The following is a 53,489-nucleotide window of genomic DNA, read 5'->3' as shown; positions in this document are numbered from 1 at the left end:
CACAGGATCAGTAAAGAACCTGTGGGAGCGGGCTCGTCCCGCGATAGGGCCCGGCAAATCACCACAACAGCAGAGATATAAGATAACATTCCAAACTCAACTCAACTTCACCTCAAGCCCCATGCCATCCACCCCACCCTCCTCCCGCCTGCACAGCATCGACGCCCTGCGCGGCCTGGTCATCCTGATCATGCTGTTGGACCACGTGCGCGAAACCTTCTTCCTGCATCGCCAGGTCAGCGACCCGATGAGCATCGACGCCACCGAACCCGCGCTGTTCGCGAGCCGCACCCTCGCTCATCTGTGTGCCCCGGTGTTCGTCATGCTGACCGGCTTGAGCGCCTGGCTCTACGGCGAAAAGCACCAGGGCCTGGGCGATGTCTCGGCGTTCCTGTTCAAGCGCGGGCTGTTCCTGGTGGTGCTGGAGTTCACCCTGGTCAACTTCGCCTGGACATTCCAGCTGCCGCCCAGCGTGATCTACCTGCAAGTGATCTGGGCGATCGGCCTGAGCATGATCGTCCTGTCGCTGCTGGTGTGGCTGCCGCGCCCGTTGCTGTTGGCCCTGGGTGTAATCATCATCGCCGGCCACAACCTGCTCGACGGCCTGCACTTTGCTCCCGGTACGCTGCTGCACGCACCCTGGGCGATCCTGCATGATCGCGGCTGGCTCGAGGTATCGCAGAACCTGCGCCTGCGGACCTCCTATCCACTGCTGCCCTGGATCGGCGTGATCGCAGTGGGCTATGCATTGGGGCCATGGTTCGCGCGTGGCAGCGATACCGCCAAGCGCCAGCGTCAGTTGTTGTTCGCCGGTAGCGCTGCGCTGGTGGGTTTCGTCGCGCTGCGTCTGCTCAACGGCTATGGCGAGGCCCAGTGGCAGCTCTACCCCGATCTGACGCAGACCCTGATGAGCCTGTTCAACATCACCAAGTACCCGCCGTCGCTGCTGTTCCTGCTGCTGACCCTGGGTGTCGGCCTGTTGCTGCTGCGTGCCTTCGAACGCGCCGGCCAGGCACGCTGGATCGGCGTGCTGACCGTGTTCGGCAGTGCACCGATGTTCTTCTACCTGCTGCACCTTTACGCGCTGAAAGCCCTCTACCTGGCAAGCGTCGGCCTGTTCGGGCACAACCAGGGCGAGTACTTCGGTTTCGATAGCGTGGGCGCACTGTGGCTGGTTGCAGCGTTGCTGGCCGCCGCCCTGTACTGGCCAGTGCGGCAGTTCGCCGGATTCAAGGCCCGCCGCCGAGACATTCGCTGGCTCAAGTATCTGTGAGCGAAAGCGCCCGAATCGTTTACCATCGCCGCTCCCAACGACGGAAACCCCGAGATGAACAGGATGATTCAGTTCGTGGTGGTGGTCGTGCTCTGCACGGCCATCGGCACGCTCTGCGAACACTTTGGCGTGAACCAGTACCTCAAATGGCTGCTGATGGCCTTGCCCGCGATCGTCTGGGTGCGCTTGCGTAATCCGATGAAGGACTGATCCCGGGCGACCCAGGGTTCAGTAGTTCGAACGGTCGTAGCCCGATCCGTCGGTTGCGCGGATGAACGCGTCGTAGTAACTGACCAGGTTGCTGCCCTTTTCATAAAGGACGGTGGCAAAGTCGCTCGGTGCAACATTGCCCTGTTCCCAGAACCGGTTCATGTCACCGGAAAGCAGGTAGGGCAGGTAGTCTTCGTTGACGGTATCGCTGTGAAGATGCGAGCGGCCGAAGTACAGCGCCGAGATCAGGGCAATCTGATCCTCGGCTTCCAGGTTCGATAGAAACGCCTGGGCGTCTTCGGACGAAGCGAAGGGCAGCGCCGGCACGATGCCACTAATCAAGTGATCGATATGCATGGAGGTCTCCTTGGTCGGTACGGCCCGTATTAACCGAGCGCAACAGGCCCCACGTCAAAAACGCGGTGTTGAGCCTCTACCTGGCAGCGCAGGACACTTGCCCACGACCTTTCCCACACTGCCGTGCCTGCGGGCCTTGCAGTAAACTCACTTCCCTCGAACCTCCAGAGCCACCCCCATGCCTCGCCTGCCGAAACTGCTGCTGCCCTTGCTGTTGCTCGCCACCCTCGCCGCCTGCGACCAGAAACCCACCCGCGAAGAGCGGATCCTGGCCAACCTGCCGCTGCAGGAAGCCTACGACCACAACATCGAGCGCATGGCCCAACTGCTGGCGATGACCCACCCGCAGGTGCCGCAGGACAAGATCAAGGACGTGCTGCGCAAGCACCTGACCGTCGACGACCAACGCAAGGACCTGTTCAAGCTCTACAGCGAGAAGAACTTCAGCGATGCCGAGTTCGACACCATCGTTGCCGCCACCCAGGACCCGCAGAAAGCCCGGCAGCTGGGCGAGAGCGAGGAAGGCAAGCGCCTGAGCGAGAAACTTACCGGTTTGATGCGCGCCACAGCGCAGGACAAACACGTACAGGCATTGGCTGAAGAACGCATGCAGCAGGTGGAAGACGAACTGTCGGAGCTGAGTGCACCCGGCAATTGAAATCCGCTCGCGGCTCGTTCGTTTCGCCCCGTAGCTGACTGCACGCATTCCGAGTAATGTTGCGCAAATCGACTTCCCAGTGAGTTCCGGATTGCCACACGCCAAGAAAGGCCTGCGCCTGGACCTGCGCACGCTCATCCTCCTGTTGTCGACACTCACCGCCGTGGTGATGTTGCTGACCAGCTACTTCGCCAGCTATCGGGTGCAGCGACAATTGCTGATCGATCACTCCCTGGAATCGAACTTGGTATATGCAGCCAAGCTGGCCTCGATCACCGAACTGTTCCTGGAGGGCGCGCTCAAGCAGCTCGCGTTCAGTGCCGACACCAGCGGAGGGACGCTTGACGACACGGCCCGCCTGCAACGCGAAAGTGAACGCCTGCTGGCCCAGAGCAATGCCTTCAACTCCACCTTCTTCGTTGACAGCGAAGGTGTCCTGCGGGCGATCTCGCCCGCGCCCCTGCGCACCATGCTCGGACAACACCTGGAAACGCCGGGGTCACTGGAAGCGCTGCGTGAGCGCCGGGCGCTGATCTCGACGCCGTTCATTTCCAAGGCCAACAACCTGGTGGTAGTCGCCTCGCAGCCGATCTTCGCCAAGGACGGGCGCTACCTGGGTTATGTCGGCGGCAGCCTCTATCTGCGCCAGCACAACATCTTCAACAGCCTGCTGGGCGAACATTTCTATCAGGATGGCTCCTACCTCTACGTGGTCGATCACAACCGCCGCCTGCTCTATCATCCCGACGCCGAACGGGTGGGCACGGTGGTGAATGACAACCCGCTGATCAATCAATTGCACCAAAAGCGCAGCGGCACCCAACAGTTCACCAACAGCCTGGGCAAGGAAATGATCGCAGGCTTCGCCACGGTGCCGATCAGCGGCTGGGGCATCGTCGCCCAGCAGCCGCTGGCACAGACCGTGCAACCGTCGCAGCGGCTGATCCTCAACGTGGTCGGCATTTCCGTACCGCTTGCCCTGCTCGGCGGCCTTGCCCTGTGGTGGCTCGCGCTGACCATCACCCGACCACTCTGGCAACTGGCTGCCGGCGCCCGCAGCCTGGACAAGGCCGACACCCAAGAGCGCATCCATGCCGTGCGTGCCTGGTATTTCGAGGCCGCCGAGCTCAAGCGCGCCCTGCTGTTCGGGTTGAACCTGTTGCAGGAGCGCATCGGGCGCCTGAACCGGGATGTACAGACCGACCCGCTCACCGGCCTTGGCAACCGTCGCCACCTGGACCTGAGCTTGTCGCTGCTGCAGGCCGATCACCGCAGCTTCTGCGTCATCGTCCTGGATATCGATCACTTCAAGCGAATCAACGACCAGCATGGCCACGACATCGGCGACCAGGTACTGCGCTCGCTGGCCGAGCTGATGCGCACCTGTTGCCGCGAAGGCGATGTGCTGTGCCGCATCGGCGGCGAGGAGTTCCTCATGCTGCTGCCCGGTGCCAGCCTGGGCGTGGCAATGAATGTCGCCGAACGCCTGCGCCGGATCGTCGCCGAAACACCGATCGCCCCGGTGGGTACGGTGACCATCTCGCTGGGGGTCGCGCATTGTGCAAGCGACGAACAAGATCCGGCGCTGGCCCTGAACCAGGCCGACCGCGCCCTCTACGTCGCCAAGCGCAGCGGCCGCAACCGCGTGGAAGCGAGCCAGGCCTGATCGCGCGGATCGCTTGCCGCCATGCCGCTGTCCAAGCTGACCGTACCCCTTCAGGAAATGTCCCATGCCGCGCCTCGGTTTCGCTTGCCAGTACCGCCATCCTCACCGCGACCAATCGATCAAGACGCTGGAGGCCATCGAACGCGCCTTCAATCCGCGCACCACCACGCTGCGATGGCTGTCTGGCGCGACCCAGGAAGCGGCACGTGCCAAGTTGCTGGAGCTGGTGGAGCACAACCTCGATGCCCAACTGTGCCTGCTCGACTATGTGGCCGAGCTGCCGCCGATGTTGCATATGATGCGCCTGTCCAGCGACCTGCTGCCGCTGTACAGCCACCCCGAGGTGGCCGCCTTCTACCGCGACCCACCCGTACAGGCGATGCTGGAGCAACGCTTCGCGCGCATCGGCGATTTCGCCCGAGCGCACGACATCCGACTGTCGTTCCATCCTGGCCAGTACTGCGTGCTCGGCTCGGACCGCCCCGAAGTGGTCGAGAACAGCCTGGCCGAGTTCGAGTACCACGCCGACATGATCCGCATGATGGGCTACGGCCGGCGCTTCCAGGACTTCAAGTGCAATATCCATATCGCCGGTCGCCTGGGTGCAGCGGGCGTGCGCGCGGTCTGGCCGCGACTGTCGCAGGAGGCGCGTAATGTCATCACGTTCGAGAACGACGAAAAGACCTATGGCGTGGACGATTGCCTGGCCCTGGCCGACCTTGCGCCTGTGGTGCTCGACATCCATCACTGCTGGATCCATGAAAATGACTACATCGACCCGCACGACCCGCGGGTTGCGCGGATCATCGACAGCTGGCGCGGCGTGCGGCCGACCATGCACTACTCGCAACCACCCGAGCGCCTGCAGGAACTGGGCTTTTGCGCCGGGGAAAAACTGACGATCAACATGCTGCTCAAGCAGGTCAGCAAGCGCGATCTTTACCAGCACAGCGAACGTATGTGGAACGACTGGACCAATCGCTATGCTCTGCAGTTCATCGAGCGCTTCGACATCATGTTCGAGGCCAAGCACAAGAACCTGGCCACGCTGGATTTCTTCGAGCGCTATATTCAAGCACCCCAGTGACTGCGACCTCCGGTCGATCCATCCGCACATCGACACTGCGCCAAAGCCTTAACAAGGGTAAACCTTTGGACAGGAGATCGACCATGATCGGCAAACGCATACACGCAAGTCTCTTCGCACTGTGTCTGGCCACGGCCGCCCCATTGGCCCTGGCAGCCACCGACATGAACGACCAGCGCGCACCGGGTCAACAGCCCCACGGCAGCGGCACCATGCAGGACAACGGCAGTGGCACTGGCACCGGCAGTGGCTCCGGCACGCCGGGTGACGGCATGGGCTCCGGCAGCGGTGGAACCGATCGCAACGATACCAATGGCACTGGCGGCGACGGCACTCGCAGCGGCTCGACCAGTGGCGGTACCGGCGGCGGCATCGGCGGAGGGGGTTCCGGTGGATCTGGAGGTTCCGGATCGGGCGGCAGCGGCAGCTAGCGCTTTCGCCGCCTGCGGCTCGAAAACCGCAAACCAGCGCAATCCATGTGGAGCTCATGTGGGAGCTCCAATGGCCTGCGCTGGTCTTCAAGGCAATGGCTCGTACAAGGCCCGCTGCACAGCTATGACCTGCCCTCATACCCTCTTGATTTCTTCTCCCTACTGCCTCCCCACGCCGGCCTGATAAAAATCCTCACGACTGGCGACCGCCAGCACTGCTCGCCCAAAAACAACAAAGAGCGTCGCGCCATGCCTGCATTGCAGCTATCCCTTCGCCCTTGTTGCGTGCCGAGCACCTGATTTCGCGCCTCGCGCGGCAGGCGCCGCCGAGGCTTCGTTCATCCTGTGAGTGATCGAGGTTTTGTCATGAAGCAACTTGCCCTGTACATCGGCGAAGGTTTCGAAGGTCCCGGCGTCAACGCCGCGCACATCAACATCATGATGGGGCCACGCAACGGCCCGGCCGGCCAGGCCTTCGCCAACAGCCTGGCGTCCCCGAGCCAGGGCCACTGCCCGTTCATGGTCATCGCCCAGCCGAACATCCCGGTCAAACCCATGACCCTGTACGTCAACAAGGCGGTGATCGCCGGCGACCTGCACGCCAACGCCACGTGGGGGGCATCCCAGGCCGGTATCGCCAAGGCGGTCACCGAAGCCTTGCTCGACGGCACCCTGCCGGCCGAAGCCGAGGATGAATGGGCCATCGTCACCGCCAACTGGGTCAACCCGGCCTGCGACGACCTCGATGCCGTCTACCTGAACAACTACAACGCCTGCCGCACCGCGATCCGCGCCGCCCTCCAAGGCCTGCCGGCGCGTGCGCAGCTGGCCGATGTGGTCAATCAGATCGCCAACCCCTTCTACACCCCGAAAGCCTGAGGTCCGATCATGCAATACATTCGTCTGGGCCACTCCGGCCTGCAGGTTTCCAAACTGTGCCTCGGCACCATGAACATGGGCACCCCGCAGTGGAAGCCGTGGATCTTCGACGAAGCGGCCAGCGAGCCGATCGTGCGCCACGCGCTGGACAAAGGGGTCAATTTCATCGACCTGGCCGACTTCTATTCCGCCGGCGTCGGCGAGGAAGTGGTCGGGCGTATCCTCAAGCGCCTGGTACGGCGTGACGACGTGGTAGTGACGACGAAGGTCGGCTACGGCACACGCAGCGGCATCAACGCCAGCGGCCATTCGCGCAAGCATATCCTCGACGGCATCGACGCCTCGCTGCAGCGCGCCGGCATGGATTACTTCGACGTCTACATGCTGCATTTCTTCGACGTGAACACCCCCGTCGAAGAAACCATGGAAGCGCTCAACGATATCGTCCGCGCCGGCAAGGCCCGTTACATCGGAGTCTCGACCATGCTCACCGGGCAACTGGCGAAAATCCTCCTGGCCTGCGAGCGCCATGGTTGGGCCAAGCCGATCAACATGCAGTTGCAGCTCAACTGCGCCTACCGCGAAGAAGAACGCGAGATGATCCCGTTCTGCCGCGACCAGGGCCTGGGCGTCTCGGTGTTCAGCCCGCTGGCCCGCGGCCTGCTCACTGGCGACGTCCAGTCGACCCGCAACCAGACCGACTTTTTCACCCAGCAGATGTACAGCGACGAAGCCTCGTTCGCCATCGCCCGTTCGGTACAGCGCGTGGCCCAGCGTCACGGCGTGTCCAACGCCCAGGTGGCCCAGGCCTGGGTCCTGCAACACCCGGGCGTGGACAGCATGCTGGTCGGCGCCGACTCCACCGCGCAATTCGACAGCGCCCTCGCGGCCCTGGACATGCGCCTGGACGAAGAAGACCTGTACGAACTGGAGCGCAACTACACGCCCTGCGACCTGATCAACGACTACACCGCCGGCAAGCGCATCCTGCGCGTCGGTCGTCCGCCACGTGGCGACTTCGCGATCCAGGAGGCGGTGGCATGAGTACGTTGCTCAAGGCGGGTCACTACATCGACGGGCAATGGCTCAGTGGCGCTGCCACCTATCCAGTGCTCAACCCGGCCACCGGTGAAACCCTCGCCCAGGTGCCGCGCGGCGGCGCCGAGGAAACCCAGGCGGCCATCGCTGCTGCCGAACGCGCCCTGCCCGCCTGGCGAGGCAAGCTGGCGAAGGAGCGTGCGCAGATCCTGCGCCGTTGGTCTGAGCTGATGCTCGAGCAGCGCGACGCCCTCGCCACCCTGCTAAGCCGCGAGCAAGGCAAGCCGCTGGCCGAAGCCAAGGGCGAAGTGGCCTATGCAGCAAGCTTTCTCGAATGGTTCGCCGAGGAAGGTCGACGCGTGTACGGCGACGTCATTCCTACCCCCAAGGCCGACGCGCGGGTGCTGGTGACCAAGGAGCCAATCGGCGTGGTGGCGGCGATCACGCCATGGAACTTCCCGCTGGCGATGGTCACCCGCAAGGTCGGCCCGGCCCTGGCGGCCGGCTGCACGCTGATCCTCAAGCCATCCGAAGAGACGCCACTGTCGGCCTTCGCCCTGGCGCTGCTGGCCGAACAGGCCGGCGTACCGGCAGGTGTGTTCAACATCGTTTCCGGCGACGCCCCGGCCATCGGTGGCGCCCTGCAGGCCTCCACCGTGGTGCGCAAGCTGTCGTTCACCGGCTCCACCCGCACTGGCAAGCTGCTGATGCGCCAGGCCGCCGACACCTTGAAAAAGGTCTCGCTGGAACTGGGCGGCAATGCCCCGTTCATCGTCTTCGACGATGCCGACCTCGACGCCGCCGTGCGCGGAGCGATGGCCTCGAAGTTCCGCAATACCGGGCAGACCTGCGTATGCGTCAACCGCTTCTATATCCAGGACGGTGTGTACGAAGCCTTCACCCGCAAGCTCGCCGACGCCGTGCAGGCCTTGCGCGTCGGTGAGGCGCTGCAGGGCGAGACCGAGCAAGGGCCGCTGATCAACGCTGCGGCCCTGGCCAAGGTCGAGCAGCACGTGGGCGATGCCCTGGAGCACGGCGCACGCCTGCTCTGTGGTGGCCGTCGGCATGCGCTGGGCGGCACCTTCTACGAGCCGACGGTGCTGGCCGAAGCCACTACAGAGATGCTGATCGCCAACGAGGAGACCTTCGGCCCGGTGGCTGCCTGCTTCCGTTTCCAGGATGAAGCCCAGGTCCTGTGCCTGGCCAACGACACGCCCTATGGGCTGTCGGCGTACTTCTACAGCCGCGACATCGGCCGTGTCTGGCGCATGGCCGAGGGCCTGGAGGCCGGGATCGTCGGCGTCAACGAAGGGATCATCTCCACCGAGGTGGCGCCGTTTGGTGGCATCAAGGAGTCGGGCATGGGCCGCGAAGGCTCCAAGTACGGCCTGGAGGATTACCTGGAGATCAAGTACGTGCTGATGGGTGGGCTGAACAGCTGATCCAGCCCTGTAGACGCGGCCTTGTGCCGCGTCTACACGTATCGCGCGCGACTCAGAGCAACGCCCCTGACCCAAACAATAACAACGAGGTGTCAACATGACGGGACAGACAATCAAGATCGACGACCTGCCGATCGGACGTTTTCATATCAAGATCGCCGGTCTGACCTTCGGCGCGCATTTTACCGACGGCTATATCCTCGGCCTGATCGGCATCGCCTTTACCCTGATCAATCCGCAGATGCAGTTGAGCCCGTTCTGGCAAGGACTGATCGGCGCCTCGGCGCTGCTCGGGCTGTTTCTGGGCAGCCTGTTCTTCGGCTGGATCTCCGACCGATTGGGGCGGCAGAAAATTTTCCTGATCAGTTTCGTGCTGATCACCCTCGCCTCGGTGATGCAGTTCTTCGTCGAGACGGCGACGCAACTGTTCCTCTGCAGGGTATTGATCGGCATCGGGCTTGGCGGCGACTTCAGCGTCGGCCACGCCATGCTCGCCGAGTTCTCGCCACGCAAGCACCGTGGCGTGCTGCTGGGCTCGTTCAGCGTGATCTGGACCTTCGGCTATGTCGCCGCGACCTTCGTCGGCACCGCCCTGCTGCCGCTGGGCGACGACGCCTGGCGCTGGATGCTGGCGTCCTCGGCCATTCCGGCAGCCATGATCCTCATCGCCCGCATCGGCACGCCGGAATCGCCACGCTGGCTGATGCACCAGGGCCGCGCCGAGGAAGCCCGGGCCATCGTGCGCAAGCACCTGGGTGCCAACGTGGTGCTCGACGACGAAATCGCCCGCCCCAGCCACAGCGGTTTCGCCGCGCTGTTCAGCCGTGAGTACCGCAAGCGCACAGCGTTCAACTGCCTGTTCTTCATCTGCATCGTCATGCCTTACTTCGCCATCTACACCTTCCTGCCGGCGATCCTGCAGAAGATGGGGCTGGCCGAAGGCTTCGGCACCGAGATGATGCTCAATGCCCTGCTGATCGTCGGCGCGCTGCTGGGGATCTGGTGCACCATCAAGTTCAGCCGCCGAGGCTTTTTGATCAACAGCTTCCTGATCCTGGCGGCGGCGCTGTTCCTGCTGGTGCTGATGCCGAGCAGCATGGCCTGGGCGATGGTGGCGCTGTTCGGGCTGTTCACCCTGGTGCTGTCGGCGGTGAGCAACCTGGTCGGGGTGTACCCGGCCGAGAGCTTCCCCACCGAAGTGCGCGCCAGCGGCATCGGCCTGGCCACTGCAGCAAGCCGGTTGGGATCGGCGATCAGTACCTTCCTGTTGCCGGTGAGCGTGGCTGGGCTCGGCCTTAACCCGACCATGGCGATCCTCGCCGGGATCCTGCTGTTCGGGGCGCTGGTGTCGATGGCCTGGGCACCGGAGACCAAGAGCCTGTCGTTGGCCGAGGCCTGTCGTGGCGAGGAGAACCCGGCGCCTGCGGGCAAGGTGGCGGCGGTCTGATCGGACAGTGTTGGCTTCTTCGCGGCAAGCCCGCGAAGAAGACGCCGCAATCTCAAGGATTGCTCACCACTGCCAGCCAATCGGCAAAGCGCTCCACCTTGGACAACCCGCGCTTGTCGCCCGGCACCTCCAGCCAATAGCCATAAGGCCCGATCACCTCCACCGGGGTGATCGGCACAAGGCTGCCGCTGGCCAGTTCGCGCTCGATCATCTGCCGGTCGATCACCGCCAGGCCGCCGCCGGCCAGCGCGGTATGGATCACCTGGTCCAGGGTGCTGAACTCGATACCGCTGTCGGCATCGACATCGCTGCGCCCGGTGGCCGCCAACCAGTTCTCCCACACCCGCAGGCGGCGCCCTTCATGGAGAATGTGCAACAGCGGGTGATCGCGCAGGCACGGCTCGCGGCCGTCCTGGAACAGCTCGGGGCTGGCCACGGCGATGTGCCGTTCCATCACCAGCAAACGGCGATTGCCCGTGCCCTCGCCTTCGCGGCTGAACAGGATGCGGCAATCGAGTTCGCCGGGGTGCTCGTCGTCACGCTGGCTGGTGACGCTGAGGCTGATGTCCGGATAGCGCTGCATGAAACCGCGCAGGCGTGGCGACAGCCAGCGGGTGGCCCAGGTCGGTGGCGCGAGGATGCGCAGACGCTGGCGCAGATTGGGCACGCGCACCGCCTCCAGCGCCCGCTCGATGCGATCGAAGGCCTCGCCTAGGTGTGGGGCCAGGGCGTTGCCGGCGTCGGTCAGGGTCAAACCGCGCGGCCCCCGAACGAACAGCACAACGCCCAGGTAATCCTCCAGCTGCTTGATCTGTCGGCTGATGGCGCCCTGGGTGACGTTCAACGCATCGGCGGCGCGATTGAAGCTGCGGTGGCGGGCAACTTCCTCGAAGACCTTGAGCATGTTCAAAGGCGGCAGGGTGCGCATGGTGGGGCTCTGCTGATCGTTGTTTTTGTAGGGCGATTCTACAGGCGTGCGACTGCCTGCAAACATGCGTTTTTCTCGGGTTACCGCTGCGTAATGCTCGTTTGTGCCGGGGCACGGGCGTTGGATAGGGTCGCCCCAATCGCGGGACAAGTCGCAGCGGCGAACCGCCGCCCCCACAGATACAGCGGTGCGCTCATGTACGGCGCGGTAAATGTGGGAGGGGCGGTTCGCCGCTGCGACTTGTCCCGCGATCGGGCTGCACAGCGGCCCCAATAACGACAAGAAACCACCAAAGGTGCCTCCACCCATGCCCGCACTTCCGTTGCGTCACACCCTGCTTCCCGCCCTGCTGACCCTCAGCGCCGCCGCCCACGCCGTGCCGATCACCGAGAACCTCGACGTCGGCGGTGCGATCCGCGCACGCTTCGACCACGACCCCGACCGCAAGATCGACAAGGCCGGCCTGGACACCATCATGCTGCGCGCCAACTACGATTCGGACAGCTGGATCGGCGCCGTGCGCTACCGCTTCTATGGCAAGGCCTACCCCTACCAGTACACCGACAAGGTCGGCGACATCCAGTTCGCCGAGTACGCCTGGGTCGGCTACAAGTTCGACGAGAACCGCCAGGTCCAAGTCGGCCTGAACAAGATCCCCTTCGGCCTGCAGCCGTACTTCGGCAGCACCTTCTACGAGACCCTCGGCAACGTCATCGGGCTCGAGGACGTCGAGGCGGTGGGCGCCAAGTACATCCACCAGCAAGGCGACTGGAACCTGCAACTGGGTCTCTACGGACGCCCCGCCTGGCCTGGCCGCGGCACCAGCAACGGCACCACCTACTCCAGCGTGGTGACCTCGGCCGACGACTATGTCGCCAACGGCAGCCGCAACCAGGAGCGCCAGATCGCCGTGGCGCGCCTGGCGCGCTCGTTCAAGCTCGGCGACTGGCAATCGGAGGCCGGCATCTCGGGCCTGACCTCGCGCCTGGAAAACCGCGACACCCACGACGACGGCCGGCGCAATGTGATCGGCGTGCACTACCTGGGCAAGAACGGCCCCTGGGGCGTGCAGATGCTTGCCGCGCGCCAGCAGATGTCGCCACGCAACCCGGACAACAGCGAGCGAGTGACCTTCGGTGGCTACGACGGCACCTACAACGTTGCCAGTCGCGGTAACCTGTACGTCGGCGACCTCAGCTACAGCGTGCCCGGCACCTTTCTCGGCGACTGGGTCAGCGGAGTCACGCTGTATGGCAACTACAGCCGCTTCGACAAGTCCGCCAGCGGCTTCGACAGCTCCGAACGCTTCATCCTCGGCACCTCGTTCTCGGTGCGCAGCTTCTACATCGCGGTGGAGTGGCTCAACGGACGCAACGACCCGTACATCGGCGGCAGCAGCTACACCGAAAGCCTCGCCCAGGGCGGCACCAACCATTGGGAGAACCAGCTGTACATGAACATCGGCTATTACTTCTGAAACCCCGGGCCGCTGTGCGGCCCCACTCCCACCAGGAGACCCGGCGAGTGAAACGCAAGATCCCGGCACTCAACGCCCTCAAAGCCTTCGAGGTGGCCGGCAGCACCGGCAGCTTCACCCGCGCCGCCGAACTGCTCAATGTCACCCAGAGCGCGGTCAGCCGCCAGGTGCGTCAGCTTGAAGAGCAGCTTGGCGAATCGCTGTTGCAGCGCCGCCACCATCACCTGCAGCTCACCGACGCCGGGCGTACGCTGCTCAATGCACTGCAGCAATCGTTCGACCGCATCGAGCTGACCGTACGCGGCATCCAGCAACGCCAGCACCCCACGCGCATCCGCCTCAACGCCCCGCCAACCTTTGCCAGCCGCTGGCTGCTGCCGCGCCTTGGGCGCCTGCGTGAGGCGTGTCCGGGCCTGGAGGTGACGCTGACGACCCAGCTGCAGGACAACCTCGCAGAAATCGCCACGCTCGACTGCGCGATCCGTTTCGGCAATGGCGAATGGGACGGCCTGGACAGTTCGCTGCTGATGCACGAACGGCACATCGCGGTGTGCTCGCCCTCGCTGCTGGCACAGCAGGAGGAGCGCCGGGTCGACCTGCATCACATGACCTTGCTGCATGTCCTGGCCCGCGAGGACCAACGCTTCCTGACCTGGCGCCACTGGCTGGACGCCGCCAGGATCCAGGGCGTGGACCTGCGTGGCGGCTATGAATTCGACCTGCTCGACATGGCCATCCGCGCCGCCATCGACGGGCTCGGCATCACCATCGCCGACCGGCAGATGGTCGCCAGGGAGCTGGCTGCCGGGCAACTGGTGCAGGTGCTGGACGTGCAGGTCGACGGCCACCAGTCGTACTGGTTCGTGACCCGACCGGACCAGCAACTGCCCGCGCATGTGGAGCAGTTTCGCGAGTGGCTGATGCAGGAGGTGTGGCTGGCCGAGCGCAACCTGGGCGGCGCCTCCGAGGTGGCAGGCTGCGAATAGGCGGCGCCGCCATCGCGGGGCAAGTCGCGGCGCCGAACCGCCTACAACAGCCCCGCAACTTCTGAATACTGCTTCAGTTACCTGTTGAGCAATTGTCTTGCTCAAAAATCTGAGGCCTGCCCAATCCCTGTGGGAGCGGGTTTACCCGCGAAAAGAACACCGCGGAGCATGGCACCGGCTACGCCGGTGATCGCGGGACAAGCCCGCTCCCACTGGGATTAGGCTGGCCTTGGATTTTTGAGCAAGACAGGTGCCCACAGGTACCGCGCCGATTTCAGAGTCGGTGGGGTACCTGTAGGAGTGGCGGTTCGGCGCCCCGCTTGCCCGCGAAGCAGTCCCCACTACCGCTCAAGTAACATGCGTTTTAAGCACATTACCCCCACGCATTAATCGTTTGTTCCCCCGCCCCTGCCTGCGACAAATTGTTCGCCATAACCCACAAGAAAAACCGCTGCGCCAGCGCCGCCCCGTGCCCGCTCGCCAGCCCTTGTGGGCCCGTTCACCCCGCAAGCGGACAATTTCATGCGTACAGAGCACAACTTCATCGACGGTCGCTTCGTCGTCGCCCCCGAGCAACCCGCCCTGAGCGTGTTCGACCCGGCCACCGACGTGCAGGTCGGCAGCGTCAGCGCCGCCAGCCCTGCCCAGGCGATCCAGGCCGTCGAAGCCGCCAGCCGCGCCCAGCGCAGCTGGGCTGCCCTGCCCTCGATCGAGCGTGCCCAGCACCTGCGCCGCCTGGCCGACGCCCTCGAAGCCTGCGCCGACGACATCGGTGCAGCGCTGGCCTGCGAATCCGGCAAGGCCCCCGGCGAAGCCCGCAACGAGGCGCTGTACGCCGCCGAGATCACCCGTTACCACGCCGAATGGGCACGCCGCATCGAAGGCGAAGTGATCCCCAGCGACACCCGCGACGAAACCCTCCTGCTCAAGCGCGAAGCCATCGGCGTGGTCGCCTGCCTGATCCCGTTCAACTACCCGGTCTACACCTTGCTGCGCAAGGTTGCCCCGGCGCTGATCGCCGGCAACACCGTCGTCGTGCGCCCAAGCAACAACACCCCGCTGTCGGCCTTCGCCATCGCCCGCGCCGTGCAACAGGCACAACTGCCCGACGGGGTAATCAACATCCTGGCCATGCAGCACGATGTCGCCGCCACCCTCTGCACCCAGCCGGCGGTCGGCATGATCACCCTCACCGGCAGCGTGCGCGCCGGGCGCACGGTGCTCGAATACTGCAAGGCCAACATCGCCAAGCCCTCGCTGGAGCTGGGCGGCAAGACCCCGGCCATCATCGAGGCCGATGCCGACCTGGAAGCGGCAGCCGCCGCCATCGTCGCCTCCAAGACCACCCACTGCGGCCAGCTGTGCACCGCCATCGAACGCGTCTATGTGCAGGCCAGCGTGCACCAGCGCTTCCTCGACCTGCTGCGCGACAAGTTCGCCGCCGTGCGCATCGGCAACCGCGCCGAGGATGCCGCCTGCATGGGCCCGCTGATCAGCGCAGGCTCGCGCGATGAGATCCACGCCAAGGTGCAGCGCGCCGTGGCGGCCGGCGCCCGTATCGAAGCTGGCGGCTACCTGCCCGAGGGCCCAGGCAACTTCTACCCCGCGACCCTGCTCAGCGCTTGCCGCCAGGACATGGAAATCGTCCAGGAAGAGACCTTCGGCCCGGTGCTGCCGGTACTGGCCTACGACACCCTCGACGACGCCCTGGCCATGGCCAACGACCACCAGTTCGGGCTGTCGTCGGTGCTCTACAGCGAGAACTACCGCAGCGCCATGAAGCTGGCCAACGCCATCGAGGCTGGCGAGCTGTACGTCAACCGCACGCCTGCCGACCCGTACCAGGGCTACCACGCCGGCTGGAAACGCTCGGGGTTGGGCGGCGATGACGGCAAGCACGGCATGCTCGAATTCACCCAGACCCGCCTGGTGGTCCTCAAGTACTGACCCCTGCAGGGCACGCGGCCTGCGTGCCCTGCTCCACCGCCCTGCGACAACCCCGACGACAGATCCGCCCACGAGAACAACAATGAAAAAAACAATAAACCCCGAGGCGCTCAGCGTGCCCAGCACTTCTGCCAACTTCTCACGCTACCTGCAACTGGCCCTGCTGGTGCTGGCCGCTGGCGCCATCTACCCGATGCTGTACCTGCGCCAGGTGTACCAGAGCACCATGCTCGAGGCGCTGTCGATCAGCAACAGCGAGCTGGGCTACCTGTACTCGATCCTCGGCACCGCCTTCCTGGTCAGCTACCTGCCCAGCGGCTGGCTCGCCGACCGCATTTCACCGCGCTTCCTGATCAGCTTTTCGCTGGTCGGCACCGGCCTGCTCGGCGTCTGGTACGCCCAGTTGCCAGGCTTCGAAGCGCTGCTGGCGATCTTCTGCGGCTTTGGCATCACCACCGGCCTGACCTTCTGGGCCTCGCTGATCAAGCGGGTCAAGATGATCGCGGGTGAAAGCGAACAAGGCCGCTTCTTCGGTGTGCTCGATGGCGGCCGTGGCCTGGTCGAGGCGCTGCTGGCGACCATCGCCATCGCCCTGTTCGCCCAGGTTGCCGACAATGCCGGTGGCAGCGCCGTGGGCCTGACCCGGGTCATCCACTTCTACGCCGCCTGCTGCGTGATCCTGGGCCTGGCGCTGATGCTGGTGCGCGACCCGCAGGTCAAGAGCAGCGCCCAGCAGGCCCGCGAAAAGGCCAACCTGCTGCACGACCTGCGCACCCTGATGGCGATCCCGGAACTGTGGCTGGTCACTGCCATCGTGTTCTGCGGCTACCACTTCTTCTGGGCCACCTACAGCTTCTCGGCCTACCTGCAGGAGGGTGGCTTCGGACTCAGCGCCACCGCCGCCGGCCTGATCACCACCATCAAGCTGTGGATGCGACCGCTGGGCGGCATCGGCGGCGGCTGGTTGGGTGACCGCTTCTCCAAGACCGGTGTGCTGGCCTGGGCCATGGTCCTCGCCGCCGTCGGCATGATCGGCCTGATCGTGCTGCCGAGCCTGCGGGTACTGGGCGTGCTGGTGTTCCTGGTGATCTTCATCGGCCTGATGACCTACGCCATCCGCGGCCTGTACTGGGCCATCCTCGACGACTGCCAGGTGCCGCTGCGGGTCACGGGCCTGGCGATCGGCATCATCTCCCTGGTCGGCTATTCGCCTGACGTGTTCCTGCCCCTGCTCAACGGCTGGATCATCGATCACTTCCCAGGCTTCCTCGGCTACCAGATCTACTTCTCCTACGTCGTGGTGATGGGCCTGCTCGGCGTCGTCGCCACCCTCATCCTGAACAAACGCATCAAGTCCAAGGCGGGCAAAGCATGAAGATCGTATCCCTGCAAACCCACGTGGTGGCCGTGCCACCGCCGCATGTCGGCGGCATGTACTGGCTGTTCGTCACCCTCAAGACCGACTGCGGCATCGAGGGCGTCGGCGAGATCTACGCCGCGACCTTCCATCCGCGCGCCATGGTGCCGGTCATCGAGGATGTGTTCGAGCGCTACCTGCTCGACCAGGACCCGCACCATATCGAGCGCTTCTTCCGCCGCGCCTACTCCAGCGGTTTCACCCAGCGCCCGGACCTGACCATGATGGGCGTGGTCAGCGGCCTGGAAATGGCCTGCTGGGACATCATCGGCAAGGCCGCGAACAAGCCGGTCTACGAGCTGCTCGGCGGCCAGGTGCACGAGCGCCTGCGCTCCTACACCTACCTCTACCCAGTCAACGCCCAGGGCGAGTACGACTACAGCGACCCAGACCTGGCCGCCGAATGCGCCGTGCAGAACATGCAACTGGGCTTCACCGCGCTCAAATTCGACCCTGCAGGTCCCTACACCGCGTTCTCCGGCCATCAGCTGTCGCTGGAGGTGCTGGAGCGCTGCGAAACCTTCTGCAAGCGCATCCGTGAAGCGGTGGGCAACCGTTGCGACCTGCTGTTCGGCACCCACGGGCAGATGGTGCCATCGTCGGCGATCCGCCTGGCCAAGCGCCTGGAAAAATACGATCCGCTGTGGTTCGAAGAGCCGATCCCACCGGGCCAGGAAGAAGCCATGGCCCAGGTCGCGGCCAAGACCAGCATTCCGATTGCCACCGGCGAGCGGCTGACCACCAAGTACGAGTTCTTCAAGCTGCTGCAGGCGGGCGGTGCGTCGATCCTGCAAATGAACGTCGGACGCTGCGGCGGCCTGCTCGAAGGCAAGAAGATCGCCAGCATGGCCGAGGCCTACTACGCGCAGATCGCCCCGCACCTCTACAACGGCCCGATCGGCGCGGCGGCGAGCTTCCAGCTGGCGGCCTGCACGCCGAATTTCCTGATCCAGGAAAGCATCGGCACCTGGGATGGCTTCCATGCCGAAATCCTCAAGAAGCCCCTGCAATGGGAGGACGGCTACATCATCCCTTCCCGTGAGCCGGGCCTCGGGGTCGAGCTGGACATGGACGTGGTACGCCGTCACTCGGGCTACCAAGGCGAGCGCCTGCACCTGCAGATGGCGCCGCATCCGGTCGACGTCAAGGACGTCTCGCCGGCCAAAGGTTGAGCGTCAAGCCGCCCCGGCCTCGGGGCGGCCCTCTATTCACAGGGTTAGCGATACATGAACGATTTTGACTACATCATCGCCGGCGCAGGCTCGGCTGGCTGCATCCTCGCCGCGCGCCTGAGCGAGTCGGGGCGCCACAGCGTGCTGCTGCTCGAAGCCGGCGGCAAGGACAGCTCGCCATGGTTCAAGCTGCCGGTGGGCTTCGCCAAGCTCTACTACAACCCCACCTTCAACTGGATGTACTACACCCAGCCCCAGGCCCATCTGGCCGGGCGCAACCTGTATGCGCCGCGCGGCAAGGTGCAAGGGGGTTCCGGTTCGATCAACGCGATGATCTACGTACGCGGCCAGGCTCATGATTTCGATGACTGGGCCGCCAATGGCGCCGAGGGCTGGTCGTTCAAGGACGTGCTGCCGTATTTTCGCAAGCTCGAATCGCACCCGGCTGGGGCCAGCGAATACCACGGTGCCAGCGGGCCGATCGGCATCACCCCGATGAAGGGCCAGGCCCATCCGATCTGCGATGTGTTTCTCGAAGGCTGCGAGCAACTGGGCTACCCGCGCAGCGAAGACTTCAACGGCAAGCACTTCGAAGGCGCCGGCATCTACGACGTCAACGTGCGTGACGGCCAACGCAGCTCCAGCAGCTTCGCCTACCTGCACCCGGCGCTGGGGCGCCCGAACCTGCACATCGAGCATCACGCCTTGGTCGAACAGGTGTTGCTCGAGGGCAAGCGCGCGGTCGGCGTCCGCATTTCGCAGAACGGTGTAGCGCGCGAGTTTCGTGCCCGCCGCGAGGTAATCCTGGCGGCAGGTGCGGTGGACACGCCCAAGATCCTGCAACTGTCCGGCATCGGTGACCGCGCCCTGCTCGACCGGCACGGCATCGACACCCGCCACCACCTGCCGGCCGTGGGCAAGAACCTGCAGGACCACCTGTGCGTGAGCTACTACTACAAGGCTAATATCCCGACCCTGAACGATGTGTTCGGCTCGCTGTTGGGCAAGCTCAAGCTCGGCCTGCAATACCTGCTGACCCGCAAGGGGCCGCTGGCACTGAGCGTCAACCAGTCCGGCGGGTTCTTCCGCAGCGATGCCCAACAGGCGCACCCGAACCTGCAGCTGTACTTCAACCCGCTGTCGTACCAGATTCCCAAGAACAACAAGGCCAGTTTGCAGCCGGAGCCTTACTCGGGCTTCCTGCTGTGCTTCAACCCCTGCCGACCGACCAGCCGCGGCGAAGTCCGCATCGCCTCGCGCGATCCGCGTGAGCCGGCGCTGATCGATCCGAACTACCTGAGCACGCAGAAGGACATCGACGAGGCCATCCAGGGCAGCCGCCTGATGCGCTCGATCATGCAAGCCCCGGCGCTGCGCGCGATCACGGTCGAGGAAGTGCTGCCGGGCCCGGCGGTGGACGACGACGCGAGCATGCTGCAGTACTTTCGCGAGAACTGCGGATCGATCTATCACCTGTGCGGCAGTTGCGCGATGGGCAACGACCCGTCGACCAGCGTGGTGGATGCGCGATTGGCGGTGCATGGGCTGGACGGGCTGCGCATCGTCGATGCCTCGGTATTCCCCAATGTGACCTCAGGCAATACCAACGCGGCAGTGATGATGGTGGCGGAGAAAGGTGCAGACCTGATTCTGGAATCGGCCGAGCAAATGGCCCCGACCATGGCCGAGACTCAACGCCGCTCGGCCTGAGCGGTACCGGCCAATCGGGCGAGCTGCACAGCAGCTTGCCCGGCTTTGGCGAGCAAAAAAGCGACTTTACGCGGCAAAACAATCCATTTGGATGTCAATCTCAGCGCCAGTCACTCGTTTGAGCGAAGAACGCCTGGGCATTCGCTTCCAGGCTCTGCAGGTGATAGCCACCCTCCTGCACGATCAGGCACGGCAGCCCCAGCTCGCGAATCCGCTCGCCGAGGGTGGCGAAGCCCTGGGTCGTGACCGCCACCTTGCTCTGCGGGTCGAGTTCGTAGATATCGAAGCCGAGCGACAGCACCAGCACCTCGGCATCGAAATCCTTCACCGCATCCAGGGCAATGCCCAGTTGCGCCATAAAGTCCCCTTCGCTCGCGCCATGGGCCATCGGCAAGTTCAGGTTGTAACCCTCGCCCTCGCCCGTGCCGCGCTCGTCGGCAAAGCCGGCCACGCCCGGGTAGAAGTTGGTGGGATCACCGTGCACCGAGACATACAGCACGTCGTTGCGCGCGTAGAAGATCTCCTGGATGCCCTGGCCGTGGTGCATGTCGGTGTCCAGCACTGCGACCTTGTGGTAGCGCTCGCGCAATACCTGGGCGGCGACGGCCGCATTGTTGAGGTAGCAGAAACCGCCTGCAGCCTCGAAGCGTGCGTGGTGCCCTGGCGGTCGGCACAGCGCGTAGGCCGCACGCTCACCGTCGAGAATCGCCCGTGCCCCAGCAACCGCACTCTGCGCCGACCAGTAGGCCGAGCGCCAGGTCTGCTCGCCCACCGGGCAACTGCCATCGGCCAGGTAGCGCGCGGCCTGGGCCAGGATGCCGCGCAAGGCGTTGGGTTCGCGCACGAAGATGTTCGACATCACTTCATCGCCCCAATCCTCGGGCACTTCTTTCCAGCGCGCGTGAGCCTCCTGAAGGAAGGCCAGGTAGGCCTCGCCATGCACCGCAGCGAGCGGCGCCAGGCCGGCATCCTGCGGTTGGCGGATGTCCATGTCCAGGTCGCGGGCCGCTTGCAGCAGGCGCTGAGCGCGCTCAGGGACTTCCTGGGGGGTGCGCATGGCACCACGGGAGTAGTAGCTGCGCGGATGGTGCAGCAGTTGTTCGGGGTGGAAATAGCAGCGCATCAGGCCTCTCCTGGTTCGACACGGCCGGCACGGGCCAGCACGGCGTTGAGCAATACATCGGCGCCGTTACGGGCGTCCTCGGGCAGCACGTCTTCGGCTTCGTTGTGGCTCAGGCCGCCCACGCAAGGGATGAAGATCATGGCTGTCGGGCAGTAGCGCGCCAGCAGAATCGCATCGTGCCCGGCGCCACTGACGATCCGCTGCTGGGTATGGCCGAGGGCATCGACCGCGCGCTGCACCGTCGCCACACACTCGGCGTCGAACGGGGTGGCCGGGCTGACCCAGTGCCGCGTGACGCTCACCTGCAGCCCGCGCTGGGCGGCGACAGCCTGCAGCAACTCACCCAGGCCACGTTCCATGGCCTCGATGGCTTCGTCGCGGTGATGGCGCAGGTCCACGGTAAAGCGCACCACGCCCGGGATCGTGTTGCGCGACGCTTTGGCGATGGACAGTTCGCCCACCGTGGTCAGCCCTTCGGGGGCGAAGTCGACCGCCAGTTGCTCCACCGCCTGGATCATTCGCGCAGCGCCATACAACGCATCCTTGCGCAGGGCCATCGGCGTGGTGCCCGCATGTGCCGCCATGCCCTGGACCGTCACGTCGAGCCAGCGAATCGCCTGACCGCCCGTCACCACGCCAATGCTCTTGGCATTGTCTTCCAGGATCGGCCCCTGCTCGATGTGCGCCTCGAAATAGGCGTCCACCGGCCCGCCCAATGGCCGCTCACCGGCATAGCCAGTGGACGCCAGCGCCTCGGCAACGCTGATGCCATCGGCATCGTGGATCGCCAGGGCCTGCTGCAGGTCGAGCACGCCAGTGAACACCGCCGAGCCGAACATCGCCGGGGTGAAGCGTGCGCCCTCCTCGTTGGTCCACACAGCGATTTCCAGGGGTTTGCGGGTCTGGATGCCGACGTCGTTCAAGCGGCGCACCACCTCCAGGCCCGCCAGCACGCCGTACACACCATCGAAGCGTCCACCTTCAGGCTGGGTGTCCAGGTGGCTGCCCATCATCACGGGCGCGGCCTGCGGGTCGAGGCCGGGGCGCCGGGCGAACAGATTGCCGATGGCATCCACCGACAGGCTCAAGCCAGCCTCGCGGCACCAACCGACGAACAGCTCGCGGCCGGCCTTGTCGTCCTCGCTCAAGGCCAGGCGGCAACTGCCACCACGGGCGGTAGCGCCGACCTCGGCCATGGCCATCAGGCTCGCCCACAGGCGCTCGCCATTGCTTTTCAACATCATGGGTACTCCAGTCGAATCGGGATTTCAGGCCAGCTCGAGGCGCTGGCTGTGGGCATACTGGCGGGCCAGGGCCAGTACACAGACCAGCGAAATGCTGGCGATCAAGGTGTAGAACAGCGCCATCGGCCACCAGTGGCCGCTGAACTGATGGGCAAGCCAGGTGCCGATCAACGGCGTCAGGCCACCAGCGATGGCGCCGCACACCTGGTAGGCCAGGGAAATCGCGGTGTAGCGCACCCGTGTCGGGAACATGCCGCTGACGAAGCCGGCAATCACCGCGTAGAACGACGCCATGCAAGCCGCCGCCAGGGCGATACCGAGCACGATCAGCGGCCCCTGCCCCGAGCTGACCAGCACGAACATCGGGTAGGGCGAAGCCATCGCCAGCAGCGCCATCAGGGCAAGGAAGCGGGTGGCGCCGAGCTTCTCCGACAGCCAGGCCGCAACCGGCTGCACACAGAACTGGATGATCGCCACGAAGAACAGGCATTCGAGGATCAGCGCGCGCTCCAGGTGCAGTTGCTGGGTGGTGTAGCTGATCATGAAGGTGTTGGTGAAGTAGACGCCGGCGATGCCCAGCGTATTGGCACCGATGCACAGCAACAGCGGACGCCAGGCGGTACGCAGCACCTCCAGCACCGGCGCCTGCTCCTTGCGCTGAGCCTTGAGCGCCTGCTCGCGGCTGGCGATGAATTCCGGCGACTCGTTGACCCCCAGGCGAATCGCCAGGCCCACCAGCAGCAGCAACGCACTGGCCAGGAACGGCAGGCGCCAGCCCCAGCTCATCAGGTCTTCTTCCGGAAGGCGGGTGACGGCGCCAAAGGCCAGCAGCGAGAGGATCAAGCCGGCCGGGCTGCCCAGCTGGGCGAACGATGCGAAAAAGGTACGCCGGCCCTTGGGCGCATGCTCGCCCGCCATCAACACCGCCCCGCCCCACTCGCCACCCACGGCGATGCCCTGGACGATACGCAGCAGGATCAGCAGCACCGGTGCGGTGGCGCCGATCTGTGCGTAGGTCGGCAGCAGGCCGATACCGATGGTGACGACGCCCATCATCAGCAGGGTGATGACCAGGGATTTCTTGCGCCCGATGCGGTCACCCACATGGCCGAACACGATGCCGCCCAATGGCCGGGCGAAAAAGCCCACGGCGAACGTGCCGAAGGCCGCCATGGTGCTGAACAGGCTGTTGTCGGAAGGAAAGAACAAGGCACCGAACACCAGGGCGGCGGCAGTGGCGTAGATGTAGAAGTCGTACCATTCGATCATGGTGCCGATGAACGCGGCGGCCGCGGCCCGGCGTGGCTGGGGCGAAGCGGAAGGCTGCATGGGGGTGGCTCCTTTGCTTGTTGTTCTGGCAGGAGTTGAGGGTCACGGTGGCGCTCTTTGGCGCTTGGTCTTGCTGCAAGGGTGGCCGTTTCGCGGGCAAGCCCGCTCCCACTGGCCCCTGCATGCCCTTGATTTATCGGCCCGGGGCTATGATTAGTCAATTTTCTATTTATTATTCGAACTATTAGACGCACTTATAATTCGAGCCCATCATGTCCGACCGCCTGCTCAACGACCGCCTCGACTGGAACCTGCTGCGCACCTTCCGCGTGATCGGCCAGGAACTCTCCATCAGCCGCGCAGCCGCTCGCCTGCACCTTACGCAACCTGCCGTGAGCCAGGCGCTCAAGCGCCTGGAAGAACAACTCGGCCGCCAGCTCATCGCCCGCCGTGGGCCACGCTTCGTGCTTACCGAAACGGGCGAGCAACTGTTCCAGCTCGCAGGCGAGGTGTATGGGCAGATGTCGCAGATCGGTGGGCTGCTGGAGCAGCCTGCTGACGAAGTGGTGGGCAAGGTGCGCCTGCTGATGATCAGCCGTATCGTCAGCGAGCGCTTCGACGACTTCCTCGCCGACTTTCATCGCCAGCACCCACGGGTGGAGTTGGAAATCGACGTCATGCGCAGCTCCGACATCGTCGCCGCCCTGCAGGAAAAGACCGCCACCGCGGGCCTGAGCCTCAGCCGCCGTGCTCAACCGCGCCTGGAGCAACGCCTGTTCCTGCGCCAGCGCTATGCCTTCTTCTGCGGCAAGCACCATGCGCTGTTCGGCGCCCAGGAAGGCGACCTGCAACGGGAGAATTTCGTCAGTTTCACCAGCGACCAGATTGGCGGCATGCTCTCGCCATTGACCATCTTCCGCGACCAGCAAGGGTTTTCCGGCAGGATCGTCGCGTCCTCCCCGAGCCTTGAAGAAGTGCGTCGGCTGGTGATCGCAGGGTTCGGTATAGGATGTCTGCCCGAGCATGTGGTGGCCGCCGATGTGCAGGCCGGGCTGCTATGGAAGCTGGCGCCGCATGAAGGGATTGCCGATGTGGATATCCACCTGCTGTGGAACCGCGAGCAGCGCTTGAGTCGGGCAGAGGGGGTGTTTATCGACGCGTTGCAGCGGTGCCTGGAGGTGTGATTGTCGAGTGTTCTCAGGTAGCTGGACACCGTGATGGCATGAGCAACGGCCTCATCCATCAATCTAAAAGCCAGCTCAATTCCTGTGGGAGCGGGCTTGTCCCGCGATGGGCAACCCTGTTGACCCACAGGCAAAAGTGATTGTCCCGACCGCTACTTTTTCCCAGACCGCCCGCTGCCGAGAATCTTCCGACTGCATTTCACACCTCGGAGATTCCATGAAAGCGTTCAAACCCCTGCTCCTGGCCACCGCACTGGCCGCCACTGCGCACAGTGCACTGGCCGCCGACTGGCAAGCCTCGCCTTATGGCGCGCAGGATGAAATCGGCGCGGCCAACCTGCTCACCCCCGACGTGGCCAAGCAGGCCGCCGAATTGATCAAGACCGGCAAGACCTACCCCCTTGCCGTGCCGGTGAGCAAGGACCTGCCAGCCTTCCGCCACCGCAGCTTCCACCTCTACAACATCCAGCCCGGCGAACAGGCCGGCCAGACCCTCGGTCGCAACAAGTTCACCTTCAACGATGAACTGGTCAACGGCTGGACCGGCGTCGGCACCCAGCTCAACGGCATCGGCCATATCGGCATCGACAACGTCTACTACAACGGCAACAAGGCCGCCGATTTCGTCACGGTCGAAGGCGTGACGAAGCTTGGGATCGAAAAGGTACCGCCGATGGTGACCCGCGGCGTGGTGCTGGACATGACCGCACACTACGGCCAGGCCATCGTTCCCGGCGGCACCGCGTTCACCGTCGCCGACATCCAGGCCGTGCTGAAAAAGCAGCACATCACCCTGCGCAAAGGCGATGTGGTGCTGTTCAACACCGGCTGGCTGGAATTGATCGGCAAGGATAACGCGCAGTTTCTCGCCACCGAGCCCGGCATCGACCTGCCGGCTGCGCAATGGCTGGCCGACCAGGGCATCGTCGCCTTCGGCGGTGATACCTGGGCCTCGGAGGTGTATCCGAACCCCACGGGCGAAGAGTTCCCGGTCAACCAGTTCATGCTGGCCAAGCGCGGGATCTACAACCTCGAGCTGATCGACACTCGGGCGCTGGTCAAGGACAAGGCCTTCGAGTTCATGTTCGTGCTTGGCCAGCCGCTCTACAAAGGTTCGACCCAGGTGAACATCAACCCGGTGGCGATTCGCTGACCGAGACGCAGCAGCCCGCCCTGTCTACAGGGCGGCTCACACGTTCGGCCACTGTTCCAGCAGGATCGAGACGAATTTCTCCGCCGCTGGCGACAATGAAGCGCCGCGGCGATACACAAGGCCCAGCGTGCGGGTCACCTCGGGCTCGATCAGCGGCACGCTGACCAGGGTCGGGTGATCGGCCGCCGGCATCGCCAGGCTCGGCATCGCCGACACCCCCAACCCGGCCTCGACCATGCCCAGCGAGGTCGACAGATGCTGTACCTCGTAGAACCACTTTGGCCGCAGCCCCAATCCCGACAGCGCGTGGTCGAGCAGCATGCGGTTGCCGCTGAGCCGCCCTACCCCGATCAGCCGGTGCTCGGCCAGTTCCGTCCAGCTCACCGACACGCGCCCAGCCAGCACATGGTCGCGCCGACAGGCCAGCACGAACTGCTCCTGCACCAGTGGAACGAACTCGATGTCCGGGTGCTGCCCGCTCATCATGTTGATCCCGAAATCGGCCTCGCCACGCAGCACCGCCTCGAGGCCATCGTTGGCACTGAGGTCGAGCAGGCGAATGCGAATCTTGGGGTACTGTTCGTTGTAGAGGCGAATGACCGAGGGCAGGAAGTAGAACGCTGCGGTAGGGATGCAGGCCAAAGTTACCTGCCCGGTCTGGCGCTCGGCCAGCTCGCGAATGCTCAGGATCGAATCCTCGAAATCGTCCAGCAGGCGCCGGGCCTTGGGTAGAAAGTCACGCCCGACACTGGTCAGTCCGACGCGCCGCGTGGTGCGTTCGAGCAGGGGTGTCCCAAGGCCGTCCTCAAGCTTCTTGATGCGGCGGCTCAGGGCCGGTTGCGACAAGTGCAAAACCTCTGCTGCTTCGTGAAAACTACCCAGTTCGGCGATTTTCACGAAAGATCGTATGTCTTGAAGCTCATATTCCATGCTGATTCTCTTTCAGACACTGGCCGACAATTTATGTGTATAGCGCAATAATAGCGACGATATTTGCATTGGATTGATTTATCCACCCCTGTCACTCTTGTCCCATACACATCAATGATGTCCATTGATCAACAAGAGCTAGACTTCATGCAACGAATTCCTTGTGTGCTGATGCGCGGCGGGACCTCCAAGGGCCCCTTCTTCCATGCCTGGGACTTGCCGTCCAATATCGTCGAGCGCGACGAGATGCTGATCGCCCTGATGGGCTCGGGCCATGAACTGGAAATCGACGGCATTGGCGGCGGCAGCCCGCAGACCAGCAAGGTTGCGATCATCAGCCCCTCACTGCACCCCGATGCCGATGTCGATTATCTGTTCGTGCAGGTGATGGTTGCCGAGCGCCGTGTCGATACTGCGCCCAACTGCGGCAACATGCTTTGCGCGGTCGGCCCCTTCGCCATCGAACAAGGGCTGGTCAAGGGCAACGACGGCCAGACGCTGGTCCGCATCCGCAACCTCAATACCGGCACATTCGTCAACTCGCTGGTACAGACGCCTGGCGGGATCGTGCGCTACGAGGGCCGTACCGCCATCGACGGCGTTCCTGGGACCGCGGCCCCTGTGCACCTGACATTCCTCGATGCCGTCGGCAGCAAGACCGGCAGCCTGTTCCCCACTGGCCAGTCCCAGCAGGTGATCGATGGCGTACCAGTCACCTGTATCGACATGGCCATGCCGATGATGATCGTCGACGCCCGTCACCTGGGGCTTGAGGGCAGCGAGAGCCCGCCTCGACTGGACGCCGATGCAAAGCTGCTCAAACGCCTCGAATCCCTGCGGCTGAAGGCCGGCCGGGCCATGGGTCTGGGAGATGTAAGCAACATGGTGATCCCGAAGCCGGTCGTGGTATCCGCACCACGCTTCGATGGCACTCTGCAGGTTCGCTACTTCATGCCGCACAGCTGCCACCGCGCGCTGGCGATCACCGGTGCGATCGGACTGGCCACTGCCTGTGTCAGCCCCGGCACAGTGATCGGCGACCTGCTCGGTGAACAGGCCCTGACCCTGCGTGAAGTCCGTCTGGAGCATCCAAGCGGCGCCATCGACATCGCCCTGTCGCGTTCCGGTGCCGATGGCCAGACACTGCAAGCCTCGGTGGTACGCACCGCACGCCGATTGTTCTCGGGGTTCGTCTACGCACCGTCCACGCGGCGACTCGCGGGCTAAGCCCGATCCAGCTCCATCCAGCGCATCCGCACAACTTCAATAATGGGTGATGCCTTATGAAACTCATGAAATCGCTGTACTTTCAGATTCTCTGCGCCGTCCTGCTAGGCGTGGTGGTCGGTCACTTCTGGGTGCAACAGGCCGTTGCGCTCAAGCCGCTGGGCGATGCCTTCATCAAGCTGATCAAGATGATGATCGCGCCCGTGGTGTTCTGCACTATCGTCACCGGCATCGCCGGCATGACCGACCGCCGTTCGCTGGGTCGGTTGATGAGCAAGACCTTGTTACTGTTCCTGGTGTTGACCGTGGTCAGCCTGATCATCGGCCTGGTCGCGGTGTACCTGTTCCGTCCAGGCGTGGGCATGAACATCGACCCGGCGACCCTCAGTACTGCGGGCCTGAGCCAATACACCACCTCCGCCGCCAAACTGGGCGTGGTGGACTTCTTCATGCATATCATCCCCGAGACCTTCATCGGTGCCTTCGACAAAGGCGAAGTGCTGCCGGTGCTGTTCATCGCCGTGCTCTGCGGTTTCGCCCTCTCAGCCATGGGCGAATCCGCAAGGCCGGTGCTGGAGGTGCTGGAGTCCGCGTCGCAGATGGTGTTCCGCATCTTCGGCTACCTGATGCGCTTCGCCCCGATTGGTGCCTTCGGCGCACTGGCCTTCACCGTCGGCCAGTACGGCATCACCTCGCTCGGTGCCTTGGCCAAGCTGATCGGCACCTTGTACATCGCCTGCGCCTTCTTCGTCATGGTGGTGCTGGGCGGCATCTGCCGGGCGCATGGCTTCAGCCTGTGGAAGCTGCTGCGCTACCTGCGCGAAGAGTTCCTGGTGGTGTTGGGGACCTCGTCCACGGAGCCGGTGCTGCCACGCATGCTGGAAAAGCTCCAGGCTCTTGGCTGCAAGAAAGGCGTGGTGGGCCTGGTGCTACCGACCGGCTACTCGTTCAACCTCGACGGCACCGCGATCTACCTGTCGCTGGCCGCGGTGTTCATCGCCCAGGCCTGCAACATCGACCTGAGCCTCGGCCAGATCCTGACCATGCTGGCGATCATGCTGCTGTCGTCCAAAGGGGCTGCAGGTGTTACCGGCAGCGGCTTCGTCGCCTTGGCTTCGACCCTCACGGTCATCCACGACATCCCGCTGGCCGGCCTTGCACTGCTGATCGGTATCGACCGTTTCATGTCCGAGGCGCGAGCCCTCACCAGCCTGGCGAGCAACGCGGTGGCCACCGTGGTCATTTCGTTGTCGGAGAACGCCTGCGACCGTGAAACGCTCATGCGCACCCTGGCCAGCGGCAAAGCCGACACCCCGGCCGAGCAGGCCTGGCAGCCTACCCAGGCTGCAACCCCACCCCATCGTACTCACTGACATTCACCTCACTTGATCCCCCGCCTCGGGCGGGGGCTGGCGGACGCCTGCGCGCCAGGCGACCATGACGACAATAAAAACAAGAGAAACGACCCATGCTTGCACTCCTTGGCCTGGTCATGGTGGTGACCTTCACCTACCTGATCATGAGCAAACGCCTGTCACCGATCGTCGCACTCACCGTGGTGCCGATCGTCTTCGCCATCATCGGCGGCTTCGCCCCGGACCTGGGCAAGATGATGCTCGACGGCCTGAAAATGGTCGCACCATCGGCCGCCCTGTTACTGTTCGCCATCCTGTTCTTCGGCCTGATGATCGATGCCGGCCTGTTCGACCCGCTGATTCGCAAGATCCTCAAGCGGGTCAATGGCGACCCGATCAAGATCGCCATCGGCACCGCGCTGCTGTCGTTGCTGGTGGCCCTCGACGGCGACGGCACCACCACCTACATGATCACCTGCGCGGCGATGCTGCCGCTGTACAAGCGCATCGGCATGAACCCGATGATCCTCGCCACCATTTCCATGCTGTCGCTGAGCATCATGAGCGGCATGAGCCCCTGGGGCGGCCCGGCGACCCGCGCCATCGCCGCACTTGGCCTGGATGCGACCGAATACTTCATCCCGATGCTGCCGACGGTGATCGGAGGTGCCGCCTGGGTGGTATTCACCGCGTTCCTGCTCGGTCGTGCCGAACGCCGACGCATCGGCAACGTGGCGCTGGAGTCCGGGGGCGGCAACTGCTACATCAAGGAGATCCTCGGCGATAACCCGCACAAGCGCCCGCGCCTGGCCTACGTCAACCTGGTGCTGGTCATCATCGTGATGAGCGCCCTGGTCATGGGCCTGATGCACGCCGCGATCCTGTTCATGATTGGCTTCGTCGCCGCACTGATGATCAACTACCCGCAGCTCGAGGTGCAGAAAGCACGCATCCTCGCTCACTCCGGCAACGCCATGACCGTGGTGCTGCTGGTGTTCGCAGCGGGCATCTTCGCCGGCATCTTCTCCGGCACCAAGATGGTCGATGCGCTGGCCCAGACGCTGGTGGACTGGATCCCGGAGGCCTGGAGCCACTGGTTCCCGCTGGTGGTGGCGCTGACCAGCATGCCGCTGACCTTCGTGCTCTCCAACGATGCCTACTACTTCGGTGTGGTGCCGATCCTGGCCAACGCTGCGGCAGCCTACGGCATCGATCCGGTGGAGATCGCCCGGGCCTCGGTACTCGGCCAACCGGTGCACCTGATGAGCCCATTGGTGGCTTCGACCCTGCTGCTGGTGGGCATGGTCGACCGCGACATCGGCGACTTCCAGAAGGCCACGGTGAAATGGGCCGTGCTGACCTCACTGGTGATCACCGCACTGGCGCTGCTCACCGGCGCCCTGTCGTTCTTCGTCTGAACCGCTGCGCGGCGCCCACTGGCGCCCGCCTTCTGCGCGTCCCACATTAGAGTACCGATCATGTCTCGAATCGTTCTGCGAGGGGCCGGCTGTGCCCTGCTCTGCGGTTGCATGCCTGTTGTCGACGCTGCCGGTTTCATCGACGACAGCACACTGAAGCTGCAACTGCGCAACGTCTACTTCAACGAGAATTTCCGTGACGAACAGGGCATGAGCAGCCGCGCCGCCGCCAACGCCAAAAGCGAGCGAGTGGAATGGGCGCAAGGCTTTCTGCTCGATTATCAATCCGGCTATACCCCGGGTGTCCTGGGGCTTGGCATCGACGCATCGGGCCTGGTTGGCGTGCGCCTGGACTCAGGCCCCGGACGCAGTGGCACCGGCTTGCTGCCGGTACACGACGACGGCCACGCCGCCGAAGAATTCGCCAGCGCCGGCGTCACTGCCAAGGCACGCCTGGGCAAGACAGTCGTCAAGCACGGCACACTGCTGCCCAAGACACCCGTACTGGTCTACAACGACGCCCGCCTGCTGCCGCAGACCTACCAGGGCAGCCAACTGGTCAGCAACGACCTTGACAACCTCACCCTCACGTTCGGGCATCTGGATCGCTTCAAGCAGCGCGACTCATCGAACAGCACCGGGCTGTTTGTGGACGGCTACAGCGGTCGTGAATCCGGCGATTTCAGCTACGGCGGCGCCGACTACGCGGTCAGCAAGCAACTGCGCCTGAGTTATTTCCACGGTGAGTTGAGCGACTTCTACCGCCAGGACTTCGCCGGCATCCAGCATGACCTACCGCTGGCCGGTGGCACACTTGCCAGCGACCTGCGCTATTTCAGGAGTCGCGACGAGGGCGCGGCTCAGGCCGGACGCATCGACAACCACATGCTCAGCGGGCAACTGACCTACAGCCACAGCGGCCATGCCTTCGGCACCGGCTACCAGGTGCTGCGCGGCGACGCCGGCCTGCCCTACATCAGCGGCGCGACCGTGTATTCGTTCAGCAACGTCGGTATCGGAAAATTCATCGAGGAAGACGAGAAGACCTGGATGGCCAGCTATGCCTACAACTTCGCTGCCGCAGGGGTGCCGGGACTGACCTTCATGACCCGCTACCTGAGTGGCGACAACCACCGTTCAGGCGAAGACGGGTTGCGCGAATGGGAGCGCGACGCGGAACTGGCCTACGTTGTGCAATCCGGACCGTTCAAGGGGCTGGGTGCCAAACTGCGCAACTACGTGTACCGCTCGGATTTCGCCCGTGGCCGCGATAGCAATCGGCTCTACCTGACCTACGATATCGTGCTTTGGTGACCGGTGCCGGTATCGATCGATACCGGCAAATCACGCTTCGGCCAACGGCACACGGCCCGGGTAACGCCGTTCGAAATCGTCTGCCAACTGCGCCTGGGTCACGCTCCCCAGGCGCTCGAGCGGCAGCGCCAGACGGGTGTCGTTTCTCATGGGAGGGCAGTCGTCGGCACAAGTGCGTGAATTATCGATCGACACCGCCAAGGTTACGAGGCGCTTCGCCTATCGCCCACTGATCTTGCGGTGAACGACCGAGTTCGACAGTGCCTCAGGCAAACACCTCTTCGATAAAGCGCTCCAGCCCCTCGGCCTCGAGGATCTCGATCGAAAAATGTCCGAACTGCTTGGGTAGCCAGATGATCCGCCCGCCTCCCGGCGCTTGCAGGTCATTTCGGGCCAGCGGGTTGCCATTTTCGTCCTCGGGCTGAACACCTTGTGCCATCAGCTGGTCGTACACCACCTCGATGTCCGGGGTCGAATAGCAATGGCGGTAGATGGTGCCCTCGCCCTGGGTCTCGAGCAGCGTCTTGAGATTGCCTGCCAGCGGCTGGACCAGCATGAAACGCTCCGCCCCCATCAGCACCACGGCGTAGCGCACATGCAGGCCGCCGCGCTCCCAGACCTGGGTTTTCGAGATCCGCGCACCGAGTATCCGTGCGTAATACGCACACGCGGCCTCGAGGTCGCTCACCAGTACATCGACATGACTGAATTTCAGATCCATTGCTTGACTCGCTTTGCGGGGGAACAGTCTGGCGCCAAAGGGGAATCAATCTTCCACAGGCCGCAACCCTGCGTCCATGGTTGTTTACATAAGCCAGGCTAATCGGCTATCAGCAACATTCGCTCTACTGATCAGTGCGGGCCAGGCACACTGGCAAACTTTTCAGACACAGAGCTCCCCCATGTCAGGCGAAAAATCCATCACCGCGCTGCTGCGCGGCATGAGCCCCAAACTCAACCCCGGCGAATACGTGTTCTGCACCGTGGCCGACAGCGCAGCTTTGCAGGGCAGCGAAGTGCTCGGCAGCTTCCGCGAGCAGGAAGGTCTGACCGCGATACTCGACCGTTCACGCGCCGATGCGCTGGGCCTGGAATACAGCTTCGTCGCGGCCTGGATCACCCTGACCATTCACTCCGCGCTCGATGCCGTCGGCCTCACTGCGGCCTTCGCCAGCGCACTTGGGGAAGCGGGCATCAGTTGCAACGTGATCGCCGCCTATTATCACGACCATATCTTTGTCGCCAGTGACGACGCCGCACAGGCGATGGCGGTCCTCCAGGCGCTGTCGCGCGGTGGCGATACACACTGAAGAGGGCTCGTGCACCGCTGGCGAATTCGGCTATCGTCTGACCTCCCCAGACCCGCTCGGACCGCCGCACATGCACATTGTCATCCCCGACGACTACCAGAATGTGATCAGCACGCTCGACTGCTTCGCCCGCCTGGGCAAGCACAAGGTCACTGTGCTCCACCAACTGCAACCGGCCACCGAGGACCAGCTCGTCGAGCGCTTCGCCGATGCCGACGCGCTCGTGCTCACCCGCGAACGCACGCGCATCGACGCGGCGCTGCTCGACCGGTTGCCCAAGCTCAAGCTGATCAGCCAGACCGGCAAGGTATCCAGCCACCTGGACCTGGCTGCCTGCACCGCACGCGGCGTTGTCGTGACCGAAGGCCGCGGCTCGCCGGTAGCGCCGGCTGAGCTGGTCTGGACGCTGATCCTCAACGCCCGCCGTCAGTTAGTGCCGGCCATCGATGCCTTCAGGCAAGGGCGCTGGCAGGTCAACCTGGGGCAGGCCCTGGCGGGGCAGACCTTGGGGATCTGGGGATACGGCAAGATCGGCCAACGCCTGGCGCGTTACGCCCAGGCCTTCGACATGCCGGTGCTGGTGTGGGGCAGCGAGAGCAGCCGCGCGGCTGCCCAGGCCGATGGCCACCGGGCTGCAGCTTCGCGCGAGGCGTTCTTCGCCGAAGCCGACATTGTCAGCCTCAACCTGCGCCTGTCCGACAGCACTCGCCACCTCGTGACCGGCGAAGACCTGGCACACATGAAGCCCGATGCCCTGCTGGTGAACGTCAGCCGCGCCGAGCTGATCGCCCCGGGTGCCCTGCTCGCGGCACTGAACAATGGACGCCCGGGCTTTGCTGCTCTGGATGTGTACGAGAGCGAACCGCTGCTCGACCCTGCCCACCCCTTGCTCCAGCACCCGCGCGTACTGTGCACGCCGCACCTGGGGTACGTGGAGAAGGCGGGTTACGAGCTGTACTTCGGTGATGCTTTCGACAATGTGCTGGCGTTTTTCGAGGGTGCGCCGATGAACGTGGCCAATCCGGATGCGCTGGAGCGCGGCCGCTGAGCACAGCCTGGACTTGCCGTAAGCACCGCGATAAAGGGCTGATTCCTACAGCGGACTACTCCGCGTCTGACAGAGAGCAATGGCCACAGGGAAATACCCTACGTAACCTGTCGACTCCCGTCTGATTGTCCCGGGGAAGCCTGGCCCATAGGCTTCCCCGGTCGCTGGTGTTCAGCGACCGGGTGTGGAAACCCGGATACATGGAAAGCGGCAGCCCTTTATGGCAGCTGTGCGCGGGAGGTCTTCGGACCTACCGGGGTTTTCCGTGTACCCGGCTTTCCACCCCGTGAACAGCTGCCACCCTAACGTGTGGAAACGAAAGGATGCAGTTCAACCTACACGGAGCTGTCATGAAAAAAATCGTCCCCGACCCACCCGAAAATCTCCTCCGCAAATTCGCAGTCCCCGCCGGCAAATCCCTCTCCACCGCCATCCTCGAAGGTCTGGTCCCCATCGAGGAGGTGTTGTCCAACGCCTGCCACTTCATGCTCCACGCCTATACCGATGCGTACCATGCCCACGATACCTGTGCCGACGTCGAGGTGCGCCAGTTGATGAGTGCCAGCATGCGCAGCCTTGAAGTTGCGATCGGGCAGGCCGATGCGCTGGTCGGAGCGTTGCGACAGGTGCCGGAGTCGGGATTCAGCGCCGTTCACTGAGCCGCCCAGCACCGACGCTTTGTGGGAGCGGGCTCGCCCGCGAAAAATACACCGCGGTCTCTGCTTTGCGGGCAAGTCGCAACGGCGCACCAGCGCTCCCACGAGCCATATAACGTACCGTGATACGTATCACGCAATCATCGATGCAACTACAGGTCCTGGCAGCGCAACCGCCCAAAATGGCACGGCATATAAAATTAGTGGCACAATGCCTCCATCCACCTTTCCACCATCGGATACAGGACCCGCCGATGCAACAACCGGTCAGAACACTCAAAGCCGTATGCGTTGATATCGAGCGCGGTGACATCGACGTGCAGGCAGGCAAGAACTGCCTGGACTTCCTCAAGCAACAGCGCAGCCCGATCGAGGCTTGCTGATCGTAAACCCTCCCAACATCCCACCTTCATTGCAGGACTCGTATGACTTTGGAATATCTGGTCGACGCTCTTTACGCCGACTCGGATGTGCAACGGATGCTCGCACTTTCCACCCACAGCGACGCTCTTCAGATCTGCTTCCCCAAGGAAGTGAACGTCTCCCGCTTCCTCGCCTGGCTGATCGATCCGACCCAAGGTCACGGGCTGGGTGACCAGGCGATCAAGTCGCTGCTGACCCGGGCAGGGCAATCCAGCCATATCGAAAACCTGAGCCTCAATGACCGCCGCTTCCTGGCCGCCTCGAACGTACAGACCCTGGCCTTCTCCTCGCTCATGGTGATGACGGAGGCCGAACTGGGACTGCGCAACCAGAAGCGCTATATCGACGTGCTCGCGCTGGACCCCGCGGCCAAGATTTACATCGCCATCGAGAACAAGTTTGGTCATCACGAGGGGGAAGACCAGACCAAGACCTACTACGAAGCCCTGAACAATCTCTACCCGAACTACCGCGGCATCCATATCTTCCTCGACGGCCACGAGAACGACCCGGAGCACGACCAGTGGATTCCGGTCGGCTACACCTGGCTAACCGAATTCCTCACCCAGATCGAACAACTGGAGTGGACCGCGCCTCACGTGAAATCCACCCTGGCGCAGTTTCGCAAGGCCATCCAGGAAGAAGAGGAGATCGCCGAAGGCGACGGCCTGGGCAAGCTGGTCACCACGGTGGCAAGCAAGCATCAGGAGGCACTCGACGCCCTGCACAAGATCCTCACCCCCAATGCACCGAGTTCGCGCGCCAAGGACCTGGCAGCCCTGGTCAACGGGCCGACGGGCAATGATGCAAAGGCCAATGTGCGCTTGTTCCAGCTCTATGCGCGTCGACCGCAGGTTTGGGACAGGTGCCTGAAAGAACGCAAGTTCGCCAGGTTCCACAGTGCAATGAAGGAGGCCTTTGGTCATGTCGTCACGGAGCCTCGGCGGGTGGTTACTTTCTTCTGTCTGGTGGAGTTCGGGCGTTTCCTGGACCCGGACCTGGGAGGGATGTGGCCAGCGGCAGTCAAAGTCCGCCAGGAAGGCGACCATTTCGTGATCACATCGTATATTTCCTTGAGCAGCGTCGTAACCGCATACCGTCAGCCATTGATTGAGATTGTCAACACCGAACGGGCACGGCGCGGCATTCGCAAAACGTCACAAGACGACGGCTATTTCACCATCCGTCGCAGCGAAAGCCTGCCACCGGCCAAGGCGGCAACCGAAGCTGTGGAGCAAATGCACAGCCTCGTTGCCTTGCTCAAGGATCTTCACTAGGTTGCAAGCCTGCGGGCGCCTGATCGCGCCCGCGGGTTCAGCACGCATCCGCCTACAGGAGAGCGCACGATGATCCGCCCCGCCACCCCCGCCGACCAATCCGCCATCCAGGCCTGCGCCGAACAGGCTTATGCCCGCTACATCCCTTTGATAGGCCGCAAGCCCGCCCCCATGCTGGCCGACTACGCCAGCCAGATCGCGACTGGCTGGGTCCACGTGGCCCTGGACGAGCAGGCCAGCCTGCAGGGCTTCATCGTGTTCTACCCCCACGACAACCACATGCTGCTGGAAAACGTGGCCGTGCTGCCCAGTGCCGCCGGACGTGGTATCGGCAAGGCGCTGATCAACCTGTGCGAAAGCCGCGCGCGCCAACTCGGGCTGAATGCAGTGCAGCTCTACACCAACGAGCGAATGACCGACAACCTCGGCCTCTACCCCAGGCTTGGCTATGTCGAGGTCGCACGGCGCAGCGAAGACGGCTTCAACCGGGTGTACTTCGAGAAAAAACTTGGTCCAACGCGCTGAACGCCTGGTTCGCCAGGCAGGCAAACGCAGCAAAGCATGAGTTCAGGTTATGGCTACCCCGGCAGCCATGAGCCTGACCGAGGCCATGAAGTCTTTCTCAAGCTTCGACAACACCGCATTCTCATGCACCACCGCTGTCAGCACCACGGGCAGCCGTGGCGTGATCCGTCGCGCGCGTTGCCCTGGCGGGAGCAAGGCGTCGGCGGTGAACTCATCGATCAAGGCGATACCTGCCCCCGCCTGGGCCAGGGCGCAAGCCACATAGTAGGTCTGGACCTGGGTGCGGCTGTCCACGCCGCCAAGCCATGGCCGGACCAGCTCACCGAGGGGGTCCGAGGCCGGCAGGCCGATGATTCGCGCAGGGTCGATGGCATCCAGTGACACCGGCCCCTGGTCTTGCGTGTCGTCATGGCAGACCAGCTCGACTTCGTGCAGGTCAATGACTTTCAAGCCGGGTCGTGGCTGGGCATTGAAGGTGAAGGCAATCGAGATCTCGCGCGCCAGCAGCGCCTGCGCCAGTTGATCGCTGTGGGCGGTGATCAGGTCCAGGGACAGCTCGGGATTGGCGCGCTGGCTTGCAGCCAGGGCGTGAGGCAGCACCTTCAAGCCCAGTGACGGAATGCAGCCGATGCGCAGCGCACCCCTGGGCTGATGCCTGAGGCTGCGCGACAGCCGCCGCACATCGTCCAGGTCGCGGAACACCTTGTCGATGGCCGGGATCAGTATTTCGGCCTCGCGGGTGAGCTGCAGACGCCCCTTGACCCGCTCGAACAAGACGAAACCCAGGCTCGCCTCTGCATGGGCCAGCAGCTTGCTGGCCGCAGGCTGGGTGATGTTGAGCGCCTGTGCTGCGCGCGTCAGGGAACCGGTCCGCAGGATTGCCTGGAACACTTCGATGTGACGGATACGCATGGTCATAGCCCAAGGTTATGGAAGCTGCAGTTATAGGCCTTGGCGGACGTGAACGGCAAGGCTGGATACTGAGCGCAGTGGCACGAGTTCAGGAGAAGGCACATGCATGTGGTGGTCGTGGGGGGTGGGGTCATTGGCCTTGCGAGTGCGCTGTACCTGGCGCGCGAAGGGCTTCAGGTCACGCTGGTCGAACGCAACGAGGATATCGCCCTGGAGACCAGCTTCGCCAATGGCGGGCAACTGAGCTACAACTACGTGGCGCCCCTGGCCGACCCGTCGGTGTTCGCCAACCTGCCCAGGTGGTTGCTCGCCAGCGACTCGCCACTGCGCCTGCAGCCGCGCCTGGATTTGCAGCAATGGCGCTGGTGCCTGGCCTTCCTGCGGGCATGCCGGGCAAGCCGGGTCGAGCGCACGGTACGCGAGATGCTCAGGCTGTCCCAACGCAGCCAGGCGTTGCTGGAGCAGTTGCTGCAACAGACACCGATCGATTTCAACCTGCGCCAGACCGGCAAGCTGATCATCCATCGCAGCCAAGCTTCGCTGAGCGCCGCAGTCAGGCTGGCCGAACTTCAGCAACAGGCGGGGTCGCAGCAACGCCTGCTGACGCCCAGCCAATGCAGCGACCTTGAGCCCACGCTGTCAGGGGTGGTCGGGCAGCTTGCCGGCGGCATCTTCACCCCCGGCGAAGCCACCGCAGACTGCCGGTTGTTCTGCGAGGGGCTCAAACGTCATCTGGATGGCCTGGCGAATGTGCGCTTCAAGCTGGGCCAGGCCGTGAGCGGTTTCACCAAGGTGGGCAAGCGGATTACTGCGCTGAAGCTGGGTAACGAAACCCTTGAGGCTGACGCCTTCATCATCGCCTCAGGCATCGCCAGTGTTGGCTTGCTCAAACCGCTGGGGATCAGCCTGCCGCTCTATGGGCTGCGCGGTTACAGCCTCAGCGTGCAGCCTGCCGATGCCAACGCCCTGCCCCGGCTCAGCGTCACCGACGCCAATCGCAAGATTGTCTACGCACCGCTGGGCAGCACCCTGCGGATCGCCGCGATGGTGGACATGGGCGTGCGTTCGGCCGAGGCCCCGAAGCGGCGCATCGACCTCCTGAAGGCACAGGTGGCGGAACTGTTCCCCGCCCTGGACCTGCGCCAGGCCCAGGCATGGGCGGGCCTGCGTCCTGCCACTGCGCTGGGCAAGCCGATCATCGACCGGGCGCCGGGGCTGGAGAATCTGTGGCTTAACGTTGGCCATGGCGCGCTGGGCTTCACCCTTGCGTGCGCCAGCGGCGAGATGATCACCCAGCAGATCCTTCAAGGCCGGCCGCACGAGAGCGATGCACCCTTCTCGTTGGCGGCACATCGATAACCTTGTCCATCAGGATCGGCAGCGCTAAGCTCGCCGCGTTTTGCCAGTGGATGCGCTCAAGGGGCGCGAAAAACATGAATCGTCAGAAAAAGATCAAACAGCTGTTGAAGGCTCACGCCAAGAAAGCCAACGCCAAGCTGGCGCCCAAGAGCAACAAGCCCAAGTACATCAGCAAGGCCGACCGCTTGAAGTTGGAGGCCGAAACACCCCAGGAGGCGGGGCTGGCGGTGGTGAAGGAGTGAAGGTGTTTTCGCAAGCTGGCGGGCGCTGTCTTGCTGCTCCAAGGAACACCCTGAACCGCTTCTACAGGTGCCCATCGCACCTGTAGAAGCAACTGTCTTGCTCAAAATTTAAAGACCAGCCCAATCCCCTGTGGGAGCGGCCTTGTGCCGCGATCGGGCGCGAAGCGGCCGTGAAACCAGGCCCTCAGACCTATCAGGAAAATTTCGGCTGCCTGGCTTGCGGCCGCTTCGCGCCCGATCGCGGCACAAGGCCGCTCCTACACAGGGACGGGTGGGGCCAGGGGCTCCAAGGCTGCGCGCAACCACGCCAGAAACTGCCGCGCCAGCGGATCGTCCTGGCTATCGCGGTGCACCAGGCAGCTCCACGCCGGGCCGCGCACGCGCTGCGCCGACAACGCTTGCAGGCGCCCTTCGTCGACCAGCCGCTGGGCCAGTAACTGGCTGACCAATGCAATCCCCAGCCCCTCTCCCGCCGCATCCAGCAGCAGCCCCGGATCGGAAAAATTCAGCCCCTTGCCCTGCTGCCCCACCGCTTCGCCGCCCTCCAGTTGCCAGTGGCTCCAGTCCATTTCCCGTTCGCCATGCAAGGTGGTGCGCCCGGTCTCGGGCAAGGCGGGATGACAGGCGGGATACAGACGGTCCTGATGCAATACGCTGAAACTGCACTCGGCCTGCGGGCCAAGGTCGTCGCGGATCGCCAGGTCGATGGTCTGGCTGCTCATGTCCGGCGCATCGAAGCTGGTGAACAGCCACAGGTCTACCTCCGGGCAGCGCGCATGGAAGTCGGCCAGGCGCGGCAACAGCCAGTGCCGGGCGAAGGCCGGAGTGGTGTTGACCACCAGTTGGTTGGGCTTGCGGTACTGGTCCAGCCGGCGGATGCCCACCGCCAGTTGTTGCAGCATGACCTGCGTGGTGCTGAGCAGGTCATGGCCCGCATCGGTGAGGCTGACACTGCGCCCGGTCCGGTGGAACAGCGGTTGCTCCAGGTAGCTTTCCAGGCTGCGGATCTGCTGGCTGATCGCCGACTGGGTGAGGTTCAGGGCCTCGGCGGCCTTGTGAAAACTGCCCAGGCGGGCAGCGGCTTCAAAGCCACGCAGGGCATTCAGGGGCGGCCAGTGCTTGAGCATGATCGATAAGCCTTTCTAATCAGAAATACGCTAAATCTATCGTTAGTCCACGCTGCTTCATAGCCATATCATGGACACCAACACCCGCGACGGCGGGCTTCGTTGATAAAAATCACTAATACATTGGAGCTAACCATGGACCTGTCCATCGCCAGCGGCTGGCGCATGCCCGCCGAATGGGCCCGCCACGCCGCCACCTGGATGATCTGGCCGCACAACCAAGGCTTGTGGGAGTCCGGTTGGCGCGTGACCCTGGCCGAGGTGCAGGGTGACTACGCCCGGGTCGCCAGCGCCATCGCCCGTTTCGAGCCGGTGAAGATGGTCGTCGCGCCGTCCGCCATGGCCAGCGCCCGCGCGCTGTGCGGCGCCGGTATCGAGCTGATCGAACTGGCCGTGGACGACAGCTGGTGCCGCGACAGCGGGCCGACCTTCATCACTCACCCGCAACACGGCCTGGCCGGCCTGAGCTGGCGCTTCAACGCCTGGGGTGGCAAGTCCGAGCACGGCCTGGACCGCAGCCTCGGTCGGCGCATCCTCGACCACCTGGGCCTGGAAGGCTTCAGCACGCCGCTGTGCAACGAAGGCGGCGCCATTCACGTGGACGGCGAAGGCACCCTGATCACCACCGAGTCGGTGCTGCTCAACCCCAACCGCAACCCCGGCCTGAGCAAGGCTGACTTCGAGGAGTGCTTCGCCCGCCTGCTGGGCATCCGCAAGACCATCTGGCTACCGGGCGACCCGCAGTACGTCACCGGTGACATGACCGATGGCCACGTCGACGGCGTCTGCGCCTTCGCCCGGCCCGGCGTGCTGCTGGTCGATGCCACCCACGAACAGGGCTCGGTCTACGCCGACGTCGCCCGGGAAAACCGTCGCGCCCTGGAACTGGCCAGCGATGCCCAAGGTCGGCACTTCGAGCTGCTCGACCTGTTCGAGGCCAGCGCCGCAGTGGATAAAGACGCCGAAGTGTTCTGCGCCTCCTACACCAACTTCTACCTGGCCAACGGCGCAGTGATCATGCCCGCCTATGGCATCGACGCCGACCAGGCCGCCGCTCGTCAGTTGGCCCAGGCCTTCCCCGACCGCGAGATCGTGCCGGTGCGTATCGACCACATCGCCCACGGCGGCGGTGGCATTCACTGCATCACCCAGCAACAGCCGGCCTGGCCTGTAGCGGAGGACCGTCCATGAGCCTGCTGCGCATCGCCACCACGCAGATGAGCTGCGACTGGAACCTTGTCGCCAACCTCGACCGCGCCGAGCAACTGGTGCGCCAGGCCGCCGCCCAGGGCGCGCAGGTGATCCTGCTGCAGGAGCTGTTCGCCACGCCGTACTTCTGCATCGAGCAGTGCCACAGCCACCAGGCGCTGGCCCAGGACTACCACGACAGCCCGCTGCTGCGCCGCTTCGCCGCGCTGGCCAAAGAGCTGGGCGTAGTGCTGCCGCTGAGCTGGTACGAGCGCGCCGGCAACGCCTTCTTCAATTCGCTGACCGTGGCCGACGCCGACGGCCGTTTGCTCGGGGTCTACCGCAAGACCCACATCCCCAACGCCATCGGTTACCAGGAAAAGGAATATTTCAGCCCCGGCGACACCGGCTTCAAGGTCTGGGACACCGCCTTCGGCCGCCTGGGCATCGGTATCTGCTGGGACCAATGGTTCCCGGAAACCGCGCGTTGCCTGGCGCTGCTGGGCGCCGAGGTGCTGTTATTCCCGACCGCCATCGGCTCGGAGCCCGGCGCCGCCGAACTGGACTCACGTGACCACTGGCAGATGGCGATGCGCGGCCACGCCGCAGCCAACCTGCTGCCGGTGGTGGCCGCCAACCGCGTCGGCCAGGAAGTGGCGCGCAGCGACGAGCAGCTGTCGATGCGTTTCTACGGCTCCTCGTTCATCTGCGACCACAAGGGCGCGATGCTCGCCGCAGCCGATCGCGACAGCAGTGGTGTGTGGCTGCACGACCTGGATCTTGCGCGCATGCGTGAAGACCGCCTGAGCTGGGGCATCTACCGCGACCGCCGTCCCGAAATGTACGCACCGTTGATGACCCTCGACGGCCGCACCCCACAATCGACGAGGGCCTGAGCCATGTCACGCCGTCCATCAGCGCTGTTCGCCGCCCTCGCCCTAGCCTGCTGCGCGTCCGGCTCCCAGGCGCAGCAAGAGGCCCTGCGCCTGTACAACTGGGCCGACTATTTTGCCGAGGACACCCTCAAGCGCTTCACCGCCGAAACAGGCATCCCGGTGATCTACGACGTCATGGACAGCAGCGAGGTGCTCGAGGCCAAGCTGATGTCCGGGCGCAGCGGCTACGACCTGGTGTTTCCCGGCGACACCGTGGCCGAACGCCTGATGCGCGCCGGCAGCCTGCAGCCGCTCGACCGCCGGCAACTGACCGCGCTGGACGACATCGACCCCGGCCTGCACGCCCTGCACGCGCGCTACCCCAAGGCCAGCCAGGCGACGGTGCCCTATACCTGGGGCACCATCGGCCTGACCTTCAACGCGGCGAAGATCCGCGAGCGCATGCCCGACGCCCCGCTGGACAGCCTCGACCTGCTGTTCAAACCGGAGCTGGCGGCCAAGTTCGCCGACTGCGGCATCTCGATGATCGACTCACCCGACGAAGTGCTCGCCGTGGTGCTCCACTACCTGGGCCGCGAGCCGCGCAGTGCCAGGCGCGAAGACCTGGCCGCCGCCAGCGAGCTGCTGAAAGGCATCCGCCCCTACGTGCGCAAGCTGCAGTCGCAGCCGGTGACCGAGCTGGTCAACGAGAACACCTGTCTGTCGCTGGGCTACAGCGGCGACGTGATCCAGGCCCAGCGCACCGCCGAGGCCGCAGGCAAGGCCATCGACTTCCAGTACCACGTGCCGCGCGAAGGCACCACGGTGTGGATGGACACCATGGCGATCCCCGCCGATGCGCGTCACCCGGAGTACGCCTATCGTTTCATCAACTTCGTCATGCGCCCGGAAAACATGGCCGCGATCAGCACCTTCACCGGCTACCCCACGGCCAGCGTCAAGGCCCGCCCGCTGGTGGACGCGCGCATGCGCGACAACCCCGACATCTACCTCGATGCCGCCACCTATGCCCGGCTGATTCCGGGCAAGGATATTCCCCAGGCCGACATGCGCGCGCGCATGCGTGTCTGGACCCGTTTCAAGACTGCCCAGGACTGACCCATGCCGACCCGCCGTACCTTCCTCCAGCACCTGTCGATCGCCGCCGGCCTCGGCGCCGCCGCAAGCATCGGCCTGCCCCTGGGCAGCACCCGCGCCAGCGAGACGGGCCGCTGGTTCATGCCCGACGAGGGCGAGCCGCAGCAGCGCGCCTACATAGCCTTCGGCGCCCAGGACGCGATCTGGGAAGACTTCACCGAGGACGTGCAGGCTGCGCTGGGTCGCATCGCCCGGGCCATTGCGGTCTACCAGCCGGTGACGGTGTTCTGCCGCGCCAGCGAGCGTGACATTGCCGAAGAAGAATGCGGCAGCCACAACGTCACCTATGTCGAAACCGAGCTGGACGACATCTGGATGCGCGACATCGGCGCCAACTTCGTGGTCGACGACGACGGCGAACTGGGCGCGGTGGACTTCAACTTCAACGGTTGGGGCGACAAGCAACAGCACCGCTACGACGCGAAGCTGGCCAGGCAGGTGGCCACGCGGGCGAACGCGACCTACCAGCGCAGCGAGCTGGTCGGCGAAGGCGGCGGCATCGAGGTCGATGGCCATGGCACCGGGATCATGACCGAAAGCAGCTGGATCAACGCCAACCGCAACCCCGGCTGGAGCAAGGCCGAGGTCGAGCAGGAACTCAAGGCGCGCCTGGGCCTGCGCAAGATCATCTGGCTTCCGGGCATCAAGGGCAAGGACATCACCGACGCGCATGTGGACTTCTATGCGCGCTTCGTACGCCCCGGCGTGGTGCTGGCCAACCTCGACACCGACCCCGATTCGTATGATCAGGCAGTAACGCTGCGGCATCTGGAGATCCTCAAGCAAGCCACCGATGCCGAGGGTCGGGCGTTGCAGGTGCACACCGTGTCGCCGCCGCTGAAACCACGCAAGAGCGCGTTCAACAAGGGCAACCCGGATTTCGCGGCGGGGTATATCAATTATTTCGTGATCAACGGCGCGGTCATCGCCCCGCAGTTCGGAGACCGAGAGGCCGATGAAAAGGCCCGGGCGTTGTTGGCCGAGTTGTATCCGGATCGGGACGTGGTGCAGTTGGATATCGATGCCATTGCGGCGGGAGGTGGCGGCATCCATTGTGTGACGAGCCATTGTCCAGCGGTGTGAGTACCGGCCCTATCGCGGGGCAAGCCCGCTCCCACAGCCCCCGATATATTCGGGTCCAGCGCCGTACTTGTGGGAGCGGGCTTGCCCCGCAATGAGGCTGGCACAGACACCCCATTCATTTGCAAACCCGATCAATCACAAAGAAAAACAAACTTCTCAAATGAGCCCCGGGCAGTGATGCTGTCGCGATCCACTTCGCCTTCCGGAGAACAACAATGAACGAAGTCGCCATCGTCGCCGCCACCCGCACTGCCATCGGCAGTTTCCAGGGCTCCCTGGCCAATGTCTCGGCCATCGACCTCGGCGCTGCGGTGATCAAGCGCCTGCTGGAGCAGACCGGCCTCGACCCTGCGCAAGTCGACGAGGTGATCCTCGGCCAGGTGCTGACCGCAGGCGCCGGCCAGAACCCCGCCCGCCAGGCTGCGGTCAAGGCCGGCCTGCCCCACGCGGTGCCGGCGCTGACCCTGAACAAGGTCTGCGGCTCGGGCCTCAAGGCCCTGCATCTGGCGGCCCAGGCAATCCGCTGCGGCGACGCCGAGGTGGTGATCGCCGGCGGCCAGGAGAGCATGAGCCTGGCGCCCTACGTGCTGCCGTCGGCCCGCACTGGCCAGCGCATGGGCCACGGCCAACTGGTCGATACCATGATCACCGACGGCCTGTGGGACGCCTTCAACGACTACCACATGGGCATCACCGCCGAGAACCTGGTGGACAAGTACGCCATCACCCGCGAACAGCAGGATGCCTTTGCCGCCGAGTCCCAGCGCAAGGCGGTGGCCGCTATCGAAGGCGGTCGGTTCAAGGATGAGATCACCCCGATTCACATCCCGCAGAAAAAAGGCGATGCACTGGTGTTCGACACCGACGAGCAACCTCGCCCGGGCACCAGCGCCGAATCGCTGGGCAAGCTGCGCGCGGCTTTCAAGAAAGACGGCAGCGTCACCGCCGGCAACGCCTCGAGCCTCAACGACGGCGCCGCTGCCGTGCTGCTGATGAGCGTCGACAAGGCCAAGGCCCTGGGCCTGCCAGTGCTGGCCAAGATCACCGGCTACGCCAGTGCCGGTGTGGATCCGGCGATCATGGGCATCGGCCCGGTCTCGGCGACCCAGCGCTGCCTGCAGAAGGCTGGCTGGCAGCTGGCCGACCTGGACCTGATCGAGGCCAACGAGGCCTTCGCTGCACAGGCCCTGGCTGTGGGCAAGGAGCTGGCGTGGGATGCGGCGAAGGTCAACGTCAACGGCGGCGCCATCGCCCTTGGCCACCCGATCGGCGCCTCGGGTTGCCGGGTGCTGGTGACCCTGCTGCACGAGATGATCAAGCGCGATGCGAAGAAGGGCCTGGCGACGCTGTGCATCGGTGGCGGCCAAGGGGTCGCGTTGACGATCGAGCGATGAGTCTGGGGTGAGTTCCTCGCAGGCAAGCCCGCAGAGAACTCACCATCAATCTCAGAATCTGTCATCCAGAATCGCCGGCAAGCTCAGCTCCCTGACAAAGCTGGCCGGCGACAGTGACAGGACCATCCTGACCACCTGCACCACATCGTGCACCGGTATCAGTGCCCCTTCGCCACGCTGCGCAGCGTCTGCAACCGGCACCTCCAGGCCATCCTCGGTATTGAGATAGCCGAGGTTCAGGCAGGTCACCCCAAGACGCCGATCGCGGTAGCCCTCACGCAGGGCGTCGGCGATGCCTTGCAGGGCGAACTTGCTGGCACCGAACGTCACCTCCGGACGCCCGCTGCGCGGCAGGCCCGAAGTCGAGCCCGTCAGCAGGATGCGTGGGTGCTGGCTTTGCAGCAACAGGGGCAGCAGACGTTTGATCAGCAGGATGGTCGCGGTGATGTTGCAACCGACCATGGTTTCAATCTGGGCGTCCTGGTCGTCGAGAAAATCGTAGGCGGGGTCGAAGGCCAGGGGCTCCCAGATGCCAAGGTTGTAGATCAGCGTGTCGATGCCTTGATCAGCCACCGCCTCGGTGATGGTGGCGACGGCGGCTGCGGGGTGAGCGAGGTCGGCTTCGATCCAGCGGGTGTCGATACCCGCGATGACGGGGACATGCGGGGGGATGGCGCGGGCGACGCCGATCAGGGTGTCACCGGGGTTGCCCAGGCCTTGCATCAGGGCCTTGCCCAGCCCTTTGCTGGCGCCGATTACCAGGGTCTTCATCAATAACTCCATTTATCGAGGTTTGGGGAAAGAGGCCGGGACAGCGGTGACCTTTTCGCGGGCAAGCCCGCTCCCACAGGTACTCCACAGTCTTCAGAGCCGCGGGGCCTGTGGCAGCGGGCTTGCCCGCGAAAAGGTCCCCGCCAAAACCAGATTCGCTCCACAGAGCGCAGCATCCAAGCAGCCCACCAGCTCGATGACAAAGCCCGGCTTGTATCCAGATGTAAACCGCGCCGCGTGTCTGTTTCAGATCAATGCCGTACGCTTGCAGACAACCCACTGCGCCCCCATCCAGCCACACTGCCATCCTGCCCGCACCCGGTACCCGCCATGAGCCTGCTCAGACAAGCCCTGAACGACCAATCCTTCGTCTGCATCATGGAGTTCGTCCCCAAGCCTTCTGCCCAGCGCTTCGCGGCGCTGGAGAGCATCATGGCGCGTGCGCAGTTGTGTGGTTGGCCATTGGCGGTGTCCATCGCCGACCGGGTCGGCAGTGCGCTCGACATGTCGCCGCTCGACGCCTGCCGCAGCTTCGATACACCGGTCCCGACCCTGCTGCATTTCTCCGGCAAGGATCGCGAGCGCCAGGACCTGCTCGCCCAGTTACCGCGGATGGACGCCGCTGGCCTGGACCAGCTTTTGCTGCTGACCGGCGACCGCCTGCCCGGCCACACGCCGGGCCAGCGTCCGGTGCGTTACCTCGAATCCGTCGCAGCCCTGCAGATCGTTCGCCAGGCGCGCCCCGACTGGCTGCTCGGTGCAGCACTGAACCCCTTCAAATACCGCGAGGAAGAAGGCGGCGCGCAGTACTTCAAGGCCGAAAAGAAGCTCGCAGCCGGCGTCGACTTCTTCATCCTGCAACTGGGCTTCGACTTCCAGAAATACCGCGAGGCCATGCACTGGATGCAGCGCCAGCCCACGCCTCGGCCTATGCTCGCCTGCATCATGGGGCTGACCGATGGCCGTGCCGGGATGCTCGAGCATGTGGCGGGTGTCACCGTAAGCCCCGCGATGCGCGCGCTGCTCGCCGCCGAGGCAGCGGTGTCCAAGGCCCACGCCCGGCAGCGCGCCACCGAGCGCCTAGCCCTGCAGATCATCGGCCTGCGCCTGCTGGGTTACGCCGGGATCAACCTCTCCGGCGTGCACGAACTCGAACAGTTTCTCGAACTGGAACAAGCCCTGGAGGACTGGCTGCCACGCATCAACAGCCTCGAGCAATGGCGCAGCGCCTGGGACGCCGCCTGGCAGATGCCCGACGTGGCACCGGTCACTTTCCACCCGCCCGGGCATCACTGGCAGCAGGGCCAGCGCCAGGTCCAGGCGTCGTTTACGGAAAAGGCTCGCTACCATTTGCTGTCGGCCATGCACCATCAACTGTTCAGCCGCGAGACGCTGTTGAGCAAGGCATTCGGCTGGAGCGTGCGCCGCACGCTGTGGTCGACACCGGCAGCGGCGCGCGTGCTGCACGGCGTGGAGCGCAGCCTCAAGCGGCCGCTGGTCGGTTGCGACACCTGCGGGCAATGCCGGCTCGAAGACACCTTGTACATCTGCCCGGAAACCTGCCCCAAGGGCCTGGCCAACGGGCCCTGCGGCGGCACGCAACTGAACCGCTGCGAGTTCGGCGACCGCGAATGCATCCACAGCCGCAAATACCGCACGGCAGTGTCGGTCGGGCAGACGCACGTGCTCAGCGACAAGCTGATCCCCTGCGTCGAGGTCGGTGGGCGCCAGCAAAGCTCCTGGCCGCGCTGGTTCGCCGAGCCCACCCCAGTGCAACCCGCAGCGCGTGCCAAGCGCCCACAACCCGAGATCGCGGACCTGTAGGCGCGACCCGGCAAGCCCTGGCACAGGGGGCCCGGCAGCCTCTATCCTGAGCGGCCATCGCCCCACACTCGCCCACAGGACCGCCGCGTGACCCGAGAGCAACTTGAAACCCAGCAGATCCCCCTCTACTTCGCTGCCGTGGTCCTGGCCATCGCCGCAGGCCTGCTCGCCCCCGACACCGCCAGCCACCTGCAAGCGCTGGTGATCCCGGCGATTGCCGTGCTGATGTACGCGATGTTCCTGCAGATCCCCTTTCTCGACCTGCGCCAGGGGCTGGGCAACCGCCGCTTCATGGGCGCACTGTTGCTTGCCAACTTCGTGCTGGTACCGCTGCTGGTGTGGGCGGTCACGCGCGGCCTGGTCGAGCATCCGGCGATCCTGATCGGTGCGCTGCTGGTACTGCTCACGCCCTGCATCGACTATGTGGTGGTGTTCACCCACATCGGCAAAGGCGATTCACGCCTGATCCTCGCCGCCACGCCAGTGCTGTTGCTGGTGCAACTGGCCCTGCTGCCGCTGTACCTGGCCCTGATACTCGGCACGCACAACCCTGTGGCACTCTCCATCGCGCCGTTCGTGGAGGCCTTCGTGCTGCTGATCGCGCTGCCGATGCTGCTGGCCGTGCTCACCAGCGCTGGCGCGCGCCGCTCGCAGGCCATCGCTCGCTGGAACGACGCCTGGGCGTGGATGCCGGTGCCAGCCATGGCCCTGGTGCTGATTGCCGTGATCGGCTCGCAGATCGCCGTAGTACTGGGCGACTTCCAGCGCCTGTTGCCGGTGATTCCGGTGTATGTCGGGTTCGCGCTGCTGGCACCGCTGCTGGGGCTGCTCTCGGCGCGGCTGTTGCGGCTGCAGGCGCGCGAAGCACGAGCGGTGACGTTCAGCGCCGCGACCCGCAATTCGCTGGTGGTACTGCCGCTGGCGCTGGCCTTGCCGGAAGACTTGCGGGTGCTGGCGGCAGCGGCGGTGATTACCCAGACACTGGTAGAACTGGTGAGCGAACTGATCTACGTGCGGATGGTGCCGACAGTGGTACGAACCTGACGGGCTCCAACCACCTCACACAATCACGAAACCCACTTCGATATTGCCCCGCGTCGCCTTGGAGTATGGGCAGATCTGGTGCGCCTCGGCCACCATCTTCTGCTTGTCCTCCTGGGCAAGCCCGGGCAAGTGCACCGTCAACTGAGCGGCCAATGCAAAGCCGCCATCGGCGGTATTGCCCAGCGACACATCAGCCTCCACCGCCACGCCCTCGGGCAGGCGGATGTCGAACTTCTGCCCCGCACGACGCAATGCGCCGATGAAGCAGGCCGACCAGCCGATGGCAAACAATTGCTCAGGGTTGGTGCCTGGACGTCCGGAGCCGGGCGGGCTCAGCGGCAGGTCCAGCGCACCATCACTGGAGCGACCGCGGCCGTCGCGGCCGCCGCTGGTGTGAGTACGGGCGGTGTAGAGCGTGGTTGTCAGAGGGGTAATCACGGTGCATCTCCTTCTGGGCGATCAGGACGTTGCGCACGGCCCTCCCCGACCAAGGGTGCGGGAAGGGCGCGAATGGCCGTTACTGCTTGGCCTGGCTCAGGCGGCTGTAAAGGTCGGATGGGAACGGCTTGCCGTTGGCGTCGAACTGATGCTTGCGGAACTGATACACCTCCGCCTCGGACAGGTAGCCATCGTGGTTGGCATCGATCGCATCGAATTCGGCGTTGGCCTTCGGCGCCACGGCCAGCAGCTCGGCACGCGAAACGCGGCCATCGTGGTCGGTGTCGGTGCGGGCGAAGGAGGCATCGCCGCACTTGCCTTCACCACACTTGCCCTCGGCTCCAGTGGCTTTCGCCTGGCCACCGCACTTGCCTTCGCCACACTTGCCTTCGGCCTGGGTGGCCTTGCCCTGGGCACCACACTTGCCCTCCCCGCACTTGCCTTCCGGGGCCTTCTCGTTGGCCGCAAGCTGGTAGCCCTGCGGCAGTGCTTCAACAGCGAAAGCGGAACTGGTGACGTTGATACCGCCTGCCAGGGCGATGGCGAACAGGCCGATGCGAGCCTTGGTGGAAATCGGGGTATGGGACATGGCATTTCTCCGGATGTCAGTGCGGTCGTACCGCTGGGTTCATTGCCCCTAGGGCGAGAGAGCCGATGAACCGGGCGCCTGGCCCCGTTCGTTCGGGTGGAGCCATTTGAACGTCAGCGTGTATCGGGGGCGTATCCGGAGAGGGAGGGATTTGTATGCAAGTACGCAGGATCAGGGATGAGATACAGGGCGATACAATCGCGACAGGAGCGTCAACGGTGGGTGCAAAAACGGCGCCGTGAAGGCGCCGTCGATCATCAGCTATCAGGCCTGGACAGGCCCCTGCGAACCAGGCTGGCGTCCGAAACAGTAGACGAGTATGCAGTAGCCAATCATCACCGAGAACGTCCAGAACAAACCGTGCTCGTAGAAGATGACACCCTCTCCTGGCACCTGGGAGAAGTGATAGCCCGCCAGGGCGCCCATGATGCCGAATGCCGAGATGGTAGAGCTGGCGTTCAGCGGCATGCTGGCCATGATGCCCATGATGATGCTGGCGCATAGCAGGGAAATGACTGCCACAGGCCAGCCGCCAACGGCGTAGCCTGAGATATGTACCGCCGCCGGTGCAGTGCCTTTGCCGAGGAACTGATCGGCCCGGCCTGCGAACATCTTGTCGTAGATGTAGGTGGAAGGCCGGCACTTCGGACCAGGCCGCGCCTGGGCGAGAATCCCGCCACATGCAGATGGATGATCAGTGAACTCTTGATAGTAATAGGGATACGGGATCGACATGCGGTTGACCAGATGCATCATCAGGCTTGGCGCTGCGCCCATCGCCACTTCGGACAACTGCGCAGCACGCTCGGCGATGGAGGCACTCTTGCGACTCTCGGGAACCATCGGTGGCTGCGGCGAAGGTGCAGTTTCTACCACCGCCACTGCAGGTTCTTGAGCAACTACCGGCGAAACGGCAGCCACTTCAGCGGCAGCGACAATCGCCGACTCGTTACCTTGCGCGGAAAGCTCGGCGTCCTCGATCACTTGCACCGAACCGATGAACGCTTGCGCCACCGGTGGCTCGCTCGACTGCCCGAAACGAAACACCACGGTGGAGATCAACAAGTAAGTCGCGACAACCAGCACGCCACCCACAATCGCTTTAGCGTAAGCGTGCCGTTCGGTATGCATGAAAATGGCGAGCACTGCACCTGCATAGTAAAGAACGACCGGCCATTTCATGTTGATCATGATAAAGAACAGCGAGGCCATGACGATTGAAATGATTGCGGCCACTTTCCAGAACCAGCCCGGCCGCTTCGATGCATTGATGATCGCCGCGTATGACAAATAAGGCACAACGGCTTGCAGCACGATAAAGACCACGAAGCTCAGGCGCTCACGAATTTCGAATCGGGCAACTACTGACGAAATCGAGTCACGGCCCGACATGAACAGCTCCGCCACGCCGTGCCGATAGAAGCTGAACAGCACGTAGGTACACGCCAGGGTAAACAAGATGACGAACCACCGCTCTGTCAGTTCGGGAAATCTTCGACTGACAGCGTCCACCTTGTCTCCGGCCAGCCTCTTGACCGCATAGACTACGGCCGGCGTGACCACGAACGGCATGAGCAGCAGCACCCAGAAGCCGGTACTGAAGATATGATTGAGCTGCAAGACGGCGGTAGGATATTCAGTGATCGCAATCGCCTCATAACCCCAAGGTGATGCATAGATCAAGTTACCGAGAACAACCAGAATAAAGTAGGCTACGAGAAAACATATGGGCTGAACATTTCTTGAAAAAAAACCTCTGAATCCTTCAATACGCGCCGCTTCCATCTCACCACTCTCAATTATGAAGTCTATGTTCTCCGCATCTCTTTGTGTTGCGGAAAGGTCGGCCATCATAAGGCCGATCGCGTATCTAAGCCAGCATCACCCAGCACCGCCCACGTCCT

The 53,489-nt window shown here is 64.1% G+C and carries 50 protein-coding genes; 37 read left to right on the top strand and 13 right to left on the bottom strand.

Translation table 11 applies throughout. The features are described 5' to 3' along the window. Window positions 1-121 precede the first annotated feature (121 nt). Window positions 122-1,273 carry a DUF1624 domain-containing protein gene (locus IAE40_RS04185; RefSeq protein WP_200602724.1) on the top strand — a complete coding sequence of 384 codons (1,152 nt, stop codon included), beginning with the start codon at window positions 122-124 and terminating at the stop codon, window positions 1,271-1,273. Window positions 1,274-1,327: 54 nt separating this feature from the next. After that, complete coding sequence (locus IAE40_RS04180; protein ID WP_153773843.1) at window positions 1,328-1,483, top strand: hypothetical protein; 156 nt, start codon at window positions 1,328-1,330, stop codon at window positions 1,481-1,483. An 18-nt stretch (window positions 1,484-1,501) separates the two neighbouring features. Here IAE40_RS04180 and IAE40_RS04175 read toward each other — a convergent pair whose 3' ends face one another. Continuing rightward, window positions 1,502-1,840 (bottom strand): hypothetical protein, encoded by a 339-nt coding sequence (locus IAE40_RS04175; protein WP_153773844.1) that lies wholly within the window; start codon window positions 1,838-1,840, stop codon window positions 1,502-1,504. A gap of 178 nt (window positions 1,841-2,018) precedes the next feature. On the opposite strand from IAE40_RS04175, the gene IAE40_RS04170 reads away from it, so the two are divergent. The 8 genes from IAE40_RS04170 (at window position 2,019) to IAE40_RS04135 (ending at window position 10,488) form a co-directional block, all read left to right on the top strand. Beyond that, on the top strand, window positions 2,019-2,498 hold the full coding sequence (locus IAE40_RS04170; protein WP_200602723.1) for a hypothetical protein: 480 nt from the start codon (window positions 2,019-2,021) through the stop codon (window positions 2,496-2,498). Between the two features lie 91 nt (window positions 2,499-2,589). Next, window positions 2,590-4,164 (top strand): sensor domain-containing diguanylate cyclase, encoded by a 1,575-nt coding sequence (locus IAE40_RS04165; RefSeq protein ID WP_197891125.1) that lies wholly within the window; start codon window positions 2,590-2,592, stop codon window positions 4,162-4,164. A 64-nt stretch (window positions 4,165-4,228) separates the two neighbouring features. Further along, window positions 4,229-5,251 carry a UV DNA damage repair endonuclease UvsE gene (gene uvsE / locus IAE40_RS04160; RefSeq protein ID WP_200602722.1) on the top strand — a complete coding sequence of 341 codons (1,023 nt, stop codon included), beginning with the start codon at window positions 4,229-4,231 and terminating at the stop codon, window positions 5,249-5,251. 83 nt (window positions 5,252-5,334) lie between these two features. After that, the gene (locus IAE40_RS04155) at window positions 5,335-5,682 is read left to right on the top strand and encodes a hypothetical protein (protein WP_054895589.1); all 348 of its coding nucleotides are present in this window, start codon (window positions 5,335-5,337) and stop codon (window positions 5,680-5,682) included. 366 nt (window positions 5,683-6,048) lie between these two features. Next, window positions 6,049-6,561, top strand: a complete 513-nt coding sequence (gene fae / locus IAE40_RS04150) for a formaldehyde-activating enzyme (protein WP_054895590.1) — start codon at window positions 6,049-6,051, stop codon at window positions 6,559-6,561. A gap of 9 nt (window positions 6,562-6,570) precedes the next feature. Continuing rightward, window positions 6,571-7,605, top strand: coding sequence for an aldo/keto reductase (locus IAE40_RS04145; protein ID WP_153773847.1), 1,035 nt, complete (start codon window positions 6,571-6,573; stop codon window positions 7,603-7,605). Further along, window positions 7,602-9,041 (top strand): NAD-dependent succinate-semialdehyde dehydrogenase, encoded by a 1,440-nt coding sequence (locus tag IAE40_RS04140; RefSeq protein WP_200602721.1) that lies wholly within the window; start codon window positions 7,602-7,604, stop codon window positions 9,039-9,041. Before IAE40_RS04145 ends, IAE40_RS04140 begins: the two co-directional genes overlap by 4 nt. 97 nt (window positions 9,042-9,138) lie before the next feature. Further along, window positions 9,139-10,488 carry an MFS transporter gene (locus tag IAE40_RS04135; RefSeq protein ID WP_153773849.1) on the top strand — a complete coding sequence of 450 codons (1,350 nt, stop codon included), beginning with the start codon at window positions 9,139-9,141 and terminating at the stop codon, window positions 10,486-10,488. A gap of 52 nt (window positions 10,489-10,540) precedes the next feature. On the opposite strand, the gene IAE40_RS04130 is transcribed toward IAE40_RS04135, so the two are convergent. After that, window positions 10,541-11,416: a LysR substrate-binding domain-containing protein gene (locus IAE40_RS04130; protein ID WP_125929716.1), complete on the bottom strand. Its 876-nt coding sequence runs from the start codon at window positions 11,414-11,416 to the stop codon at window positions 10,541-10,543. Window positions 11,417-11,723: 307 nt separating this feature from the next. Here IAE40_RS04130 and IAE40_RS04125 point away from each other — a divergent pair, with 307 nt between their 5' ends. The 6 genes from IAE40_RS04125 (at window position 11,724) to IAE40_RS04100 (ending at window position 20,125) form a co-directional block, all read left to right on the top strand. Further along, window positions 11,724-12,893, top strand: a complete 1,170-nt coding sequence (locus IAE40_RS04125; RefSeq protein WP_200602720.1) for a porin — start codon at window positions 11,724-11,726, stop codon at window positions 12,891-12,893. A gap of 47 nt (window positions 12,894-12,940) precedes the next feature. Further along, a complete protein-coding gene (locus tag IAE40_RS04120) occupies window positions 12,941-13,879 on the top strand; it encodes a LysR substrate-binding domain-containing protein (protein WP_065862679.1) in 939 nt (312 codons plus the stop codon). Between the two features lie 522 nt (window positions 13,880-14,401). After that, window positions 14,402-15,826 carry an aldehyde dehydrogenase gene (aldA, locus tag IAE40_RS04115; protein WP_197891021.1) on the top strand — a complete coding sequence of 475 codons (1,425 nt, stop codon included), beginning with the start codon at window positions 14,402-14,404 and terminating at the stop codon, window positions 15,824-15,826. An 82-nt stretch (window positions 15,827-15,908) separates the two neighbouring features. Next, window positions 15,909-17,201 (top strand): MFS transporter, encoded by a 1,293-nt coding sequence (locus IAE40_RS04110; protein ID WP_197891020.1) that lies wholly within the window; start codon window positions 15,909-15,911, stop codon window positions 17,199-17,201. Beyond that, the gene (locus IAE40_RS04105; RefSeq protein ID WP_054895600.1) at window positions 17,198-18,415 is read left to right on the top strand and encodes a mandelate racemase/muconate lactonizing enzyme family protein; all 1,218 of its coding nucleotides are present in this window, start codon (window positions 17,198-17,200) and stop codon (window positions 18,413-18,415) included. Before IAE40_RS04110 ends, IAE40_RS04105 begins: the two co-directional genes overlap by 4 nt. Before the next feature lie 54 nt (window positions 18,416-18,469). Next, a complete protein-coding gene (locus IAE40_RS04100; RefSeq protein WP_200602719.1) occupies window positions 18,470-20,125 on the top strand; it encodes a GMC family oxidoreductase in 1,656 nt (551 codons plus the stop codon). Between the two features lie 100 nt (window positions 20,126-20,225). Here IAE40_RS04100 and IAE40_RS04095 read toward each other — a convergent pair whose 3' ends face one another. From IAE40_RS04095 to IAE40_RS04085, 3 genes are read right to left on the bottom strand one after another with little or no spacing between them, the layout of a single operon-like run. Further along, window positions 20,226-21,248 (bottom strand): histone deacetylase family protein, encoded by a 1,023-nt coding sequence (locus IAE40_RS04095; protein ID WP_200602718.1) that lies wholly within the window; start codon window positions 21,246-21,248, stop codon window positions 20,226-20,228. Beyond that, window positions 21,248-22,489, bottom strand: coding sequence for a Zn-dependent hydrolase (locus IAE40_RS04090; protein ID WP_200602726.1), 1,242 nt, complete (start codon window positions 22,487-22,489; stop codon window positions 21,248-21,250). Before IAE40_RS04090 ends, IAE40_RS04095 begins: the two co-directional genes overlap by 1 nt. A 27-nt stretch (window positions 22,490-22,516) precedes the next feature. Beyond that, a complete protein-coding gene (locus tag IAE40_RS04085) occupies window positions 22,517-23,821 on the bottom strand; it encodes an MFS transporter (RefSeq protein WP_054895603.1) in 1,305 nt (434 codons plus the stop codon). A gap of 212 nt (window positions 23,822-24,033) precedes the next feature. On the opposite strand from IAE40_RS04085, the gene IAE40_RS04080 reads away from it, so the two are divergent. Both IAE40_RS04080 and IAE40_RS04075 read left to right on the top strand, forming a co-directional pair. Next, a complete protein-coding gene (locus IAE40_RS04080) occupies window positions 24,034-24,945 on the top strand; it encodes a LysR family transcriptional regulator (RefSeq protein WP_197891016.1) in 912 nt (303 codons plus the stop codon). Between the two features lie 217 nt (window positions 24,946-25,162). Further along, on the top strand, window positions 25,163-26,098 hold the full coding sequence (locus tag IAE40_RS04075; protein WP_200602717.1) for a cyclase family protein: 936 nt from the start codon (window positions 25,163-25,165) through the stop codon (window positions 26,096-26,098). A 36-nt stretch (window positions 26,099-26,134) separates the two neighbouring features. Here IAE40_RS04075 and IAE40_RS04070 read toward each other — a convergent pair whose 3' ends face one another. After that, the gene (locus IAE40_RS04070; protein ID WP_054891435.1) at window positions 26,135-27,028 is read right to left on the bottom strand and encodes a LysR family transcriptional regulator; all 894 of its coding nucleotides are present in this window, start codon (window positions 27,026-27,028) and stop codon (window positions 26,135-26,137) included. 147 nt (window positions 27,029-27,175) lie between these two features. Between IAE40_RS04070 and IAE40_RS04065 the strand changes: the two genes are divergently transcribed. The 4 genes from IAE40_RS04065 to IAE40_RS04050 all read left to right on the top strand — a co-directional run bounded on the left by IAE40_RS04065 (window position 27,176) and on the right by IAE40_RS04050 (window position 32,342). After that, the gene (locus IAE40_RS04065) at window positions 27,176-28,255 is read left to right on the top strand and encodes a 4-oxalomesaconate tautomerase (protein WP_197891013.1); all 1,080 of its coding nucleotides are present in this window, start codon (window positions 27,176-27,178) and stop codon (window positions 28,253-28,255) included. A gap of 56 nt (window positions 28,256-28,311) precedes the next feature. Then, complete coding sequence (gene dctA, locus IAE40_RS04060) at window positions 28,312-29,628, top strand: C4-dicarboxylate transporter DctA (RefSeq protein WP_200602716.1); 1,317 nt, start codon at window positions 28,312-28,314, stop codon at window positions 29,626-29,628. 95 nt (window positions 29,629-29,723) lie between these two features. Beyond that, window positions 29,724-31,028 (top strand): CitMHS family transporter, encoded by a 1,305-nt coding sequence (locus tag IAE40_RS04055; RefSeq protein ID WP_054891438.1) that lies wholly within the window; start codon window positions 29,724-29,726, stop codon window positions 31,026-31,028. A 60-nt stretch (window positions 31,029-31,088) separates the two neighbouring features. Further along, the gene (locus IAE40_RS04050) at window positions 31,089-32,342 is read left to right on the top strand and encodes an OprD family porin (RefSeq protein WP_153773861.1); all 1,254 of its coding nucleotides are present in this window, start codon (window positions 31,089-31,091) and stop codon (window positions 32,340-32,342) included. A 265-nt stretch (window positions 32,343-32,607) separates the two neighbouring features. Here IAE40_RS04050 and IAE40_RS04045 read toward each other — a convergent pair whose 3' ends face one another. Further along, window positions 32,608-33,063 (bottom strand): VOC family protein, encoded by a 456-nt coding sequence (locus IAE40_RS04045; protein ID WP_063545155.1) that lies wholly within the window; start codon window positions 33,061-33,063, stop codon window positions 32,608-32,610. A gap of 181 nt (window positions 33,064-33,244) precedes the next feature. On the opposite strand from IAE40_RS04045, the gene IAE40_RS04040 reads away from it, so the two are divergent. The 6 genes from IAE40_RS04040 to IAE40_RS04020 all read left to right on the top strand — a co-directional run bounded on the left by IAE40_RS04040 (window position 33,245) and on the right by IAE40_RS04020 (window position 37,581). Next, complete coding sequence (locus tag IAE40_RS04040; RefSeq protein WP_200602715.1) at window positions 33,245-33,652, top strand: ACT domain-containing protein; 408 nt, start codon at window positions 33,245-33,247, stop codon at window positions 33,650-33,652. Window positions 33,653-33,722: 70 nt separating this feature from the next. Then, window positions 33,723-34,700 carry a D-2-hydroxyacid dehydrogenase family protein gene (locus IAE40_RS04035; protein ID WP_197891009.1) on the top strand — a complete coding sequence of 326 codons (978 nt, stop codon included), beginning with the start codon at window positions 33,723-33,725 and terminating at the stop codon, window positions 34,698-34,700. 350 nt (window positions 34,701-35,050) lie between these two features. Next, the gene (locus IAE40_RS04030; RefSeq protein ID WP_197891006.1) at window positions 35,051-35,359 is read left to right on the top strand and encodes a hypothetical protein; all 309 of its coding nucleotides are present in this window, start codon (window positions 35,051-35,053) and stop codon (window positions 35,357-35,359) included. Window positions 35,360-35,610: 251 nt separating this feature from the next. After that, window positions 35,611-35,739, top strand: coding sequence for a hypothetical protein (locus IAE40_RS25815; RefSeq protein WP_267912167.1), 129 nt, complete (start codon window positions 35,611-35,613; stop codon window positions 35,737-35,739). Window positions 35,740-35,787: 48 nt separating this feature from the next. Then, window positions 35,788-37,056, top strand: a complete 1,269-nt coding sequence (locus tag IAE40_RS04025) for a PDDEXK-like family protein (protein ID WP_197891003.1) — start codon at window positions 35,788-35,790, stop codon at window positions 37,054-37,056. Window positions 37,057-37,125: 69 nt separating this feature from the next. After that, window positions 37,126-37,581 carry a GNAT family N-acetyltransferase gene (locus IAE40_RS04020; RefSeq protein ID WP_054891450.1) on the top strand — a complete coding sequence of 152 codons (456 nt, stop codon included), beginning with the start codon at window positions 37,126-37,128 and terminating at the stop codon, window positions 37,579-37,581. Between the two features lie 42 nt (window positions 37,582-37,623). Here IAE40_RS04020 and IAE40_RS04015 read toward each other — a convergent pair whose 3' ends face one another. Next, on the bottom strand, window positions 37,624-38,493 hold the full coding sequence (locus IAE40_RS04015) for a LysR family transcriptional regulator (RefSeq protein ID WP_200602714.1): 870 nt from the start codon (window positions 38,491-38,493) through the stop codon (window positions 37,624-37,626). A 102-nt stretch (window positions 38,494-38,595) separates the two neighbouring features. Here IAE40_RS04015 and IAE40_RS04010 point away from each other — a divergent pair, with 102 nt between their 5' ends. Both IAE40_RS04010 and IAE40_RS04005 read left to right on the top strand, forming a co-directional pair. Next, window positions 38,596-39,852 (top strand): D-amino acid dehydrogenase, encoded by a 1,257-nt coding sequence (locus tag IAE40_RS04010; protein ID WP_200602713.1) that lies wholly within the window; start codon window positions 38,596-38,598, stop codon window positions 39,850-39,852. A gap of 74 nt (window positions 39,853-39,926) precedes the next feature. Then, window positions 39,927-40,094: a DUF2986 domain-containing protein gene (locus tag IAE40_RS04005; protein ID WP_065862662.1), complete on the top strand. Its 168-nt coding sequence runs from the start codon at window positions 39,927-39,929 to the stop codon at window positions 40,092-40,094. Window positions 40,095-40,351: 257 nt separating this feature from the next. On the opposite strand, the gene IAE40_RS04000 is transcribed toward IAE40_RS04005, so the two are convergent. Continuing rightward, window positions 40,352-41,221, bottom strand: coding sequence for a LysR substrate-binding domain-containing protein (locus IAE40_RS04000; protein ID WP_153772530.1), 870 nt, complete (start codon window positions 41,219-41,221; stop codon window positions 40,352-40,354). 135 nt (window positions 41,222-41,356) lie between these two features. Between IAE40_RS04000 and IAE40_RS03995 the strand changes: the two genes are divergently transcribed. The 5 genes from IAE40_RS03995 to IAE40_RS03975 all read left to right on the top strand — a co-directional run bounded on the left by IAE40_RS03995 (window position 41,357) and on the right by IAE40_RS03975 (window position 46,919). Then, window positions 41,357-42,412, top strand: coding sequence for an agmatine deiminase family protein (locus IAE40_RS03995; protein ID WP_200602712.1), 1,056 nt, complete (start codon window positions 41,357-41,359; stop codon window positions 42,410-42,412). Continuing rightward, on the top strand, window positions 42,409-43,305 hold the full coding sequence (gene aguB / locus IAE40_RS03990) for an N-carbamoylputrescine amidase (RefSeq protein WP_200602711.1): 897 nt from the start codon (window positions 42,409-42,411) through the stop codon (window positions 43,303-43,305). Before IAE40_RS03995 ends, aguB begins: the two co-directional genes overlap by 4 nt. Window positions 43,306-43,308: 3 nt before the next feature. Then, window positions 43,309-44,403 carry an extracellular solute-binding protein gene (locus IAE40_RS03985; RefSeq protein WP_153772533.1) on the top strand — a complete coding sequence of 365 codons (1,095 nt, stop codon included), beginning with the start codon at window positions 43,309-43,311 and terminating at the stop codon, window positions 44,401-44,403. A gap of 3 nt (window positions 44,404-44,406) precedes the next feature. Next, a complete protein-coding gene (locus IAE40_RS03980) occupies window positions 44,407-45,525 on the top strand; it encodes an agmatine deiminase family protein (RefSeq protein ID WP_200602710.1) in 1,119 nt (372 codons plus the stop codon). Window positions 45,526-45,740: 215 nt separating this feature from the next. Further along, window positions 45,741-46,919: an acetyl-CoA C-acetyltransferase gene (locus IAE40_RS03975; RefSeq protein ID WP_054893536.1), complete on the top strand. Its 1,179-nt coding sequence runs from the start codon at window positions 45,741-45,743 to the stop codon at window positions 46,917-46,919. 51 nt (window positions 46,920-46,970) lie between these two features. On the opposite strand, the gene IAE40_RS03970 is transcribed toward IAE40_RS03975, so the two are convergent. Next, on the bottom strand, window positions 46,971-47,690 hold the full coding sequence (locus IAE40_RS03970; RefSeq protein WP_197892822.1) for an SDR family NAD(P)-dependent oxidoreductase: 720 nt from the start codon (window positions 47,688-47,690) through the stop codon (window positions 46,971-46,973). A 330-nt stretch (window positions 47,691-48,020) separates the two neighbouring features. Here IAE40_RS03970 and IAE40_RS03965 point away from each other — a divergent pair, with 330 nt between their 5' ends. After that, window positions 48,021-49,514: a methylenetetrahydrofolate reductase C-terminal domain-containing protein gene (locus tag IAE40_RS03965; RefSeq protein ID WP_197892820.1), complete on the top strand. Its 1,494-nt coding sequence runs from the start codon at window positions 48,021-48,023 to the stop codon at window positions 49,512-49,514. An 87-nt stretch (window positions 49,515-49,601) separates the two neighbouring features. Continuing rightward, a complete protein-coding gene (locus tag IAE40_RS03960; protein WP_200602709.1) occupies window positions 49,602-50,558 on the top strand; it encodes an arsenic resistance protein in 957 nt (318 codons plus the stop codon). Between the two features lie 15 nt (window positions 50,559-50,573). Here the strand turns inward: IAE40_RS03960 and IAE40_RS03955 are convergent, their stop codons facing one another. The 3 genes from IAE40_RS03955 to IAE40_RS03945 form a co-directional block, all read right to left on the bottom strand. Continuing rightward, window positions 50,574-50,993 carry an organic hydroperoxide resistance protein gene (locus tag IAE40_RS03955; protein ID WP_054893555.1) on the bottom strand — a complete coding sequence of 140 codons (420 nt, stop codon included), beginning with the start codon at window positions 50,991-50,993 and terminating at the stop codon, window positions 50,574-50,576. Window positions 50,994-51,075: 82 nt separating this feature from the next. Next, window positions 51,076-51,585: an HvfA family oxazolone/thioamide-modified RiPP metallophore gene (locus tag IAE40_RS03950; RefSeq protein WP_065863316.1), complete on the bottom strand. Its 510-nt coding sequence runs from the start codon at window positions 51,583-51,585 to the stop codon at window positions 51,076-51,078. A gap of 264 nt (window positions 51,586-51,849) precedes the next feature. Beyond that, entirely contained in the window at window positions 51,850-53,439 is a 1,590-nt protein-coding gene (locus tag IAE40_RS03945) for a hypothetical protein (protein WP_200602708.1), read from the bottom strand. Between the last annotated feature and the right edge of the window lie 50 nt (window positions 53,440-53,489).

The organism is Pseudomonas sp. S44 (assembly GCF_016624805.1).
GTDB classification, from domain to species: Bacteria; Pseudomonadota; Gammaproteobacteria; order Pseudomonadales; family Pseudomonadaceae; genus Aquipseudomonas; species Aquipseudomonas machongensis.
This window is presented reverse-complemented; position numbering and strand designations above follow the sequence as displayed.

Excerpts from the sequence above, each read along its gene's own strand:
- IAE40_RS04185 (WP_200602724.1), top strand. The coding sequence starts at position 122 with ATGCCATCCACCCCACCCTCCTCCCGCCTGCACAGCATCGACGCCCTG.
- IAE40_RS04180 (WP_153773843.1), top strand. The coding sequence starts at position 1,328 with ATGAACAGGATGATTCAGTTCGTGGTGGTGGTCGTGCTCTGCACGGCC.
- IAE40_RS04175 (WP_153773844.1), bottom strand. The coding sequence starts at position 1,840 with ATGCATATCGATCACTTGATTAGTGGCATCGTGCCGGCGCTGCCCTTC.
- IAE40_RS04170 (WP_200602723.1), top strand. The coding sequence starts at position 2,019 with ATGCCTCGCCTGCCGAAACTGCTGCTGCCCTTGCTGTTGCTCGCCACC.
- uvsE (WP_200602722.1), top strand. The coding sequence starts at position 4,229 with ATGCCGCGCCTCGGTTTCGCTTGCCAGTACCGCCATCCTCACCGCGAC.
- IAE40_RS04155 (WP_054895589.1), top strand. The coding sequence starts at position 5,335 with ATGATCGGCAAACGCATACACGCAAGTCTCTTCGCACTGTGTCTGGCC.
- fae (WP_054895590.1), top strand. The coding sequence starts at position 6,049 with ATGAAGCAACTTGCCCTGTACATCGGCGAAGGTTTCGAAGGTCCCGGC.
- IAE40_RS04145 (WP_153773847.1), top strand. The coding sequence starts at position 6,571 with ATGCAATACATTCGTCTGGGCCACTCCGGCCTGCAGGTTTCCAAACTG.
- IAE40_RS04140 (WP_200602721.1), top strand. The coding sequence starts at position 7,602 with ATGAGTACGTTGCTCAAGGCGGGTCACTACATCGACGGGCAATGGCTC.
- IAE40_RS04135 (WP_153773849.1), top strand. The coding sequence starts at position 9,139 with ATGACGGGACAGACAATCAAGATCGACGACCTGCCGATCGGACGTTTT.
- IAE40_RS04130 (WP_125929716.1), bottom strand. The coding sequence starts at position 11,416 with ATGCGCACCCTGCCGCCTTTGAACATGCTCAAGGTCTTCGAGGAAGTT.
- IAE40_RS04125 (WP_200602720.1), top strand. The coding sequence starts at position 11,724 with ATGCCCGCACTTCCGTTGCGTCACACCCTGCTTCCCGCCCTGCTGACC.
- aldA (WP_197891021.1), top strand. The coding sequence starts at position 14,402 with ATGCGTACAGAGCACAACTTCATCGACGGTCGCTTCGTCGTCGCCCCC.
- IAE40_RS04110 (WP_197891020.1), top strand. The coding sequence starts at position 15,909 with ATGAAAAAAACAATAAACCCCGAGGCGCTCAGCGTGCCCAGCACTTCT.
- IAE40_RS04105 (WP_054895600.1), top strand. The coding sequence starts at position 17,198 with ATGAAGATCGTATCCCTGCAAACCCACGTGGTGGCCGTGCCACCGCCG.
- IAE40_RS04100 (WP_200602719.1), top strand. The coding sequence starts at position 18,470 with ATGAACGATTTTGACTACATCATCGCCGGCGCAGGCTCGGCTGGCTGC.
- IAE40_RS04095 (WP_200602718.1), bottom strand. The coding sequence starts at position 21,248 with ATGCGCTGCTATTTCCACCCCGAACAACTGCTGCACCATCCGCGCAGC.
- IAE40_RS04090 (WP_200602726.1), bottom strand. The coding sequence starts at position 22,489 with ATGTTGAAAAGCAATGGCGAGCGCCTGTGGGCGAGCCTGATGGCCATG.
- IAE40_RS04085 (WP_054895603.1), bottom strand. The coding sequence starts at position 23,821 with ATGCAGCCTTCCGCTTCGCCCCAGCCACGCCGGGCCGCGGCCGCCGCG.
- IAE40_RS04080 (WP_197891016.1), top strand. The coding sequence starts at position 24,034 with ATGTCCGACCGCCTGCTCAACGACCGCCTCGACTGGAACCTGCTGCGC.
- IAE40_RS04075 (WP_200602717.1), top strand. The coding sequence starts at position 25,163 with ATGAAAGCGTTCAAACCCCTGCTCCTGGCCACCGCACTGGCCGCCACT.
- IAE40_RS04070 (WP_054891435.1), bottom strand. The coding sequence starts at position 27,028 with ATGGAATATGAGCTTCAAGACATACGATCTTTCGTGAAAATCGCCGAA.
- IAE40_RS04065 (WP_197891013.1), top strand. The coding sequence starts at position 27,176 with ATGCAACGAATTCCTTGTGTGCTGATGCGCGGCGGGACCTCCAAGGGC.
- dctA (WP_200602716.1), top strand. The coding sequence starts at position 28,312 with ATGAAACTCATGAAATCGCTGTACTTTCAGATTCTCTGCGCCGTCCTG.
- IAE40_RS04055 (WP_054891438.1), top strand. The coding sequence starts at position 29,724 with ATGCTTGCACTCCTTGGCCTGGTCATGGTGGTGACCTTCACCTACCTG.
- IAE40_RS04050 (WP_153773861.1), top strand. The coding sequence starts at position 31,089 with ATGTCTCGAATCGTTCTGCGAGGGGCCGGCTGTGCCCTGCTCTGCGGT.
- IAE40_RS04045 (WP_063545155.1), bottom strand. The coding sequence starts at position 33,063 with ATGGATCTGAAATTCAGTCATGTCGATGTACTGGTGAGCGACCTCGAG.
- IAE40_RS04040 (WP_200602715.1), top strand. The coding sequence starts at position 33,245 with ATGTCAGGCGAAAAATCCATCACCGCGCTGCTGCGCGGCATGAGCCCC.
- IAE40_RS04035 (WP_197891009.1), top strand. The coding sequence starts at position 33,723 with ATGCACATTGTCATCCCCGACGACTACCAGAATGTGATCAGCACGCTC.
- IAE40_RS04030 (WP_197891006.1), top strand. The coding sequence starts at position 35,051 with ATGAAAAAAATCGTCCCCGACCCACCCGAAAATCTCCTCCGCAAATTC.
- IAE40_RS25815 (WP_267912167.1), top strand. The coding sequence starts at position 35,611 with ATGCAACAACCGGTCAGAACACTCAAAGCCGTATGCGTTGATATCGAG.
- IAE40_RS04020 (WP_054891450.1), top strand. The coding sequence starts at position 37,126 with ATGATCCGCCCCGCCACCCCCGCCGACCAATCCGCCATCCAGGCCTGC.
- IAE40_RS04015 (WP_200602714.1), bottom strand. The coding sequence starts at position 38,493 with ATGCGTATCCGTCACATCGAAGTGTTCCAGGCAATCCTGCGGACCGGT.
- IAE40_RS04010 (WP_200602713.1), top strand. The coding sequence starts at position 38,596 with ATGCATGTGGTGGTCGTGGGGGGTGGGGTCATTGGCCTTGCGAGTGCG.
- IAE40_RS04005 (WP_065862662.1), top strand. The coding sequence starts at position 39,927 with ATGAATCGTCAGAAAAAGATCAAACAGCTGTTGAAGGCTCACGCCAAG.
- IAE40_RS04000 (WP_153772530.1), bottom strand. The coding sequence starts at position 41,221 with ATGCTCAAGCACTGGCCGCCCCTGAATGCCCTGCGTGGCTTTGAAGCC.
- IAE40_RS03995 (WP_200602712.1), top strand. The coding sequence starts at position 41,357 with ATGGACCTGTCCATCGCCAGCGGCTGGCGCATGCCCGCCGAATGGGCC.
- aguB (WP_200602711.1), top strand. The coding sequence starts at position 42,409 with ATGAGCCTGCTGCGCATCGCCACCACGCAGATGAGCTGCGACTGGAAC.
- IAE40_RS03985 (WP_153772533.1), top strand. The coding sequence starts at position 43,309 with ATGTCACGCCGTCCATCAGCGCTGTTCGCCGCCCTCGCCCTAGCCTGC.
- IAE40_RS03980 (WP_200602710.1), top strand. The coding sequence starts at position 44,407 with ATGCCGACCCGCCGTACCTTCCTCCAGCACCTGTCGATCGCCGCCGGC.
- IAE40_RS03975 (WP_054893536.1), top strand. The coding sequence starts at position 45,741 with ATGAACGAAGTCGCCATCGTCGCCGCCACCCGCACTGCCATCGGCAGT.
- IAE40_RS03970 (WP_197892822.1), bottom strand. The coding sequence starts at position 47,690 with ATGAAGACCCTGGTAATCGGCGCCAGCAAAGGGCTGGGCAAGGCCCTG.
- IAE40_RS03965 (WP_197892820.1), top strand. The coding sequence starts at position 48,021 with ATGAGCCTGCTCAGACAAGCCCTGAACGACCAATCCTTCGTCTGCATC.
- IAE40_RS03950 (WP_065863316.1), bottom strand. The coding sequence starts at position 51,585 with ATGTCCCATACCCCGATTTCCACCAAGGCTCGCATCGGCCTGTTCGCC.
- IAE40_RS03945 (WP_200602708.1), bottom strand. The coding sequence starts at position 53,439 with ATGATGGCCGACCTTTCCGCAACACAAAGAGATGCGGAGAACATAGAC.